This window comes from Bifidobacterium tissieri (assembly GCF_002259645.1).
Taxonomy (GTDB): domain Bacteria; phylum Actinomycetota; class Actinomycetes; order Actinomycetales; family Bifidobacteriaceae; genus Galliscardovia; species Galliscardovia tissieri.
On the sequence record NZ_MWWV01000007.1, the window covers coordinates 57,672 to 107,118 of the forward strand.

Here is a 49,447-nt window from a genome sequence, read left to right on the forward strand (position 1 = left end):
GCATTGCGAAGGAGCGCATGCTGACCGCGGCGAACGCGGTGTACACGTGCGTGATCACCCTGATGATCGCCGCGGCGGTGTATTTCGGATGATTCCGGGCGCGAATCGGCCATCAGGTCGGGCAATCTGCGAGTTCTGTGCGGATTTGCCGAAGTGCAGACACCAATCTTCGAGTTCTGTGCGGTCATATGCCTCAATGCCATAGTAGGACTGTTGGAATTCCAAGCCTCATACTTGGTATATGACGTTATATCCGCACAGAACTCGCAGATTGATGTCTGCAATGGCCTGGAATCCGCACAGAACTCGTAGATTGCTCAGTTTTTGGCCTTGGCCGGGCGCTCGAGCAGTGGATTCACACAATGACCTATGCACAATGAACGAGGAGAGATGATGAACAGCGGACATGATGACGGAACGCCCCTTGTCGAGTTGCGGAACGCCTGCTTCTCATACCCGGGCGTGGAGGGGGACCCGCCCCACGAGGTGCTGCGCGGGTTCGACATGGTGCTTGATCGCGGCGAATCCGTGGCCCTGCTCGGCCCGAACGGCAGCGGCAAGACCACCATCATGCGCATTCTCAATGGTTTGGAATTCCTCTCCGCCGGAGAATACCGGTTCGACGGGAACCGCATCACCCGAGATGCGCTCGCCGACAAGCGCTTCGCCAAGCGGCTGCATCAGCGCATCGGTTTCGTGTTCCAGAACTCCGAAACCCAACTGTTCTGCCCGTCGGTGGCCGAGGAGATCGCGTTCGGTCCGGCACAGATGGGGTTGCCGGACGAGGAGATTCATCGTCGCACCAACGACATCCTGCGACTGTTCGAGCTTGAACGATTCGCCGAACGGGCACCCTATCGCCTCAGCGGAGGCGAGAAGAAGCGTGTTGCCATCGCCTGCTGCATGTCGTTGAACCCCGATCTTCTCGTGCTCGATGAGCCCACCGACGGGCTTGACGAACGGAATACGGCCCTGGTCGTGCGCGTGCTCAACCAGTTCGTCGCCGCCGGCAAGTCCATCCTCGTCTCCACGCATCACCACGACATCGTCGAGGCCTTGCACTCCCGCCGTATTCCCGTCCATCCGATCGAATAGCCGAATCCGAGCGGAAGAGGGCGGGCAATCTTTGAGTTCTGCAGTGATTTCACGCCGTTGCAGACATCAATCTCAAAGTTCTGAAGTATGCAATGCGTCACACCCATATACATTCATTGGAATTCCAAGGGTGATACTCGTCATATCCCGTCTTGACACTTCAGAACTTGGAGATTGATATACGCACACCCTCACAATTACCGCAGAACTCGAAGATTGCCTACGAAACCCGTTGTGCGTTCAGTGCCGCTGGTAGATTGCTGGTTAGATGACCGATGGGCCGATGGGGGTGCCGGATGAGTGTTCTGCCAATTGACGAGCTTCCTACCTACACGGGCGATGATCTGGGTGCGATTCCCGACAAGACCGGTCAAGGCACCACATTCCGTGTATGGGCGCCAACCGCAAGCCGTGTCGAACTGCGACTGTTCTACGAGGGTGGCGTTTGTGCTCCGGGCGTGCATGTCGAAGGCGTCGATGCCGATGTGATGCAGCAGCCGTACGCCACCTATGCGATGACCGCGGTGGCCGTGGTGCCTCGTCATGGCTCCGGTCCGCGCAACGCCAAGGAATTCGACGGCACCTGGCTGGTACACGTCGACGGTGTAGGCCACGGTGTCTACTACGACTACGTGGTGCACTTCCCAGACGGCCACGTATCCAGAACCGCCGACCCATGGGCGCGGGCCGCCGGCGCGAACGGCCGCCGCAGCATGGTCGTCGATCTGCGCAAAACCGACCCCGACGGCTGGGCCGCCGACCAGGCCCCGCACATCCCCCTCAACGAGCTCGTGGTCTGGGAAACCCACGTCGGCGACTTCAGCAACGACTCCCACAGTGGCATCCCCGACGAGCATCGGGGCACATATCTGGCCTTTACCCACAACAACACCAGCGTGGATGGCGAAGGCGATTTCCCCACATGCACGGCCTACCTGCGACGGCTCGGCGTCACCGCGGTGCAGCTCATGCCGATCTTCGACTTCGGATCGGTGGACGAGGCCGCCGCGCGGGACGGCGACCCGCTCGACCGCGCCTACAACTGGGGCTATGACCCGGTCAACTACAACGTCCCCGAAGGCTCATACAGCACCGATCCGTTCGACGGCGCGGTACGCATCCGCGAATGCAAGCAGATGATCCAGGCGCTGCATACGGCCGGTTTCAAGGTCATCATGGACGTGGTCTACAACCACATGTATTCCGCCGACAACTGGCTGGAACGCATGGTGCCGGAATACTTCTGCCGCCGCTACGCCGGGGGAGCGCTGTCCAACGGCTCCGGCTGCGGCAGCGACATGGCGTCCGAACGGCCGATGATGCGCAAGTACATCGTCGATTCCGTGGCATACTGGGCGCGCGAATACCACATCGACGGATTCCGCTTCGACCTCATGGGCCTGATGGATGTCGACACCATGAACGCGGTGCGTGCCCGGCTGGATTCACTGCCCGGCGGTGCCGAGAAGATCCTGTACGGCGAACCGTGGGCCGCGGATATGACCGCGGTGTCGCCCGATGTCGTATTGGCCGGCAAGCGCGGCCTTTCGCGACTCGATCCGCGCATCGGATTCTTCAGCGACGACACGCGAGACGCCATACGTGGCAACATCTTCCACCATCGCAAGCCCGGTTACGTCTCCGGCGCGGCACTCGAGTTCGCACCGGCCATCCGTCATGCGGTCGACGGGTGGCGCGGCACCCAGGTGGAGGCCGCCAGCGTCGGCCAGTTCGTGCAATACATCTCCGCGCACGACGATCTGACGTTGTGGGACAAGCTGTGCATGGCCATGCGTTCGGTCGCGTTCGGTCATACGGACGCGTCGACCGCAACCGGATTCACCGGCGTCTGGCCTGCGGAATCCGGCCCCACGCACGCCGAATATGACGCCGATCCCAGCCTGAGCGAGGACATCATGGATGCGAATCGCATGGCGGCCGGCATCATCGCCACGTCCGTGGGAATCCCGTTCATGCTTTCCGGCGAGGAATTCGCGCGCACCAAATACGGCTGCGACAACTCGTACGACCGATCCGCCGAACTCAACCGACTAGATTGGCGTCGCGCCCGCCGGCTGCACGATCTGGTGGACTACTATGCGGCGCTGATCCGCATTCGCCGCGGCAACCCCGCATATTTCGGCGGCCCCCGCATCGTTCCCGCCCGCGATGATTCCGTCGTGGTGTTCCGCGTGGGCAACGACTGCGTGACCGTCAACCCGACGCGGCAGACGGCATGGCAACATGTGTCGGCGTTGCGTGCCGTGCACGACTATGGCCAGTTCGCGCCGCTCGACGATTCCGCATGGGAGTGCGTGTTCAGTTCGCGCGGCCCCAAAGCGTGCGGCGAGGCGAATTGGGAGAGTTATGCGCAGGGGCATGAGCGACAGATCGCCATCCCGCCGCGCACCTTCTGCGTGTGGCGCAATGGCTGACGGTGGGGCTGGCGGCAGACTGCTGTCTGCGCCACGTCGTCAGGGAAGTCTGTCGCGGAATCGCGCTGATTGATAATCGTTGATAACCAACGTCTATACGGCGTTCCGCGATTTCGGGGATTCCGCGGGATTTCGGGCGGCATAATGGCGATATCCGTGGTGTGCGTCTGGGGAGGCGTGCGCCGATTTCGCCGAACGCCGTCCGCGGGGAGAGCGTTCGGGCCGTCGTCATGAAAGGACGCTTCAGTGGGGAACAACGCCGCCAACAGCAATGACCATCAGTTCAACAGCCCGGCCAAACGCCAGATTCACTTCAACGGATTCGTCAAGGACTGCGTGGGCCATCAGTCGTCGGGCATGTGGCGATACCCCGGCGACCGGTCGGCGGAATACACCGACATCAATCATTGGATCGAACTGGCGAAACTGTTCGAGCGCGGCCGTTTCGACGCCATGTTCATCGCCGATCTGGTCGGCTACTTCGACGTGTACGGCGGCAATGTGGACTCCGCGTTGCGCACCGCCTCGCAGCTGCCGATCAACGATCCGACCACGCTGATCTCGGCCATGTCCGTGGCCACCGAAAACCTTGGATTCGGCGTGACCGCCGGCGTCTTCTACGAGCATCCGTACACGTTCGCGCGCCGCATGAGCTCGCTCGACCACATCACCAACGGCCGTGTGGGCTGGAACGTGGTGACCGGCTATCTGCCGTCCGCACTGCGCAACATGGGTCAGGACGACATTCCGCACGACAAGCGCTACGACTACGCCGACGAATACCTCGAGGTGCTGTACAAGCTGTGGGAGGGCTCGTGGGAGGACGACGCAGTGGTGAAGGACAAGGCGCACGACGTGTACGCCGACCCGGCCAAGGTGCACGAGATCAACCATCACGGCGAGTTCTTCGATGTGCCCGGCATCCATCTGTGCGAGCCGTCGCCGCAGCGCACGCCGGTGATCTTCCAGGCCGGAACCTCGCCGCGTGGCATCAAGTTCGCCGCCGAGAACGCCGAGGCCATCTTCGTGACCGGCCCCACGCCGGAACTGGTCGCGCCGCAGGTGAAGAAGGTGCGTGACTCGCTCGAGGCCGCCGGCCGTGGCCGCTACGACGCCCGTGTGCTCATGATGCTCACCGTGATCACCGGCAACACCGAGCAGGAGGCGTGGGACAAGTACCACGACTACGAGCGGTATGCGTCCACCGAGGGCGCGCTCACACTGTATTCCGGATGGATCGGCACCGACCTGTCGAAGTACGATCTCGACCAGCCGCTCGACGACATCGACTCCAACGCCATCCAGTCCACGGCCGCCAACATGCAGAAGGTCAAGGGCGACGACGGCAAGCGCTGGACGGTGCGAGACATCGCCGTGCGTCGCGCGATCGGCGGCAATAGCCCGGTGATCATCGGTTCCGGCGAGCAGGTGGCCGACGAACTGCAGCGCATCGTCGAACTGACCGACGTGGACGGATTCAATCTCGCCTATGTGACCAATCCCGGCACGTTCGAGGACATCATCGACTATGTGGTGCCGATTCTGCAGGAGCGTGGGGTCTATCAGACCGAGTACGCGCCCGGTACGCTGCGCAACAAACTGTTCGGCAAGGGCGATCATCTCAATCCGAACCACCGCGGATACCAGTACAAGGTGTCCCGTCCGTAGCCGTGTCCGGTGCGGACTTGGCGGAGTGTTCGACGGCTGTTAACCGTCCGTTGCCGAAATTCATGTAGCGGTTGCCCGGGGGATGCCCCCCGGACGATTGACGGGCATAGCGTTCCCACATAGGGAGCATTCCCTCAGCGGTAAGGATGCCGGCTGGCCTGTTGGCGTGATCGTGGATCATGCCCTTGGGACAGCCGGCATAATACATCGGTCAGCGTCGACATGACGTGCGATCGAGCAACCGTTGCTCGAAGATGGAATTGAGGTATGGAAGTGAACACTCGCAAGGCTTTGAAGGGAACAGTGGCCGCGATCCTCGCGTCCGCCACTCTGTTCGGCTTCGCTGGTCTGGCCAACGCGGCCGACGGTCAGGGCGTCGAACAGCTCAAGGAACACGGTGCCGCACAGCGCATCGCCGGAGTCTACGGCAACGCCAAGGCCAAGAACGTCATCCTGTTCATCGGTGACGGCATGGGCGACTCCGAGATCACCGTGGCCCGCAACTACCTGCACGGCGTGAACGGCAGCTTCGACGGACTCGACAAGATCGGTCAGCCGAACCTGAACAAGGGCGTGGAGACCGGCACCGGCCAGTACACCACCTTCTCGCTGGGCAACAGCTCCAACGACTCGCTGATGGCCAAGGACAAGAACGGTCAGCTCACCGGCAGCAAGACCGCCGGCGTGATCACCCCCGTGACCGACTCCTCCGCCTCCGGCTCCAGCTGGGCCACCGGCACCAAGACCTACAACAACGCCGTCGACGTGGACGTCGAGGGCAACCCGCAGCTCAACCTCATCGAGCTCGCCAAGGCGGCCGGCAAGGCCACCGGTAACGTGACCACCGCCGAGATCCAGGACGCCACCCCGGCCGTGCTGGAATCCCACTCCTCCGAGCGCGCCTGCTACGGCCCGCAGGGCAAGTGGGACGGCACCGACAAGAACGGTGACGGCGTGGTCGATCTCAAGGACGCCGAGGCTGCCGGTATCGGCAGCTGCCTCGCCCCGCAGCTCAAGGCCAACGGCGGCATCGGATCCATCTCCGAGCAGCTGATCGACACCCGCGCCGATGTGACCATCGGTGGTGGCGCCAAGTACTTCAACCAGCTGGACCAGTCCGGCAAGACCCTGTGGCAGGCTGCCGCCGACCAGGGCTTCCAGACCGTGAAGTCCGGTGAGGTGGACGGCTTCAAGGCTCTGAGCGAAGCCAATCAGGACAAGCCGGTTCTCGCCCTGCTCGGCGACGGCAACCTGCCCACCGAGTTCAACCCGTCCGTGGCAACCAAGCAGGATCCGGCCAAGGACGCCAACCCCACCGAGTGCACCGTGAACGAGAAGTGGCTCGGCAACAAGGGCGCTTCGCTCGCCGACTTCACCGACAAGGCCATCGACCTGCTGCAGAACAACAAGAACGGCAAGGACAACGGCTTCTTCCTGCAGGTCGAGGGTGCCTCGATCGATAAGCAGGACCACAACGCCAACGCCTGCGGCCAGATCGGTGAGACCGACGACCTCGACAAGGCCATCTCCGCCGCCCTGAACAAGGTGGATCTGAGCGATACTCTGATCATCGTGACCGCCGACCACGCTCACACTTCCCAGATCGTGGAGTCCCAGCCGATCTACGCGCTGAGCACCGTGCTGAAGAACCGTGACGGCTCCAAGACCACCATCTCCTACGGCACCTCCGAGGAGGACCTGTACGGCAACGGCCAGGACACCAGCGGCGACGTGGAAGGCAAGGCCGACCCGAGCAAGGCCCAGGGCAACATGAGCCACACCGGCACCCAGCTGCGCATCGCGGCCTCCGGCCCCGGCGCCTCCCGTGTTGACGGCCTGACCGATCAGACCGACAACTTCTACACCATCGCCCACGCCCTCGGTCTCGCCACCGAGAAGGCCGATCAGGACAAGCTGTCCGACGGCGCTTCCGTGACCGCCAAGGACAACAAGAACCAGGTGTTCGACATCGCCGGCTTCAACGGCGACGCCGTGCTGCGCTACGAGCTCAAGGACAAGGACGGCAAGGTCGTCTCCGCCTCCGACGCGACCACCCCGCTGTCCGGTCTGCGCGTGAAGACCGCCGGTGTGACCACCATCGATCTGAGCAAGTTCATCACCTCCGACGCCAAGTACAGCCTGACCGTCACCGGTCAGCAGTCCGGCAAGACCGTTGAGATCAAGGACTTCGCCGGCCCGAACGGCACCGAAGGTAACGGCGCCGCCCAGGTTGGCCCGAATGCCTCCAGCGACAAGCCCGTGGCCTCCGGCAAGGTGAACGCTCCGAAGCAGAACGGCGTGCTCGGCAAGACCGGTGCCACCGTGCTCGGCGTGGCTCTGCTCGCCATGGCTCTGGTTGCCGGCGGTCTGGCCATCAAGTTCGCCAAGTCCCGCAACGCCTGAGACTGAGCCTGACCAAGCCTGAGACCGCAAGCCGCTACGGCGGAGTGCGGTAACGGGCGGCAGGCATCACACACCATAGGGGTTCTTCGAAACCGGGTGACACCGGTTCCGGAGAGCCCCTTTCTCGTAGGTTGTCTCTCATCGTCGAGAGCGATCCAATGCTGTCCGGGGTCTTCGAGTGAGTCGGAAACTCCGAAAAAAGTTTTTCGGTAAAGACGGAATAAAAACTGGACTTCTAAAGTTGAGTGGTGTAGGCTCAAGTTTTGGAAAGCGAAAAAGCCTACCGGGCTTCGGTCGATCGACGCAGTCGGTCGCGGAGGTCGCCGAGGCCGGAAGCTTGAGCGATAAACGTAGAACGAAACCTAACCATAGGAGGAAATTATGGGACGCGCAGTTGGTATTGATCTGGGAACCACGAATTCCTGCATCGCCACTCTTGAAGGTGGCCAGCCCACCGTTATCGTGAACGCTGAAGGCGCTCGCACCACGCCGTCTGTGGTCGCATTCAGCAAGTCCGGTGAGATCCTGGTCGGCGAAGTCGCCAAGCGTCAGGCCGTGACGAACGTCGACCGCACCATCAGCTCCGTGAAGCGTCACATGGGCACCGACTGGACCGTCGAGATCGACGGCAAGAAGTGGACTCCGCAGGAGATCTCCGCTCAGGTGCTGATGAAGCTGAAGAGGGACGCGGAGTCCTACCTGGGTGAGCCGGTCACCGACGCCGTCATCACCTGCCCTGCATACTTCAACGACGCTCAGCGTCAGGCCACCAAGGACGCCGGTAAGATCGCCGGCCTGAACGTGCTTCGTATCATCAACGAGCCGACCGCAGCCGCACTGGCCTACGGTCTGGAAAAAGGCAAGGAAGATGAGCGCATCCTGGTCTTCGACCTCGGTGGCGGCACCTTCGATGTCTCCCTGCTGGAGATCGGCAAGGACGACGACGGCTTCTCCACCATTCAGGTGCAGGCCACGAACGGCGACAACCATCTGGGCGGCGACGACTGGGATCAGAAGATCATCGACTGGCTGGTCAGCGAAGTCAAGAACAAGTACGGCGTTGATCTGAGCAAGGACAAGATCGCTCTGCAGCGTCTGAAGGAAGCCTCCGAGCAGGCCAAGAAGGAGCTGAGCTCCTCGACCTCCACCAGCATTTCCATGCAGTATCTGGCCATGACGCCCGACGGCACCCCGGTGCACCTGGACGAGACCCTGACCCGTGCGCACTTCGAGGAAATGACCTCCGACCTGCTGGGTCGCTGCCGTACCCCGTTCAACAACGTGCTGTCCGACGCCGGCATCTCCGTGAGCCAGATCGACCACGTGGTGCTCGTCGGTGGCTCCACCCGTATGCCCGCCGTCAAGGAGCTCGTCAAGGAGCTCACCGGTGGTAAGGAAGCCAACCAGTCCGTGAACCCGGATGAGGTCGTGGCCGTCGGTGCCGCCGTGCAGTCCGGCGTCATCAAGGGCGACCGCAAGGACGTGCTGCTGATCGATGTGACCCCGCTGTCGCTGGGCATCGAGACCAAGGGCGGCATCATGACCAAGCTGATCGACCGCAACACCGCCATTCCGACCAAGCGCTCCGAGGTGTTCTCCACCGCTGAGGACAACCAGCCGTCCGTGCTGATTCAGGTCTACCAGGGCGAGCGTGAGTTCGCTCGCGACAACAAGCCGCTGGGCACCTTCGAGCTGACCGGCATCGCTCCGGCTCCGCGTGGCGTCCCGCAGATCGAGGTCACCTTCGATATCGACGCCAATGGCATCGTGCATGTGTCCGCCAAGGACAAGGGCACTGGCAAGGAGCAGTCGATGACCATCACCGGTGGTTCCGGCCTGCCCAAGGACGAGATCGACCGCATGGTCAAGGAAGCCGAAGCCCACGAGGCCGAGGACAAGAAGCGCAAGGAGGATGCCGAGGTGCGTAACCAGGCCGAATCCTTCGCCTACCAGACCGAGAAGCTCGTCAACGACAACAAGGACAAGGTCTCCGACGAGGTCGCCAAGGAGGTCGCCGACAAGGTGAACGCTCTGAAGGAAGCCCTGAAGGGTGACGACATCGAGAAGATCAAGACCGCCCAGTCCGAGCTGATGACCTCCGCCCAGAAGATCGGCGAGGCCCTGTACTCGCAGCAGGCCGCCGCTGGCGCTGCCGGTGCCGCTGGTGCCGCAGGCGCTGGTGCCGGTACCGCGAACGCCGGTTCCGCCTCCAACGGTGGCGACGACGACGTGGTGGACGCCGAGGTCGTGGACGACGATGACGACAAGGACAACAAGTAATCATGTCTGACTTCAACAAGGACGATTACCTGAACGACATGGAGGATGCCGAGTCGCTGAAGAACGACCCGGCATCCGCCGGCTCTGCCCCCGCCGACGATGCGAAGAACGCCGACTCCGCCAAGCCCGCCGATGCCGATGCTTCGGCTCAGGCCGCCACGGATGCGGATACCGCGGACAACGCTGACAAGTCCGCCGACGCCGGCTCCGACGCCTCCGATACCGACGAGCTCACCCCGCTTGGCAAGGCCAAGAAGGAGGCCGCCGACTATCTCGAGGCCCTGCAGCGCGAACGTGCGGAGTTCATCAACTACCGCAACCGCACCGCCAAGGAGAAGGACGTGTTCCGCCAGCACGGCATCATCGACGTGCTGACCGCCCTGCTTCCCGCACTCGACGACATCGACCGCATTCGCGAACACAGCGAGATGGACGATTCCTTCAAGGCCGTGGCCACGAAGATCGACAAGGCATTCGAGAAGTTCGGTGTGGAGAAGTTCGGCGTGAAGGGCGAGGACTTCGATCCGACCAAGCACGACGCAATCCTGCATCGTCCCGACCCGACGGCCGACAAGGAGACCGTCGACGCCGTGGTCGAGGCCGGCTACCGCATCGGCGATCGCGTGATCCGCGCCGCCCGTGTGGTCGTCGTTTCCCCGCAGAACTAACACACTCACACCAGCCGGTGCCCGCCGGAATCGGCCTGCACCGGCACGATATCCCCGGTGTCCCTCCTCCATGGAGGGACACTGCACAGGAATGGATACCAAATAATTAACAGACTTGTGAAAGGAGACCTGAATGGCTGAGAATGAATGGCTGAACAAAGATTTCTACAAAGTCCTCGGTGTCTCCAAGGACGCTTCGGCCGACGAGATCACCAAGGCCTACCGTAAGCTCGCGCGTAAATACCACCCCGATCTGAACAAGACCAAGGAGGCCGAGGAGAAGTTCAAGGACATCTCCGAGGCGTACGACGTGCTCAGCAACAAGGATCAGCGTCAGAAGTACGATGCGATCCGCCAGTTCGGCATGGGTGGCGCTCGTTTCGCCGGAGGTTCGGGGCAGGGCGGCTTTGACGCCAGCGGCTTCTCCGACATCTTCGGTTCGATGTTCGGTGCGGGTGCCGGCGGCCCCGGTGGCTCGCGCATCCGTTTCTCCACCGGCGGTCAGGGAGGCCCCGACCTCAACGACATCTTCTCCGCGTTCGGCGGAGCGGCAGGTGCCCGGCCGGGCGGCTACGGTGCCGGCGGATACTCCTACGAGGAACCGCCGCGTCCGGAACGCGGCAAGGACCGCAACTCCAAGATCACGCTCACCATGCGCCAGGCGGTGAAGGGGGCCACGGTATCCCTGAGCATGGGCGGCAGCAAGTTCAAGACGCATATCCCCGCCGGAGTCAAGGACGGGCAGAAGATCCGTCTGGCAGGCAAGGGCCATGCCGGTCTGAACGGCGGCGCTCACGGCGACCTGTACCTCACCGTGCACGTGAAGTCCGACGACACGTTCTCCATGCGGGGACGTGACGTGGTGATGGATCTGCCGGTCACGATCGTCGAGGCCGCATGCGGCGGCAAGGTCTCCGCGCGCGACATCGATGGTGAGGTGGTCACGTTCAAGGTGCCCGCCGGCTCGTCGAGCGGTGCCGAGGTGCGGATCAAGGGCAAGGGCGTGCAGAGCCCCAAGGGCAACGGCGACCTGATCGGCCGGATCATGGTTCAGGTGCCCGACTCGCTGGGTCTGCGCCAGAAGAAGTCCCTGAAGGACTTCGACAACCTGAGCGAGGACTTCAACGCCCGCGTCGCATCCCAGCGCATGGGCGAATGATCCGCGGAGAACGATGAAACGATAACCAGACAGGAAAATCGGAAAGAAGGTGAACCATGGCTAAGATCACACCGAAGATTCGTCAGGCGTACACGATGTGCGCGCAGGCGCTGGTACTTGGCCGCGTGAACCTTGACGTTGTCGACCAGATCGGTCTCAACGCCGACTTTCCGATTTTCAGCGTCGGTCGGGCCGCCGAGCTCGCCGACATCCATCCGCAGACCCTGCGTCAGTACGATCGGCTTGGTCTGATCGTGCCGCAGCGCACGCCGGGCGGTGCCCGTCGCTACTGTCTGCGTGACATCGATCGTCTGGTTCAGGCGCAGCGCATGAGTCAGGAGGAGTCGATCAACCTCGCCGGCATCACGCGCATCCTGCAGCTCATGGAGGAGAACCGTCAGCTCAAGAGGCAGAATCGACAGCTGCGTCGCCGCATGGAAGGCAACGTGGTATTTGAAGCCGCCGCCGATGGCGAGGTGATCGAAGTGCAGCGCATTCGCCGCACCGCTCCCGCCAATCCATATCGACGCGCCATCCTCCAGATCACCGCGAGTTGATCACCGCGCGCTGATCGTCACGATCGTTCCGTACAAACCACGATCGTTCCGTGCAAACATCACCGTCTGCGGAAGATGCGATCGGTGTTGTTCAGCGCGGTTCGACGTGTCGGATCGGTGGATTCCCGTACGATCATCGGACATTCGACGGCAAAGGTGCCGCGATGGGGATGCCCGTTGATCGCGTCGATTAAATATGTGGCCGCCATCCTGCCGATCAACGAAATGTTGTTGTCGAACGTGGTGAGCGTGGGATGCGAGTTCGAGCAGAACACGAACCAGTTGTCGTGGCCGATCACCGCCACGTCCTGCGGCACACGCTTGCCGGCGGCCAGCAGTGCGCGGATTGCTCCGCGTGCGATCTCGTCACTCAGGCAATACACGGCATCCAGATGCGGGTGCCGGTCGAGCAGCAACCTCGCAGCCCGTTCTCCCCATTCCTCGCTCCACATGTCGAACAGCACTTCCACGGGTCGGAAATCGTAAAGCATAAACGTGCGCTGCGCCCCCTGCGCGCGGTCTCGTGCGGCTTGAAAATCCTCGGATCCGCCAATGACCGCAATGTATCGCCGCCCTAACGACAGCAGATATTCAATGGCCTGCGCTCCCGCTCCCACGTTGTCGCAGATGATGCTGCAATCATTCGGATCGGTCGACGGATCATACGTATACACCACCGGAAGGCCCATGGTGGTGGACGGCTTGAGTGGCGGTCGGGGATTCGTAGTGTCGCCAACCACGATCAGGCCGTCGACGCCTCGCGCGGCCAGCTGATCGATATGATTGCGTTCCAGATCGGGCCGTCCGTGTGAGCTCATCAGCAGCGCCGCATGATTCGATGCGCCGAGCGTTCCTTCCGCTCCGGTGAGCAGCGGCAGCGAGAATCGTCCGTTGTAATCCGACGTGATGAGTCCCACCAGACCGGAACGCATCCGTATGCCTTCTGCTGTCGATTTGCGATATCCAAGTCGTTGCGCGGTCGAGATCACATGTCGTCGTGTGGCGGCCGATACACGTTCGGTGCCGTTCAGCGATTTCGATACCGTGGCCACCGATACATGCGCCTCGCGTGCCACATCCTGCAGCGTCACTCGTTTCGCCATGCTTGATCGCTCCTGTCCTCATTGCCGTATTGATATGCAGTCTACCCACACTCTGCGAAATTTTTCGCATTCGCGGCATTCGCTGATATTGCGTCATACGGTTTCCTAATATCACAATCAACAGCAACGAAGAGCTGATCGGTGGCATTCCACAGTTGGAATTCCAACGATTGTCAATCCGTGGGTGAACTCGATGGAGAAGTGTTTCCGCCGACAAGCAATGGCCATCCATGGGGAGAACTCTGCGAAAAATGCGAAAGATTCGATAGACAAACGCGAAAGGGCAGCGAATGAGCGCGACAACAGTGAAGGTAACGTCGCCTTTCTGGGTGCGGTACCGCGACAATGTGGCCAACGAGGTCATCCCCTACCAGTGGTCGGTCATCAACGACGAACGTGAGATCGACATCCCCGAGGATCCGTCCGGCGTCAACAACCAAGACATCGACAACCATTACAGCCGCGCCGTGCGCAACCTGCGCATCGCCGCCGGCGACGAGGAAGGCCCCTTCAAGGGATTCGTCTTTCAGGATTCCGACGTGTACAAGTGGCTCGAAGAGGCCGCCTACGCGCTCGCCTACACCGACGACGCCGACCTGCGCGAACTGTGCGACAAGCTCGTCGATCTGATCGCCCGTGCACAGCGCGAGGACGGTTATCTCGACACCCCATACATCATCAAGTCCGGCGCGTTCGAGACGCGTGAACGTTTCACGCAGATCCAGCAGTCGCACGAGATGTATGTGATGGGCCACTACATCGAGGCCGCCGTGGCCTACTACGAGGTGACCGGTAACGAGCAGGCGCTCAACGTGGCCAAGAAGATGGCCGATTGTCTGGATGAGAACTTCGGTCCGGAGGATGGCAAGGTCCACGGTGCCGACGGTCATCCGGAGATCGAGCTGGCCCTCGCCCGCCTGTACGAGGTCACCGGCGAGCAGCGCTACCTCGACCTGTCCAAGTTCTTCATCGACGTGCGCGGTCGTGATCCCGAGTTCTACGACAAGCAGAACGCGAAGATCGGCAACGGCTCCACCGACATCTTCCCGCAGATGCGCGGCTGGACCCACGAATACACCCAGTCCGCCCGACCCATCCGTCAGCAGCAGACTGCCGAGGGGCATGCCGTGCGTGTGGTGTATATGCTCACCGCCGTGGCCCACGTGGCGCGTCTGACCCAGGACGCCGAGCTCGTTGAAACCGCTCAGCGTCTGTGGGAGGACATCGTTCGCCGTCGCATGTACATCACCGGCGGCATCGGCTCCACGCACGATGGCGAGGCATTCACCTACGACTACGATCTACCGAACGAGACCATGTACGGCGAGTCCTGCGCTTCCGTGGGTCTCAGCTTCGTGGCCCGTCAGATGCTGGACATCGCACCGCGCGGCGAATATGCCGACGTACTGGAGAAGGAGATCTTCAACGGCGGCATCTCCGGCATCGCACTGGACGGCAAGCACTTCTACTACGTGAACCCGCTCGAGGCCGATCCGCAGGCCAGCGCGCACAACCCCGATCAGGCACACGTGCTCATGCACCGCGCCGAATGGTTCGGATGCGCCTGCTGCCCGGCGAACATCGCCCGCTTCATCGCGTCGATCGATCGGTACCTGTACAACGTACGCGAATCCGACCGCACGATCATCGCCCACCAGTTCATCGCCAACGAGGCTAAGTTCTTCGATGGCGTGGAGGTGAAGCAGGAGTCCAACTTCCCGTGGGACGGCAACGTGAAGTTCACGGTGACCGTGCCGGAAGGCGCCGACGCCGTACGCTTCCTGGTTCGCATCCCGTCGTGGTCCGCAGGCCAGTACACGCTGACGGTGAATGGGCGCAATGCCGCCGACCTGCCGGTCGTCAACGGATTCGTGACCATCGATGCACCGGCTGGCGACACTGTGATCGCGCTGGGTCTCGACATGCGAGTGAAGTTCATGCGTTCCAAGAACGCCGTGCGTCAGGACGCCGGCAAGGTGGCCGTGATGCGCGGACCGGTCGTGTATTGCGCCGAAGAGGCGGATAACGAAGGACCGCTGTGGAACTACCGACTATCGGCAGCCGCCGTGTCCGGAGCCAGCGCCGAATACCATTCGGACGAGCTCGACGGCGTGACCGTGCTGACCGTTCCCGCTGCCAAGCGTGTGGACGACCCCGCGGACGCTCCGCTGTATGCCGATGTCGCCGACGGTCTGGCCGCTCCTCGCCCGGCCACGCTGAAGCTCATTCCGTACTACGCCTGGGCCAATCGTGAGATCGGCCAGATGCAGGTGTGGTTCGACTCCGATTTCTAGGATCGCCGGATCGGTTACGATGAGACATCGCGACGTCGCGCATGAGCTCATCCAATGTTTCACGTGAAACATGCTGTTGCTTGTGTATTTCACGATCTGGTTCGTAACCGATCCGCAATCACCATTACTGCTGTTATGTCAACTCATTCAACGAAGAAGGAAACATCATGAGTGCCGTAACCAAGGACGCTTCCGCGGTGAAGCTGTCGCTCAAGGAGAAGATCGCCTACTCCTGCACTGATATGGCAGGCAATCTGCTCTACGTGACGATCTCGTCATACATCATGTACTTCTACACCGACGTGTTCCACATTCCGCCGGCAGGCGCGCTCGGCGCGGGTACGATTCTGCTCGTCGCCCGCTTCGCCGCCGCCGTCTCCGCTGAGACCGAGGCCTGATTCCGGTCGTCTGGTCCTGGTCTCCGGTCCTGGGCCAGACTGACTGACCATCGTGAATATCGTCGGATTCGTTGAGTGCCATGAGGCCAGGTGCCCGACGAATCCGACCGCTGAAAAACCGAAATCAAGGATCGGTGCCAGCCGGTCCAGTAAGGAGCCGCCTGTACGAGACTACACCATATGATCGTTGTTTCACCTTTGGCACCCCGCGTACGCACGCGGGGTGCCTTGTTGCGTTTGGGTGGTGTTCGGATGGTGTGCGACGGGCGGCGTGCGTCAGCATTCGGTGACGTTGACGGCGAGGCCGCCCTCGGAAGTCTCCTTGTATTTGCTCATCATGTCGCGACCGGTCTCCTTCATGGTGCGTATGGCCGAGTCGAGCGAGACGATGTGCGATCCGTCTCCGAGCAGTGCCATACGCGCCGCGTTGATGGCTGTGTTCGCCGCCATGGCGTTGCGCTCGATGCAGGGGATCTGCACCAGTCCGCCGATCGGGTCGCAGGTGAGTCCAAGATTGTGTTCGATGCCGATCTCCGCCGCGTTCTCGATCTGATGCGGTGTGCCGCCGAGTGCGGCGCACAGTCCCGCCGCCGCCATGGAACAGGCCGATCCGACCTCGCCCTGACAGCCGACCTCCGCGCCGGAGATCGATGCGTTGCGTTTGAACAGATAGCCGATCGCCGTGGCGGTGAGCAGAAAGTCATAGACTCCGTCCATGGTCGCACCGGCGGTGAGCCACCAGTAGTAGTGCAGTACCGCGGGAATAATGCCGGCCGATCCGTTCGTCGGCGCGGTGACGATCCGCCCGCCGCCGGCGTTCTCCTCGCTGACGGCAAGCGCGAACAGATCCACCCATTCGCTGTCGGATGCGTGCGCATGGAATGTTTCACGCGATGTTTCACGTGAAACGTTGTCGTGGAACATGTCGACGTCACCATTGCCGAGTCGTCGATACAGTGCGGGGGCGCGGCGTGGAACATTCAGACCGCCCGGCAGCGTTGCCTCGTCGCTGGTGCATCCGTTACGTACGCAGTCACGCATCGTCCGCCAAATCGTCGTCATCATCGCGCGGGTGTCGTCGGCCGGGCGGAATGCCCGCTCGTTGCGGCGCACCAGATCGGCGATCGTGCACTGTTCCCGGTCGCACATCTCCAGCATCTGCGCGGCCGACGCGAATGGGAATGGAACGTCGTCGTCGGTTCCTCGGCCGTTGCCATGTCCGCTATCATCGGCGTCTCGCGATCGCAGCAGCTCGTCCTCGTAGGCGATGAATCCGCCGCCGATCGAATAGATCACCGCCGAACCCACCGTATGATCGCGCTCGTCAAGCGCGTGAAACTCCATGCGGTTCGGGTGCAGTCGCGGCGTATGCCAGGTGTTGAATTCGATATCGTCTCTTGTGAACGGCACGTCGTGCACGCCGGCAAGCGTCACCGTTCCTCGCCGGTCGCAGTCGTCAAGATCATGCAGCACATCGTCGGGGTTGACGCTTTCCGGATGCTTGCCCTCAAGCCCGGCCAGCACCGCGCGATCGGTGCCGTGCCCCAACCCGGTCTGTGCCAGCGATCCCAGCAGCACCACGCGCACACGGGCCGTGGCGTCCAGCAATCCGCGATCGCGCAGTGACGTGACGAATGCGCACGCGGCGCGCATCGGACCCACGGTATGCGACGACGACGGCCCGATGCCAATCGAAAACATATCCGTCACGCTCAGCATCATGACTCCTTGTTTCTGGTAACTGGAACGGTTGTGATGGTCGTTGTGATGGTCGACCACTATGGTCGGCCATTGCCAGCACCAGCATAAATGATCTCCGCGGCGCTGACCGTTACGTCCGTTTCGGTCACTGTGCTGCGGAATTGTCGTTGGTGTTGCCGGATTGCCCGTGGTTTGGGTGATAATGACGGGGAAGAACATCGTCGGACCCTGCGTGGCGGCCGCGGCATCGAGCCTCTGCCATCTGCCGCCGACGCCGCGGGGATATGACGATCGATCATGATGGAGTCGGCCAGTCAGGAGGTACTGATGTCGCGTAAGACGAAGGCGGTTGCGGGACGACGTGCAAATATCGCCAAGCATGGTAAAGGGTTGGGCGGATTCGGTTTCGGTGCGATGATTCGCAACGCGGTGATCACCGGAGGCGTGGCCGCCGGTCTGGGGGCGTGGGCGCTTGCCCCGCGTTCGCGCATCGAGGCACGTCGCTACCGCGTGCCGTCCGTGCCGTATGTGCACTACGCGCATCGCGGATTGCACGACGCAGGATCGGGCCTGTCCGTCGGCACGGTGAGCGAGCGCTGCGCATATGTGGATCTTGCTCGACGCAGTGCGCTGAAGGCCGGTTACGGCAGCGCCGATTTCGACGGTCCGATCGCGCCGGAGAACTCGCTCGCCTCGTTCGCCGCCGCGCGCGAGGCCGGATATGGCATCGAGCTTGATCTGCAGCTGACGCGCGACGGTCAGGTGGTGGTCGTGCATGATGCCGATCTCAAGCGTGTCGCCGGCGATCCGCGTCGCATCAAGGATCTCACCTATGAGGAACTGACCCGCATTCCGCTGTTCCCCGATCCCGCCAAGCCGGGTGACGCCGTGGCCGCTACGCGCGCCGACGGCAAGTGGGATGAGAAGCCGGCCGGCTACTACCAGCATGTGCCGCTGTTCTCCGACGTGCTCGCCGTGGTCGGTGGCCGTGTGCCGATCATCGTGGAGTACAAGTTCAACGACTACGGCTGGGATGACTCCTGCGAGGAGCTCATGAAGAAGGGTTCCGAGCTGCTGGCCGCATATGACGGCCCGTATGTGGTCGAGTCGTTCCATCCGAGCGCCGTGCGCTGGTATCGGGAGAACTGCCCCGAGGTGAACCGCGGTCAGCTGGCCGAAGAGGGCGATCCAACCAAGAACTGGAAGGACTGGCTGTGTGGTCTGCTGGTGTTCAACTGGCTTGGCCGCCCGGATTTCGTCGCCTATGACTGGCATGGCGGCGACAGCGCTCAGGCTCGATTCGCCCGCAAGCTCGGTGCGACCATGGTGTCGTGGACGGTTCGCAGTTCCGTGGAGTTCCAGCGGTCCGCGCCCTACTTCGACCACATGATCTTCGAGGCGTTCGTGCCCGATTCCCCGGCCCGATAGCCGTTGCCGCGCACTCTTCGCTGAACATTGCGAACGTTGCGAATGTCACGAAGAGTGCGCGTGATTCTTGTTCCTGCTATTTGTGATAGCTATTTGTGATACGGCTCGCCCGCGTTGATCTTGTAGGCGCGGTAGATCTGCTCGAGCAGGACCATGCGCATGAGCTGATGCGGGAACGTCATCTTGGAAAAGCTCAGATGATAGTCCGCACGCTTGAGGATCGCATCGTCCAGACCGATCGACCCGCCGATCACGAACTGGATATGACTGGTGCCGTGCAGTCCGAGATCGTTGATCTGCTGCGCGAACTGCTCCGACGTCGACTGCTTGCCATTGATCGCCAGCGCGATCACATAGGCGTCGTCCCGGAGATGCTTGGCGATGCGCTCGCCCTCCTTGGCCTTGATCAGTCGCTCCACGCCATCGCTCGCATGCTCCGGCGTCTTCTCGTCGGCCACTTCGACGATGTCGAGCTTGCAGTAGCGTCCAAGACGCTTGGCATATTCCGCGATGCCATCTCTCAGATATGGCTCCTTGATCTTGCCAACCCCAATAACCGTAATCCTCATGCCCTACACTCTAGCCGCTCTGCTTTGTGCTTTTGGTTCTGTTGGCAGATATAGGTGTGGGTGGAGGGAGGGGCATGCATTTCCCGATACACTCAAGGCCGTTCGGCCTCGCTCCGGGATTTGTTTGCATAGCATAACAAATCCCTCCGCTGCTTACGATCGGGAAACACATGCCCCTCCCTCCACGGCGTCTCCCCTGAAAGCCTTGACACTTGGGAAAGTACCCGCCCATTAGGCCAGACACGAGTGAGGGGAGGCGTGTATGTTTCGCGATTGTAAGCAGCGCAGGGGTTTGCTAGGCTTGCCCAGCAAACCCCGGAGCGAGGCCAAACGGCCTTGAGTGTATCGCGAAACATACACGCCTCCCCATGCCAAAGCACCTACGAAAAGCGTGATTGCCGATCAGTCGACGACGCCGTACAGGCGGTCGCCCGCATCTCCGAGGCCCGGCACGATGTACGCCTGCTCGTTGAGGTGATCGTCCACGGCGGCCACCACGACCTTGAAGTTGACGTCCGGGTTGACCTCCTGCTCAAGGCGCTTGAGTCCCTCGGGAGCCGCAAGCACGTCGATGCAGGTGATTTCGCGCGCGCCACGCTCGGCCAGGTAGTGGATCGCGGCCACCAGCGTGCCGCCGGTGGCGAGCATCGGGTCCACGAGGAACACGTGACGGCCGGTCAGATCGTCGGGCAGACGGTTGGCGTAGGTGATGATGTCAAGGGTCCGCTCGTCGCGCTTCATGCCGAGGAAGCCGACTTCGGCGGTGGGCAGCAGCTTCATCATGCCGTCGAGCATGCCGAGTCCGGCGCGCAGGATCGGCACGATCATCGGGCGGGGCGGGGCGATCTGCTTGCCGACCATCGGTGCGACCGGCGTCTCGATCGGCTTGTCTTCCAGCAGCAGGTCGCGCGTGGCCTCGTAGGCTTCGAGCATCACGATTTCGCTGATGAGCTCGCGGAAGGTGTTGGATGGGGTGTTCTTGTCGCGCAGAACGGTGAGCTTATGTTCCACCAGAGGGTGGGATACGACATGCAATTCCATACTCATGGTTTCCAAGTCTAATCGGGCGTATGCCCCCGCAGCCTCTGTGCCGCGATCATCCGTTGGTGATTGTGCGCTCGTTTCGACTCGTCGTGTTTACTTCGGGGGAATGGGCCATTGCCGGGATGCCACTGCACCCCTACACGGTAGTGTGATCACACTAAGAAAGATGGGCTGGAGGCTGTATGGTTCAAGTGTCTGCAAGGGTGAACGGGAGTCTGGCGGACGAGCGTGCGGAGAGTGTGATGCGGGAAGTCGATAGAGTGTCCGTATGAGCGACGTGGATCTGCGAATGATGGATGAGGCCCTGTCCCTTGCACGACAGGCGGCCTCGCATGGCGATGTGCCCGTGGGAGCGGTGGTGGTCGACGCGAACGGTGTGATCATCGGTCGTGGCCGCAATCGTCGCGAGGAGGACGGCGATCCGCTCGCCCACGCCGAAGTGCAGGCCATGCGCGAGGCCGCCGAACGTTGCGGCCGTTGGAATCTGGAGGATTGCACACTCGTGGTTACGCTCGAACCGTGTCCGATGTGCGCGGGCGCATGCCTCACCGCGCATATCGGTCGTATCGTGTTCGGCGCCTGGGATGCGAAGCTCGGCGCATGCGGGTCGGTGTGGGACATTCCCCGCGATCCTCACGTGGGTTCAACCCCCGAGGTGGTGGGTGATGTGCGCGAACCCGAATGCCGTGCGCTGCTCACCGATTTCTTCACTCGGCGTCGATGACATCCAACGCCCAATCGACGCGCCATTGCCCTTCGCTATACCTCGTCATGACCGCGTTACATGGGTAACGCCCGCGAAATCATGCGGCAATCGAAACCGTGTCCGTGTCGCCTAGCGTTAGCGTCACGATGATCGATTGATCATCGGCCGGAATCGGAAACACCGGTGCCGCGGAAATCGGAAGGAGGCGCACGATGGAATTCGCCATGAGCAGGATCGATATTCTGCGATTCATCTCCGATGAGTTCTTCGGCGCGGGATCCTCGGATCATACCGTTCGCGTGACCGTCACCATGCCGTTGAACGGCAGCGGCGACGAGGATTCATCAACGTCGATCGATCCCATTCATTAAGTAATGCACAAAGCTTGCCGTCCTGTCAACGTTCGCTGCACGAGTTCGTTGGCGGGACGGCATCGTTATTTCCGGCCTCCCCACTCGATCCGCCGTCGGCCCGTTCGTATCAGTCAATATCGGTCAATATTCGATAGGCCGTAACGTGGTATTTAGATTCATGAGGGGAAGCATCCACATTCCTGCCTTATATTCGGCACGTGCGGAACCACGTATGTGGTGTTCCGACGATAAACGAACAGATATATGACGATTGATCGACGCCAGTCGACGCCATCCGACACTGATTCGGAAACGCGGCAATCGGCGGGCGGACAGTGACCGAAACAAAGCGTGAACGCGACATCATCGATCAAGCGAGGCTGGTATGGAAACGACAATGCAGGCAGTGGAACACGACAACAACGATCACACCCCCGATTATTCAAAGCGCCGCAGGAACGCCGGCGTGAAGCCGGGCGCCAAGCCGTCCCGTCGTCGTACGTCGCGTCCGTTCCTCGCCATGCGCGTCAGGATCGCCGCGGTACTGTGCGGTGCGGCGGCCGCGCTGATGACGCTGCTCACGCCCGCGCTGGCGCTCGCGGCCGAAGCCACCAGCATCAACACCCCCGACCGTACGCCGCTCACCGCGATGGACATGCTCAGCGTGGTCGGACTGATCGTGGTCATGGTCATCGTCGGGGCCTGCGTGATCGTCCACCGCGGTCACGCCTCCGGTACCGGCCATCCGCTGGTCTGAACGATTCGGATAATCCCGACTCCGCTTACGCTTTAACGCTTTGCGTACGCGAATCCGATAAGAATTCCCACATCCGTCACCAAGCGTTCAACCAATTGCGAACTTCCGCACACGACGCTCCTCTAGCGTGAAAGGGACCGGCACGGCGAACACCTACGGGGCGCAATCGCCGACCGTGATCAACCCTCACAGAGCTAGGAAATCAAGGAGCAGAAGGACATGACGACCTTCTCGAAGCAGATCCACAGGGCGCTCGTCGCCGCCGGTGCCGGAGTGTTGGCCACGGCAATGGCCCTGACGCCCGGCATCACGTTCGCCGCGGACGCGCAGACCAACTACTACAGCAGCAAGCAGCCCTATCCCGTCCCCTCGCAGGAAACCACGAGCTCATACTCCGCCGCACCCGCCGGCTATGAGCCGATCTACACGGAAAGCGTGGACCGCCACGGTTCGCGCGGTCTGTCCAGCTACAAGTACGACGCCCTGCTGAAGCTCATGGCCACCACGGCGGTCAAGGAGAACGGCTTCAAGAGCGAGCAGATCAAGAACGAGTTCCTCGCCAGCCTCGACGGCATCACCGCCGCCAACGTGAAGAACGGCTACGGACAGCTCACCAATCTGGGCCGCGACGAACTGCGCGGCATCGGCCAGCGCGCGTACGACCGCAACAAGACGCTGTTCGACCAGGCCAACGCGAACGGCGAGCAGATCGCCTTCGAATCGTCCGGCGAATCCCGCGCCACCGAATCCGGTGACCGCTTCAAGGACGGTCTGGTGAGCGAATCCGGCAGCGCGCTCGCCGACAACGTGCAGGCCAACGAGAAGCGTCCCGGCATCCTTTACTTCCACAAGCTGGAGAACCCCGACGGCACCGTGAAGCAGCCGGGCGACGAGGGATACGCCGAGGCGAAGGCCTACGAGGACTGGCTTGACGCGCAGGAGTCCGACAACGGACAGATCACCGCGCACATGGACTTCATCGAAAGCCTGCCGGAAAGCAAGACCGTGGCCAACGATCTGCTCAAGACCATCTTCACCGATGACTTCATCAGCAAGATCGGCACCGACGACGCCCACATCTGGTACAACACCAAGGACGGCACCAAGAAGGGCGAGCAGAACTGCGCTCCCGGCGCCGACCCCGCCAAGGACGCGGACGCCTGCGGTGAGGCGTCGAAGAAGATCAAGACCCAGATCGACGCCGCCGAATACGTCTACGAGCTGTACATCACCCAGGCTGACATGACCGAGGAGAACAACGGCACGTTCGACTTCACCAAGTACTTCGCCGGTCACGAGCAGGACGCCGAATGGTTCGCTTACCTGCTCGACAAGGACGACTTCTACGAGAAGGGACCGGGCTTCGAAGGCCACGATGACAGCTACAAGAACGCCCAGGTGCTGCTCGACGACTTCTTCAAGGTGATCGACCAGCGCGTGGACGGCGGCAGCACCGCCGCCACCTTCCGCTTCGGCCACGCCGAGACCGTGGTGCCGTTCGCCGCGCTGCTCAAGCTGCCCGGCTCCACCCAGCAGGCGCCCGATGTCGCCCAGCCCAAGAGCATCCACGACGTGTTCAATTACACCGACAACATCTACCGTTCCGACACCGTCGGCCCGATGGCCGTGAACGTGCAGTGGGACGTCGTCGCGCGCAAGGGCACGGACCCGAAGACCGGCAAGGCGTACACGCCGCTCGTCCGCGTGCTCTACAACGAGAAGGAGACCGCGCTTGACGGCGCCCAGTGCGTGCCGGTGGCCAAGAACTCCACCTGGTACAAGCTCAGCGAGCTCAAGCGCTGCCTCAAGGCCACCGGATACGTGAGCACCGGCGAGGACCCGCAGATCGATCCGAACGACGTGCCGACGCCGAACAACCCGGACGCCAACAAGCCCTCCCAGTACGGCGTGGACAACCTCAGCGCCGTGACCGCCAACTACGCCGACAACGGCGCGCAGGTGAAGGGCTTCGACTACCGCCAGCACGGCCCGTTCGCCATCGAATCCGGCCGTAGCGTGAAGCTGCAGGGAGTGCCGGACAAGTGGACCGCCACGAAGACCGATGAATCCAACGGCGCGCAGAAGTTCACCGTGACCAGCCCCGACGGTTCGTTCTCGTGGACGTACGAGTTCTCGCCGAACGCCGTTGGCTCCGGCAAGGACAACGGCACCAACGCTGCGCAGAAGACCACCGCCGACGTGACCACGACCAAGAACGCGGGCACGCCGTCGGCGCTGTCGAAGACCGGCGTCAACGTGGCCGTTGTGGCGGGCGCGCTCGTGGTGATGATGACCGTGGGCCTGTGCCTGATCGTGCGCGTCATGCGTCGCGACTGAGCGCAGTCATAGTCGCAGTCGTAACCGCATGTTCGATCGCGTGATCACATGATTCATGCGATCCCCCGAGTCTTCTGCCCGCATGTCGAAATGGCATGGGGGCAGAAGACTCACTTGTTGAGACAGCCTCTTAAGATTGACACTCATGGATCAGAAAGACGTCATCAAAAATCTGCAGCGTGACCATGCCGAGGAATTGAAGCTCGCGGCGAAGCGACTCAAAGGCACCGCTCACCACACCCGTATCATCGAATCTCCCATTCTTTCCGAAATGACCGGACACAAGGTCCTCCTCAAGCCGGAGAACCTGCAGGTCACCGGATCGTTCAAGATCCGTGGCGCCTACAACAAGATCGCATCGCTCAGCGATGAGGAGCTGGCGCGCGGCATCGTGACCGCATCGGCCGGCAACCACGCGCAGGGTGTGGCGTATGCGGCTCGCGAGCGCGGTGCCAAGGCCACGATCTGCATGCCGCAGATCACTCCGCCGCTCAAGGTGGACGCCACTAAGGCGTACGGTGCCGACGTGGTACTGCACGGTGACGTGTTCGACGAGGCCGCCGCCTACGCGCAGCGTCTGAGCGACGAGCAGGGCATGATCTTCGTGCCGCCGTTCGACGACTACGAGGTGATCTGCGGTCAGGGCACGATCGGTCTGGAGATCCTCGAGGACGTGCCGGACGTGACCGACGTGGTGGTGCCGCTGGGTGGCGGCGGCCTGGGTGCCGGCGTGGCGCTCGCGATCAAGACGTTCAAGCCCGAGGTGCGCGTGATTGGCGCGATCCCGGAGGGCAGCCCGGCGTTCCTGAATTCGTTCCGTGCCGGCCGTGTGGTGGAGGCCGAGCAGGTGGTCACGTCGGCCGAGGGCGTGGCGGTGAAGCATCCGGGCGATCTGACGTTCGCCCTGCTCAACGAGTTCCTTGACGATCTGGTGACGGTCACCGAGCGTGACATCAACGAGATGATCCTGCTGATGCTGGAGCGTCACAAGCTGGTGGTGGAGGCCGCGGGTGCGGTGTCCCTGGCCGCGCTTGAGCATCTGAATCTGCGTTCCCGTAAGTTCGCCGCGGCCCCCGGCCCGCATGTGGTGGTGCCGATCCTGTCCGGCGGCAACATCGATACGGTGACGATGGGCGCGGTGATTCAGAAGGGTATGATCGCCCGCGGCCGCATCATGAACTTCGAGGTGGAGCTGCCGGATACGCCGGGTCAGCTGGTGAAGGTGGCCACGTTGCTGGCCGAACAGCGCGCGAACGTGATCGCGCTGGATCACGATCAGTTCAAGGCGTCCGGCCACTACACGAACGCCGTGTCGCTGGGCGTGACGGTGGAGACGAACGGTCCGGATCATATCGACAAGATCCTCGCCGCGCTGCGTGCCGCCGGATTCCAGCCGCGTCGCGTGTACTGATCCGCCGCCGGCGCGTGTCGTCAGGCGCGAATACGGGCTGACAGACGCAAATACGGGCTGAACAAGACGAAATCCGCAATTCGTAGTGCTTTACGGACGTTTGGCGCACAAAAAACGTCCGTACACCACTACGAATTACCGGGAACGTCTTTTTCAGCCCGTATTGTCATACGTAAGGGGTCACTTACGTAAGGGGAACGAGGACACCATGACACAGTCGTCAATACAGTCGTCAATACAGTCGTCAGCAGATCAGCAGGATCAGCAGTCAAATCAGGAGGCAGCCGTTCCGGCCGCGATCACGATCAATCCGGCGTTCGCCGTCGCGCCCGTCAACAACCGACTGTTCGGTTCGTTCGTCGAACATCTGGGCCGTTGCGTATACACGGGTATCTACGAACCCGGTCATCCCACGGCCGACGAGCACGGATTCCGTCAGGACGTGATCGATCTGGTCCGTGAACTCGGCGTGACCACCGTGCGCTATCCGGGCGGCAACTTCGTGTCCGGATACCGTTGGGAGGACGGCGTCGGTCCGCGCGATCTGCGTCCACGCCGACTCGATCTGGCCTGGCACTCCACCGAAACCAACGCGTTCGGCCTGCACGAGATGGCCGAATGGCTGGAGAAGACCGGCGGCAACGAACTCATGGAGGCCGTGAATCTGGGTACGCGCGGACTGCAGGAGACCCTCGACCTGCTCGAATACGCGAACATCCCCGGCGGCACTGCGCTGTCCGACGCCCGTCGTGCGAACGGCCACGAGCAGCCGTTCAACATCCGCATGTGGTGCCTTGGCAACGAAATGGACGGGCCATGGCAGCTCGGTCACAAGTCGGCGCACGACTACGGCGTGCTCGCCACCGAAGTGGCCCGCGGCATGCGGCAGATCGACCCGGATGTGGAACTCGTGGTGTGCGGATCGAGTTCGCACGGCATGGCCACGTTCGGCGAGTGGGAGCGCACGGTACTCGAACACGCCTACGATCTGGTCGATTTCGTGTCCTGCCACGCCTACTACAAGCCGGAGAACGGCGACATTGCAAGCTTCCTTGCGTCCGGCGTGGATATGGATGGATTCATCCGCGACGTGGCGTCCACGATCGACGCGGTCAAGGCGCGGCGCAAGAGCACGCACGACGTGGCGATCTCGTTCGACGAATGGAACGTCTGGTATGCGGGCGGGGATGCAAGCCGCACGCCGGAGGGCGTCGACAACTGGCCGGTCGCGCCGCGTCTACTTGAGGACCAGTACAGTGCGCTCGACGCCGTGGTGGTGGGCGATCTGCTCATCACGCTGCTGAAGAACGCCAACCGTGTGCATGCGGCATCGCTCGCGCAGCTGGTCAACGTGATCGCTCCGATCATGACCGAACCGGGAGGCCCGGCATGGCGGCAGACCATCTTCTACCCGTTCGCCGCCGTGGCCGCGCTCGCCAAGGGCGGTACGGTGCTCGAATCGCGGACGGATTGCGGCACGTACGCCACCGCCGCATACGGTGATGTGTCAACGATCGACTCCGTGACCGTGCGCTGCGCCGACGGATCGCTCGCCGTGTTCGTGACGAATCGTTCGCTGGAGATGGCGACGGAACTGTCGGTGCCGATTCCCGAGTCGTGGCTGCGGGAGGACACGGCCGGAAGCGTCGCCGGAGTGACGGCCGAGGCGCGGACTCTGCACGACGACGATATCAACGCCCGTAACGTGCTGGACGATCAGAATCGTGTGACGCTGCAACCGAATCCGACCGTTCGCGTGGAGTCCGATTCCGCAGGGACCGCGGCCTCGGTTCGCGTGACCCTGCCGCCGGTCTCCTGGACCGCGCTCCACATCATCCGCTAGCCGACCACTATCGGTTCCTGCCGATCTCTACCGATCCTCACGGTCGGTTCCTGCGGTCGGTTCTGGTCTGGGTATATCCGGACACGGTTCTGGGTATATCCGACCATTTTCAACTGGCTCTGGGTATAACCATGTCATGAGGAGGCTGATATTGGTCTCTTCATGAACCGGGTATACCCAGAGTCGTGGTTTCTGGGTCAAACCGGACGTGGTCTCTGGGTCAAACCGACCATGATTCTGGGTCAAACCGGTCGTGGTCGACGGATGTAGTCCGTATGGTGGACTACGTAACCGATTTATGAACTTCCCCTGCTGTTCGCCGCCGGTTCATGTTCCATCCGCGCTGCGTTGTTATCGATTTCCTACGGTGGAAACAGTATGACGTTGCATCTGTTATGGCTGTGGATGACCGGCGTCATGCCAATGAAAGGGGAAGACATGACATTTGCCAAACGTATTCAGGGAGGAGTGCTCGCGGCATCGATGCTGTTCGCCGCGGCGGTCGTCCCCATGCAGACGGCGGTCGCCGATGAGGGCGGCACACAGCCGTCCGCGGCATCGCAGTACGCCGGCGTCGTCATCAACGAGGCGTATCTTTCGGGCGGAAGCAAGGGTGCCGCATACAAGAACAAGTTCGTCGAACTGTACAACACGACCGACAAGGACATCGATCTCGCCGGCTCGTCGCTGCAGTACCGTTCGGCGGCCGGAACCGGCGCGTCGAACGCCGTTGCGGACCTGACGGGAACCATCAAGGCCAAAGGCTACTACCTCGTCAAGGCCGGATCGAACGGTGACAACGGCGCCGATCTGCCGGCTGCCAACATCGAGGCGACTGGACTGAACGCCAGCGGTACCAAGGGCACGCTGTTCCTCGCCGCCACGGCCGACAAGCTCAGCCCTGCCGCAGGCGACACCACTGCCGATGCGAAGGTCATCGATGCACTCGGCTACGGTGCCACGAACACGTTCGAGAAGGCGGCCGCCACCGCGCCGACGTCCAACAGCGACGTCAAGTCGCTTGACCGCACGAACGGCGTCGACACGAACGACAACAGCAAAGACTTCACACTCAGCGCCACGATCACGCCGGGCAAGGCCAACACGACGGACGGCGGTTCTCAGCCGACTCCCGACCCGGGCACCAAGCCGGCCGGTGAGAAGACCATCGCCGAGATCCAGGGAACCGGCGACGCCAGCCCGCTGGTCGACCAGACCGTCACCACCAAGGGCGTGGTCACCGCCACGTACCCGGACGGCGGCTTCAACGGCTACACCATCCAGACCCCGGCCACCGGCGGCGACATCGACCTCGCCAAGCACACGGCATCCGACGGCCTCTTCGTCTACGACTCGAAGAACGTCAAGAACCTCAAGGCCGGCGACTATGTCCAGGTGAGCGGCAAGGTCAGCGAATACAACGGTCTGACCGAACTCAACGCCACCACCGCCACCAAGCTGACGGACAAGGTCGACGCCCCCGTTCCGGCGAAGGTCGCCTTCCCGAAGGCCGACGCCCAGCGCGAAAGCCTCGAAAGCATGCTGGTGGCCCCGCAGGGCGACTACACCGTCTCGAACGTATACAACACCAACAAGTACGGTGAGGTTGGTCTCGCCGCTTCGAACAAGCCGTTCCTCAACCCGACGGTCAAGGGACTCAAGGGCGACGCCAAGACCGGTGCCGTATACCAGGCCGAAGTCGACCGTCTGGAAGCCGAAAGCGTAACGCTTGACGACGGCTCCAGCCGCAACTTCCTCGACACGAAGTACCCGGAGAACGCCGATACGCCGCTGCCGTACCTGAGCAACGAGCAGCCCGTGCGCGTGGGTGAGAAGGTGACGTTCACCAAGCCGGTCGTGTTCGACTACCGCAACAACGCGTGGAAGTTCCAGCCGACGACTCGTCTGACCGGAGACAACGCCGACGCCCAGCCGGTGACGTTCTCCAACACCCGCACCGACACCCCGGATCTGAAGACGGTCGGCGGCGATGTGAAGCTCGGCACGTTCAACGTGCTCAACTACTTCTCTACCACGGCCGATGAGACCGGATGCGCCGCGAGCAACGCCTACGTCGACCGCGACGGCAACCCCGTGACCGCGAAGAACTGCGACGTGCGCGGTGCCTGGGACAAGACGAACATGGAACGACAGCGCACGAAGATCGTCAAGGCCATCAACAACCTTGGCGCTGACGTCGTGTCGCTCGAGGAGATCGAGAACTCCGCCAAGGCCGCCAGCGTGGTGCCGGACTCATTCAAGGGCAACCGCCGCGACTACGCGCTCTCCACGCTCGTGGACGCGCTGAACGCCGAAGCCGGTGACGGAACCTGGGCGTACGTGCCCAGCCCGAAGACGCTGCCCGACCTCGACACCGAGGACGTGATCCGCACGGCGTTCATCTACAAGCCCGCCAAGATCGCGACCGTGGGCGAGACACACATCCTCACCGATTCCGACGCCTTCAACGGCAAGAACGGCTACGAGCACGGACGCCAGCCCGACGCCCAGGCATTCAAGGCCAAGGACGCCGCCGACAAGGATGCGTTCCTCGTGGTGGCCAACCACTTCAAGTCGAAGGGCTCGGCCAGCAACGACCTGAACAAGGACCCGGGCGACGGATCCGGCAACGCCGACTACACGCGCCAGGCCCAGGCCGACGCGCTCCTGAAGTTCACGGACTCCGTGAAGCAGGACCTCGGTCTTGAGAAGGTGTTCCTCGTCGGCGACTTCAACGCCTACTACGCCGAGAAGCCCATCCAGAAGATCGTGGACGCCAAGTACACCGATCTGAGCGAACAGGTGAGCGAAAAGACCGGCAAGTACACGTACTCGTACACCGTGACCGACGACAAGGGCAACACGAACGGTGGCGTCGGCTCGCTCGACCACATCTTCGCCAACGAGGCGGCCCTCAAGGACGTCACCGGCGCCGACATCTGGAACATCAACTCCGTGGAATCCGTGGCCCTGGAGTACTCGCGCTACAACTACAACGCGAAGAACCTCTACCAGCCCGACCAGTTCCGCGCCTCCGACCACGATCCGGTGGTCGTCGGCATCAAGACCACGGCCGGCGAAACCCCGGTTCCGCCCACGTTCAAGGACACCATCAAGGACGAAGGCACCGCCGTCTACCTCAAGAAGATCGACGTCGGCACCGACACCGTCACGCTCGGCTCCAAGAACACCAAGGACGTCGACATCTCTGGATGGTCGTTCCGTGACGACAAGGACTCCGCCGACCACATCTACACCGTGCCCGACGGCACCGTGATCAAGGCGGGCGGCGAAGCCGAGTTCAACCTCGACAAGCTCGCCGGCATCGGTCTCGGCAAGTCCGATCAGGTGCGCGTGTTCGACAAGTCCGGCAAGCAGATCCTGCAGTTCACCTGGAAGGGCGATGACGGCAAGGTCGTCTACGTGGCCAACACCGACGCCGACGCCATGGTCAAGCAGGGTCAGGGCGGCGGCACCGACCAGCCGTCCGGCGACAAGATGGCCGTGGCCGCATGGCCCGGTCTCGACACGGTGAAGACCATCGACGGCGTCGACGAGTTCGGTGCCGGCAAGGCCACCGGCGAGCACACCGACGGCAACCTCTCCGGACTGGCCTACCAGCCCGGTGCCAACGGCAAGCCCGGCACGCTGTGGGCCGCCGACAACGACCTCAACCCCACGCTCGGCATCACCGGACCGAAGGGCGCCGGCTCCATCAACAAGTTCGTCTACGATGCCGCGTCCGGCTCCTGGAAGCAGGACCCGAACGACGGCTGGAGCTTCACGAAGGACGGCACCGCCAAGGGCGGCAAGCAGCTGCACTTCAAGGACGGCAAGGGCGGAGTCGACTCCGAGGGCATCACCCTCATCGAAGGCGACCCGAACAAGGGCGTGTTCATCGGCGCCGAACGCGACAACACCGACAAGAACAAGCCTCGTCCGTCCATCCTCAGCTACGACGTGAACGCCAAGACCGCCGACACCAATGGTGACGGCGCGCAGGATCTCACCGCCGCGCACGAGTGGAACCTCACTGGCGGCCTCAGCCAGTTCGGCGTGCAGCTCGCCGACGGTGACGACGCCAACCTCGGCGTCGAAGGCGTGGCGTTCATTCCGGACTCCGTGCTCACCGCCAAGAAGTTCAAGGTGAACGTGGACCCGAAGAACGTGCACGACTACGATCCGAACGGCTTCGGCAACAGCTACGGCGGCCTGTTCTTCGTGGCCCTGGAGAAGACCAACGCCATCTACGCGTTCGCCCTCCAGACCACCAAGGACGGTCAGGACAACGCCTTCCCGGTCGCACAGATCGCGCTGCCGGAGACCGCCGCCAACGCCGGCTACTCCGGACCCCGTGATCTGACCTGGGACGCCGAGCACGGACAGCTGCTCGCCCAGGGCGACAACACCATCGGCGCCGAGGAGAAGCCCACCAAGGCCATGCTCGCCACCTACGAGTTCGGCACGGACGGCACGCTCCAGCTCACCAAGCTGAATGAGGAGCCGGCCGCCGTGGCCTCGGGCAACACCGAAGGCTTCGCCATCGCGCCCGACGCCGAAGCGGCCAAGGTCGACGGCGGCAAGGACGGCAAGACCTACAAGCCGGTGTTCTGGGCCGACGACTCCGTGACCGACGGTCACTCCCTGCGCATGGGCTACATCGAGGCCACCGCCCCGCAGCAGCCCGGTCAGCAGCCTGGTAACCAGCCCGGCGGCAACCAGCCTGGTAATCAGAACAACGGCAACGGTTCCACCAACGGCAACACGAACACCGGCAACCACGCCGGCAACGCGAACACCACTGCCAAGGGACAGTCCACACAGTCCGCGAAGAAGGGCGGCCTCTCCAAGACCGGCGTCGCCATTGGCGGCATCGCGCTCGCGGTGGCTGTGGTCCTCGGCGTCGGATTCGCCGCCGTGCGCATGGCGCACCGTCGTCGCAACTGATAACTCAATAATCAACAACGTAGCTTGCCAATGAGAATTGGCGGGATACGCGATGGAAGCCGACTGCGACTACGTAGTCGGCTTCTGTTGTTCATCAGGTATTGTTCTGGACTTTATTTTCCTGCCGTATCTCGTTGTCGATATGGACATACCGTGATTATGTCTATTTGTACTTTCGCGCGGATCATCGGATGCGTGGCGAACCTACAGAGAGGAAGAACACATGGGAATCATCAAGCGTATGCAGGGAGGACTGCTGGCGACCGCGATGTTGCTCGCCGCGGTGGTCGTCCCCGCTCAGGCCGCGTCGGCCGCCGAGACCAAACCGGCCGCGGGCGACACCGCCACCATCAACCTGCTCAACGTCAACGACTTCCACGGCCGCATCGATACCGGTCTGACCGTGCCGTTCGCATCGACCGTGCAGCAGCTCAAGGCTGAATACCCGGATTCGTCGCTGTTCCTCGGCGCGGGCGACCTCATCGGTGCCTCGCTGTTCAACTCGTCCATCCAGAAGGACCAGCCGACCATCGACGTGCTCAACGCCTTGGATCTCAAGGCTTCGTCCGTCGGCAACCACGAATTCGATCAGGGCTACGCCGACCTCACCGGCCGTGTGATCGGTGCTGAGAACGCTCGTAACGCCAAGTGGGACTACCTCGGTGCCAACGTCTACAAGAAGGGCACCACCACTCCGGCCCTCAAGGAATACAGCATCCAGAACGTCAACGGTGTCAAGGTCGGTGTGATCGGTGCCGTCACCGAGGAGACGTCAACGCTGGTCTCGCCCGGCGGCATCGCGGACATCACCTTCGGCGACCCGGTCGAGGCTGTGAACCGTGTGGCCAAGCAGCTCACCGACGGTAACGAAGACAACGGCGAGGCCGACGTGCTCGTGGCCGAATACCACGAGGGTGCGCCCGCCAACGAGGACGACAAGACCGCCAAGCCCACGATCGACGAGCAGAAGGCCTCCAGCCCGGTGTTCAAGCACATCGTCGACGACACCGATCCGTCCGTCAACGCCATCTTCACCGCGCACACGCACATGAAGTACTCCTACACTGACGCCGCACACAACAACCGTCCGGTCATCCAGACCGGAAGCTACGCCGCGAACGTCGGCCAGGTCGTGCTCAACTACAACAAGACCAACCACACCGTGAGCTACGAGAAGTCCGGTAATGTGGCCGCCCCGACCGCACCGGAAGGCGTGAGCAAGGCCGACTTCGACGTCCAGCTCGCCGCCGCCGACAAGTCCGGCGTGACCGCGAACGTCAAGAAGATCGTGGACGCCGCCGTGGCCAAGGGTGCCGAGGAAGGCAACAAGAAGGTGGGTTCGGTGTCCGCCGACATCACCACCGCGTTCAAGGACGGCAAGCGTGACGACCGTGGCAGCGAATCCACGATGGGCAACCTCGTGGCCGACTCCCTGCTCGACTCCCTGTCCTCCCCGGACCGTGGTGGCGCTGAGATCGGCGTGGTGAACCCCGGCGGTCTGCGCGCCGAGTTCTGCAAGACCGGCGACAATGCCTCCTGCACGCTGGCGGCCGACGGCTCGATCACCTACTCGCAGGCCAACGCCGTGCTGCCGTTCCTCAACAACCTGTGGACCACCACGCTCACCGGCGCGCAGTTCAAGGAGGCCCTGGAGCAGCAGTGGCAGACCACGACCGACGGTTCTACGCCGTCTCGCCCGTACCTGCAGCTGGGGCTGTCGCACAACGTGTCCTACACCTACGATCCTGACGCCAAGCAGGGCGAGCACATCACCTCGGTGACCGTGAACGGCCAGCCGCTCGACCCGGCGAAGGAATACCGCATCGGCTCGTTCAGCTTCCTGCTGCAGGGCGGCGACAACTTCCGTGCCTTCGCCCAGGGCAAGAACACCAAGGACACCGGTCTGGTGGATCGTGACGCATGGATCGAGTACATCGGCAAGAACTCTCCGCTCGCCCCGCGCTACGACCGTCGTGCCGTGGCCGTGACCGGACTGCCGACCGGTGAAGTGAAGGCCGGCGATTCGTTCGAGCTGAAGTTCTCCAAGCTCACGCTCACCTCGCTGGGCGTGCCCGCCGAGACCGCGCTGACCGCGAAGATCGGCGACGCGACGGTCGGAACGGCTGCCGTGAAGGATGGCGACTCTGCCACGCTCAAGGTGACCGTGCCGGCTGATCTGGCCACTGGCGACGCGACGCTGACCGTGACCGGTGCGACCGATGGCACCACGGTGACCGTGCCGCTGAAGGTGGTTGCCGCTGGCGAGCAGCCGCAGCCGATCGAGCCTGCCATCGCACTCGGTGACGAGAACGGCAACGCCCTTGAGTCCCTGACGCTGAAGCCGAACGACGAAAAGATCGTGCGCGCCTACGTCAAGGGTGAGAACGTCGAAGGCACTCCGGTCTACTGGAAGTCCTCCGACCCCACCATCGTGAGCTTCAAGCCGAAGGATGCTCAGACCGGTAAGAGCGGCGCCCGTGCCGTCGTCGGCTACGACGAGCAGACCCTGCTCGCTCACAAGGACGGCAACGTGGTCATCACCGTGACCGCCACCGTCAACGGCAAGGAACTGAAGGCCGAGCTGCCGGTCGCCGTGCGCGACGGCCAGGTGGTCAAGCCCGCCCTCTACTTCACCGACACCAACGGCAAGAAGATCACGTCGCTCAAGCTCAAGAAGGGTGCCTCCCAGAAGGTGTGGGCCGTGGGTGAGGGCAAGAACCTCGAAGGCACTCCGGTCTACTGGAAGTCCTCCGACCCGCAGATCGTGAGCTTCGCCGAGAAGACCGACTCGAACGAGGCGCAGAACAACACCGCCACCGTGGCTTTCAACGAGCAGACCCTGCTCGCTCACGAGAATGGCACCGTGACGATCACCGTCACCTCCACCATCGATGGCACGGAGCTGAAGGCCGAGCTGCCGGTGACGGTTGGTGAGGATGTGGCTGTTGCCGCTCCGAACCAGGGCTCGCCGAACACGGGTGCATCGAACAACACGACGAAGCCCGCCGCCAAGACCTCCCGTAACGGGCTGGCCAAGACCGGCGCGGATGTGGCGATCGTGGCGGCCGTGGTGGTCCTGCTGGTCGGTGCCGGATTCGGAGCCGTCCGCCTCTCCGCCAAGCGCGACTAGTAAGCAATCAATCTAGACAATCAATCTAGAAACCTAGAAGTGGGCGTACCCGTTCACACAAGACCGATCCCGGTCCTGCTCCTGAATGGGTACGCCCCCTTTTCGTATGGGGGAGGGGAGAGCGGTTCTCGGTCCGCCCTCTGCCTTGATGCCTTCCGTGGCCTTATGGTCCAGTTGGCAGTTGGCTTTTGGCGGATGACATGCGTCCAATTGGCTCTGCTGGAAAGCAATCTCCAAGTTCTGAAGTATTTTCACGACTCCGCGACCATCAATCTCCAAGTTCTGAAGTATGAAATAGCAAAGCCCGGAGTATAAACGTTGGAATTCCAGCCTCTATACTCTGGGCTTCCTGCGTGGAGACTTCAGAACCTGGAGATTGACGGTTGCGAAAGCCCAAAACTACTTCAGAACTTGAAGATAGATAGATAAAGAAGTCCAACGCGGTGTGTCTGCACTCATACCATTTCCAGAATGGTGGAGGTCAAGGTGCCGATGGATACGAGCAGAAGAAGGATGCCGAACAGCATCGTGAGCGTGGATTCCTTGACTTTGCGCGAGGCCGGTGCGCCAATTTGCCCGCCGATCATCGAGGCTACGGCGAATAGCAGCACGATTGGCCAGTCGATGTGAATATCGGTGCCGATACGGGACAGCAGTCCCGTGGCTGATGCGATCGTCATGACCAACAGAGATGTGGAGGATGCCTCTCGCATTCCAAAGCCAAGGGCAAGTACCAACATCGGTACTACGGCGAATCCGCCTCCCACCCCAAAGAATCCTGTAAGGAATCCTGTGGCAGTGGAGCACAGGATCAGCATGGGTAATCCGCCTCTCCGCCGAGTCCCGGATGGAACAGCGGTTGCCTTGGTCGAATTGCTGCCAGTTTCGCTGCCACTGCTTTCACCGTTGCTGCCATCGCCGACGTGAACCTCTGTCATCCGGTCCTTCGCGGCCGCAGCGAGACGTCGAGCCTTACGAATCATCATGATCCCCACGACGATCAAAAGCACGCCGAACAGCAACATGAGTACCTGTGAATCCACCATCACTGAAAGACGAGAGCCAAGAACGGTGCCTACAGATGAGAGCACGCCGAAAATCAGTCCGTCCCTCCAACGTACATGACCGGTACGGGCGTGAGGCACCAATGATGTCAATGCTGTCAGACCCACGATCACCAACGAGCCAGCGGATGCAGCGTGCGGCTCCTGTCCGAGCAGATATACAAGCACCGGCACCGATAGAATGCCTCCGCCGGCTCCCAAAGCGCCTACGACCACGCCTACGCCAAGACCGATCACCAATGCGAGCGCCAAATCAACCATGTGTCATCCTTCCGGGTTGCGATTTGATTGCGATGTTGAGGAGCGGGGACGGAATGTCATCGCGAGCACGGTGGGCGTCATTATGAGGATTATCGTGTTGTCTTTGCGCGGACCTTGGCTCGTACGTCTGGATTCATGATTTCGTAGGGAGCGCGCCCGGCACGCAGTAGTCTGGCCATGCCGATCATGTCCGGTCGGATATGACCGTAGAATTTTGCGAATCCGGGGCAGAGGTAATTCTGCAAGTTCTGTGATGCGCCATTTGTTGTCTCCGCTGTCTTTGCCGCAACAGTGTCGTTGCCTGCCATGGCGTCGGGACTTACGAACCGGTCTTTTGGACATCCTCCGTTGCACATGCGTAGGAATGGACAGGTGCGGCACCGATCGGGTAATTGTGCGTGCTTCTTCAGCGAGAATTGCTGCATGAGCTGTGTTCCGGCAAGTGAAGCGAAATCGCTGTCATTGATGTTGCCGACAAGCCAATCAGGTTCGACCCAGTGATCGCAGGCATATACGTCGCCATTGAATTCCAGCGCCATGTTGGTGCCGCATTCGGGGGCATGCACGCAGACCGAATATTGCCCGAACAGTGCGCCAAGTGCTGCGTCGAAATCCTGCACGAATACACGTCCCACATCGTGGGTGATCCATTCGTCAAAGATCGTGTTAAGAAAATTGCCGTATGCTTCGGGTTTCACAGATCGTGATGTAACTGCGTCACCGTGCTGACGATAGAGCAGTCCGACCTGATGGCAGGAGCCGCCTTGGTCGCCATTGTTCGTATTACGTCGTGTGCCGGTGGCCCGCCATCCGCCATGTTCTACCCGGTTGAGTTGCTCTGGATCCACGCGCTCCACAATCGGAATGAACTGTAGATATTCCGCTCCGAGTTCATCGCGGAAGTACCGGTACACATCCAGAGAGTGCCGTTCGTTCGCATGATGTACGGTGCAGAGGATATTGCAGCGTACGCCGGCGTCTTGCAGTCGCCGCCATCCCCGGATCACCATGCTGTGTGTCCCGCGTCCGGCCCGGTTGAGTCGGTAGGCGTCGTGGCATTCAGCCGGGCCGTCGATCGACACTCCGACCAGCACGTCGTGCTTGTGCAGGAATTCGGCCCACTCTTCATCGATGAGTGTTCCGTTGGTCTGCATGGCGTGCACCACGTGCTGGTCGGGGCGTCGATACTGTTCGCACAGTTCTATCAGACGACGGTAGAACGGTAGTCCACGCAATGTGGGCTCGCCGCCCTGCCACAGCATGGTGACTTCACCATCAGGGCTGGCGGCCAGATATTCGGCAACGTACCGTTCCAGAGTGGCTTCGCTCATCTGCTGTCGTTGAGCGTTATACAGCAGTTCTTTTGACAGGAAGAAGCAATACTGGCAGTCGAGATTGCAGGCGGCACCGGTGGGTTTGGCAACTACGGAGAACGGCAGACGTCGGCGGGTGAGCGGCGTGCGCTGAAGAGTCGCTGGCGTCTGGTTCGTCGTTAATTCCTCAGTTGCCGCTTGTACCTCGCTGTTGCTGATGGAAGCGAGCGTCGCCGTGGTCATTGCCGTCCTCCGTTCATGATGCGGGACTGTGGTTCAGGGTGTTTGCGAAGTCCGCTACTTCGCCACGGAATCCCAATCGGATCGTGCTGTGTTCTCCAGGGGGATGTCGAAGTCGGTCATCGCTGCCATCCACTTGGCGAACGAGCTGTCACCGCGTTCGCGTAGCTGCCGGTACAGTTCGGCAGCCAGATTCCGTCGGATCTCGTCGTACGCGGGCACGGTGTATACGTTGTTCAATTCATACGGATCGCAACGCAGATCGTAGAGTTCATCCATCGATTCGTGGTTGATGACGAGTTTGAAATCATCGGTGCGAATCATACGCTGCTGAATGGGGAAGTGCAGACCATGGAATTCGCAGACGATGTTCTTGCGCCAATCGGGCACGTCATCACCGTGAGCGAGCGCGGTGAGCGGACGGCCATCCTCCACAAGCGCAGGATCAATGCCGGCGATATCCATGATCGTGGCGGGGATGTCGATCAGTGATACGTATTCATCGCACACGTTGCCATGCGTCACACCAGGAATGCGCGCGATGAACGGAATGCGGTAGATATCGTCATACATGGCCGGGCCCTTGTCGTTGAGGCGGTGGGCTCCGGTGAATTCGCCGTGGTCGGCGCAGAAGAACATGGCGGTGTCATCCATGAGCCCGAGTTCTCGTGCGACGTCGAGGATGCGTCCGATCTCGAAGTCGATCATGGCAACATATCCCCAGTACACGGCGATGAGCTTTTTCCACTGGTCGTTGTCGAACGACGATGTGGACCAATAGGTGGCGTAGTTCTGCTGCACGGGCGGCTTGCCGATCAATGAATCACCGAAGCTTTGTGGCAACGTCACGTCATTCGGGTCGATCAGATCGAACCATTCGTCAGGCAGGAAGTACGGCAGGTGTGGGCCGAAGAAATGCACATCAAGGCTGAACGGTTTGCCGGTGTCCTTGTAATCCTTGGCGTACTGGCGCAGTCGTGCGATCGATCGGTCCGCGATAAAGCGCTCGAATGTGGCCTCTTCGGGCTGATCGAGTCGGGCCGCAATGATATGACCGTCGCGGTTGCCGGGCAGTTTGCCTCGCCAGATGTCATGCGCCTTGACCGGGGGCAATCCGTTCTCCTCAAGCCAAGCGACATACTCCTCGTTGGCTACGGGATTTTCAGCGCCCCAGAACGTGTCGTCATCCATGCCGAACTTATCGGGAAGATTGGTGCCGCAATGGTATTTGCCTACCATGCCCACGTTGTAGCCGTGGTCATGGAGTTCCTGAGTGTAGGTCCAGTCGTTTTCGGGAATGGCGGTGGAGTAGGCGATATTCCATTCGGGGTTGGCGAGTGTCTGGTGCTTGAACGGCAGTTGCCCGGTCAACATCGATGCACGTGCGGGAGTGCAGATGGCGGAAGGAGTAAATCCCTTGGTGAAACGACATCCGTCGGCGGCGAGGCTGTCGATGTTGGGCGTGCGTGCGTGTTCGTTGCCGAGGCATCCGAGCGTGTCGATACGGTGCTGGTCCGTCATGAACGTGATGACGTTGCGTACGTTGGCGGGGATGATGCGCTGGATGGCGGTTATGGGTTCGGACATGGTTGGTGCTCCTTGGTGTGGCGAAATGATTGGCTTGTGATTGACAATAGTTGCGTTGGTGGCTGATGGGAGGGGAGTGCGTGATGGGATGCCGCACGGGTTTGCCCCATCACGCACGTCGTATAGTGGCTCCATCCGGTGGAAAGAACCTCCGGAGGGTGGAGCCCGCCGGGATCATCCCATATCCTCCAGTGACTTGCCGCTGGTCTCGTGCAGGTACTTCTTGGCGAAGATCACGGCCATCACGCCGAAGAAGCAGTACATCCAGTAGGTGAACGACGGGGACCAGGCCACCAGGTATGGGAACATCAGCACGACCACGAGGTTCACGAAGAAGTCTGCTCCCGAGGCGAGCGACATGGCGCTACCGCGGATCTGGTTGGGGAACATCTCTCCCATCATCACGGAGAAGATCGGTCCCCACGAGGAGGTGAATCCAAGCAGGAAGCAGCACAGTGCCGCCACTGCGGCGAAACCGAGGATCGGGCTGCCGCTGATGTCCGGGCCATTGGGCCCCTTGGGGGCGATGGTGAATACGGTAGCCACCACGGCGAGCGAGATGAAGATCAACGTGCCGCCGTAGATCAGCATGCGCTTGCGTCCTACCTTGTCCACAAGCAGGATGCCGGTGGTTACGCCGATGATCTTGAACACACTGAGAATAAGAGTCTGCTGGAATGCTGCAGACTCAGGGATGCCCACGGATTCGAACAGCGTGTTGGAATAGAAGAAAATGCCGTTGGTGCCGGTGAGCTGCTGGAAGGCGGCGAGCGCCATGCCCACGAACACGAGTCCCTTCCATTGCGACTTCAGTACGGCGATCATGCCCATGCGCTCAGTGCCTTCCTCGCCCAGCGAGGCGTGAATGGCGGCGACCTGTGCCGGTACATCATCGCGGCCGGTGACCTTGGCAAGTACCTTGGCGGCTTCCTCGGTGCGTCCCTTGGCGACCAGATACCGCGGAGATTCGGGGATGATCGCAGTGAGCACGATGTAGAAAATCGCGGGGATAAGCAGGAACAGGAACATGAACTGCCATGCCTTGAGGCCGAATGCCATTTCAGCGGTGGAAGAACCGGCGATATTGGTAACGACCAGATTCACGATAGCGGCGAACAGCAGGCCGAGAATGATGGCAAGCTGACGGAACGAAATCAATCGGCCGCGAATGCGAGCGGGGGAGATCTCGGCTACATATCCGGGGGCCACGGTAGTTGCCGCGCCGAATCCCATACCGCCTAACACGCGGCAAAACAGCAGGAAGAAGTAGCCGCCAAGCCACGGGGAGAATGCGCCGAAGATGGCTTCGAACAGCAACAATGGTCCGGCACACATGAGTACGGTTTTGCGTCCGATGTGATCAGACAGACGGCCGGCGATGACGGATCCGATCAGACCGCCGATGATGCCGGCGGCTCCGGCGACGCCTTTGGCGAATGATCCGAGCTGGAATTCTGTGCCGACGGCGCTGATGGCACCATTGAGCACCATGCCTTCGAAACCGTAGAACAACGGACCGAGTGTGACGATGAGGGCCAAGGTGGTGGCGTAGCGTTCCGCGCTGCGCACCTTGGCGGGTAGGACTTCCTGTGATGTCATGATCTCTCCTTTGAGCTGTGCGTTAGGTTTCCCGGTCCCAACGTTGAACCCAGTATACACGAAAATGTAAAGAAAGATGACATTTGAGAAATGTCAACGAGTCTCACTGTAGAAAAGCCTGTGTTTCTTTGAAATTAAGCCATTGTTGCCGATGTGTAATTGAAGGATTGCAGGGGGTGATGTCTTCTATGGCTCTTATTTGTAACCGATATTGATGTTTATGCTCTGTTGTGAAGCGATGAGGGTGTGGCGGTTCGGCGGATCATTCACTGCATGTCTGTTTGGCTGTCGTCTCTTGTTCGGGGCTACGCGTGGGTTCAATCGTTGTACGCAAGTCTTGGTGAAGTCTTCGTCTTGGTACGGTTTCGTGGGAATGCATAACGCCTGCTGGCGAACCGAGTGGAGGTCCGCCAGCAGGCGTTATGACTGTGATGTTTTCGTTGATCGGTTTCGGCAGCCCTACTCCACGTGGATGGTCTGGCTCAACGTGGCGGACTCACCGGGGTTGAGTGTCGTCGCGTTGTCCCGACAGTTGGCGGCCTCCACGCAGACGAAGCTACGCCATTCGCCGGCTTCCATGTCGCCGATCGCATTGCCGGCGTCCTCTCCCGGATTCCAGACCACGGTGTTCTTCGAGCCGCTCTTGCCGACCGTGATCATGCGCCCCAGACGCTCGTCGAGGATGCGAACCACATCATGCCTGTTCTCGCCGCCGGCGAAGTAGATGCGGTCGACCATATTGCCGTCGAAGGTGATCGGCTCGTCGGCCTGTACTCGTTTCGGGTCGTCGTCAAGTGTGGTGTCGAGAAATTCGGTGCCTTCCAGTCCGCTTACCTGTACGTGCTCGATGTCGCCGATGGCGAAGTACGTGTGAAGCGCTGATTCGTAGATGAACGGCATGTCACCGGTATTCGTCACGGTCAGTGAAGCTTGGAATTCCGCGCCGCAGTGCACTTCGTACGTGGCGTTGAACGCGGCCGGGCGTTCCGTTGACCCGCTGAGTGTGGCGAGCCAGTCCGGGTGCCCGTCGGCGGAGTCGAGTGTGTATCGGGCGAATGCGTCGGTGCTTGTGTCCTTGTCGTAATGCCAGAAGGAGATGCGTCCGAAGCCGTGCTTGGGGTTCTTGCTGGCGATGTGGCCGTCGACGAAGCCGGAGTTGAACCAGGGGAAGATCACGGGGATGCCGCCACGGATGGCGGTTCCTGCGGAGAGATGCACGGCCTTGGGATGCCACAGCACGCTGGGCTGACCGTTCGGAGCCCATTCCAGTACATGTGCGCCATAATCTGAGATGGTTGCGTTGGCGTCGTCGTTGACGAAATCGCGCGAGATAAAGCAGTCGTTCATGAGCATCAGTATAGGCCATGTGAGTTGGGGTGCTGTTCTCTTGATTGCTTTATTGTATTGTGTCTTTACAAAAAATTCCCTTGCGGAAGATTCTTGCTATGTGAGGTCTTTTGAGGATTTTCGGCTTCGATGTCTATGCGTACTGGATGGCAAAATATACAATTATGTGATATAAAGTAAATGTAGTTGACATAAAAGGTGCAGTTAGGCGATGTCGCCTAGCGGTTTTCGTATGGAAAGGACGACGATGTGTGTCGAACGCGCTGCCGAACCTCGCATATCGTTGTCGCATGACTATTCATGGTCGAATAATGCGACAGCGATGGCGGATTTGGGCGCGCCTCAACGGACAATGGGATGGTCCGGCAATCTTGAAGCCGGTGTTCACGGAGAGCTCCAAGGAGAGACTATGCCCAAAACGTTGAAGTCAGACCCGTCCGATGTCCGAGCCCGTAACATCCGGGCTGTCTTCCGGTTGCTGTTCCCCGCGGAACAGATGTCCCGCGCCGAACTTGGCCGTCGTGTGGGGTTGTCCCGTATGGCGATCAGCGAAGTGGTGGGCGAAATGACGGAGAACCGGCTGCTACGTGAGACCGGTGTGGACAGCCGCTCTGGCCGTGGCAAACGATCCGTTATGTTGGTGGTTGACCCGGATGGCTGGCGTATCGTATCCATCGATCTCACTCAGCAGTTCGTGATTCGCGGGGCGCTGGTGGATCTATGTGGTCGAATTGTCGACCGTGTGGAGATTCCCTGCGAGAACATGGGCGATGTGCCGCTCGAAATCGTAGGGGAACTCTGCGAAAAACTGCTATCCATGACTGACCGTCCTCTACTCGGCATGGGAGTGTCCGTCCCTGGCGTGGTGGGACAGGACGGTACCGTAATTCGCTCCGTCAATCTTGGATGGACGAATGTGCCTCTCAGGCAGCGTATTGAGACTCGGTTCCATGTTCCCGCGGTGGTGTCCAACGACACCAATATGGCGTTGCTGGGAGAGTGCTACTTTGGCGACTGTTCCGCGGACTCCGTATTTATCAAAATCGGACAGGGTGTTGGCGCTGCGGTCTGCGTAAACGGCGAGATCGTGGAAGGATGCGGATATGCGGCCGGTGAGATCGGACACGTGGTCGTGGACCCCAAGGGTCCTCGATGCGTGTGCGGCAAGCGCGGCTGTCTCGAAGCGTTGCTGTCGGTATCGTATCTGCGTGAGCGGATCGACGCCGAACCTGAGGATCGTACTGCCATACTCTCTGAAGCCGGACAACGCCTTGGCCGTGCATTAGCCATGACGGTAAGCCTGCTGGATTTGAGCGACGTTTCGGTGTTTGGCCCTCCCGAGATCGTCGGTGAGGCGTTCATCGGATCCATGCGCGAAGAACTGGAATCCTGCATTTCTGCGGACTATCGCAATACCCCATCGTTGCATCGTTGCCAGCAGGGCGACGATCTGGTGCTGCGGGGTCAAGCGGTAGCCGTGATTCGTGGTCTGCTTGACAGCGTCCACAGCCGTGGTCTGGTGGAGGACGTTGTGCACTTCACCTCGGAAGGAGAACAATCACATCATGACCCAGACGAACATAGTGGTAAGTCCGGCGACTGACGCTTTCGCCCAAACTGCCCGACTGCGCATCGGCGTGGATGTGGGCGGTACCAAGATAGAAGGCGTGCTTGTCGATGCAGACGAGCACGCTCTGCGTGGGGGCGTTGGTGTGCGTGTGCTTGACAGTGTGCGAGTGCCGGCGCGACGTGGTGAACGCCAAGTGGTGGAGGATGTTTCCACGGTGGTGAATGCGATGATGCATTCCGAGGCGGCGCTGCACGTCTCTGACGACAACGACAGTGGGATGTCTCGTTTCGTCGGTGTCGGTATCGGTACACCAGGCCGTGTGGATAGTGCCGCCGGCGTGGTGGAGAATATTGCGAATCTTGATGTGTCGCGACTTGACATTTCGAACGAAATCGGTGCCGCATGCGGTCTGTCGGTGCGCGTGGAAAATGACGTCAATGCGGCGGCTTTGGGCGCCTATGCATTGATCGGCGGAGGCAACCATGTCGGTCATGATGTCAACATTTCTGATGACACGGATGACACGGTTGCATTCCTGAATTTGGGTACTGGTTTGGCGGCGGGGATTCTGCGCAACGGTCGGCTCGACCATGGCTCAAGCGGTGTGGTCGGCGAGATCGGTCATATCCCGGTGGAACGTCACCGATGGCAGTGCCCCTGTGGGCAGTGTGGATGTCTGGAAACCGCTGCCGGAGGCGGAGCGATCATCCGTCAGTGGCCGCAGGCGAATCCTCCCATGCCCGATGTGCTCGCCAAGGCGTCCGATCCTTCGTCCCCTGACTACGAGTTGGCCATGGACGTGAAGCGAACGGTGATCGGTGCTATTGCCGACGCCATCGACATTCTTGCCGTGACCGTGGATCCTCGGGTGATCATGATCGGCGGTGGCACGGCCCGGACTGGTGAACCGCTAATGGCTGCGATCCAAGAGGAACTGTGCCGTCGTGAGAAAAACAGCCGTTTCATCGAATCGCTGCACCTGTGCGACAGGTTATTTCTGGTGCCGGGTACTGAGCCGGTCGGCGCGATCGGAGCCGCGTTGTCGGCGTAGCCGAAATCGTCAAACAATCACAATCCAACCACCAATTAGAAAGGAAAGTGCATCATGGCGGAAGTCATTATTGTGAAGGATCAGGATGAGGCGGGTGAGATCTATGCGCGTTGCGTGGCTGATCTCATCAAAACCAAGCCCGATTGCGTATTGGGCCTTGCCACCGGATCCAGCCCGCTGGCTGGATATCGGCATCTCGCCAAGATCGTGCATGACGAACACATCAACGTCTCCTCGGTCCGCGGATTTGCCCTCGACGAGTACGCCGGGTTGGACCCGGAGCATCCTGAATCGTACCGTAGTGTGATCACACGAACCGTGGTGGAGCCGATTGGTCTCACTCCGGATCTTGTGCACGTGCCCAACGGTAATCTTGATACGATCCGCGAGGCAGGGCATGAATATGATGCCGCCATTGAGGCCGCTGGCGGAGTAGATCTGCAGATTCTGGGTATCGGCACGGACGGGCATATCGGATTCAACGAGCCGGGAAGCTCTCTCGCCTCAGGAACCCGTATCAAGACACTCACCGAGCAGACCCGAATCGATAACGCGCGGTTCTTCGATGGTGATGTGGATAAGGTCCCCACGCACTGCATTACGCAGGGCATCGGCACGATCATGAAGGCGCGGCATCTGGTGCTGATGGCGTTTGGCGATGGCAAGGCAGAAGCCGTGGCGGAGACCGTGGAAGGCGGTGTCAGCTCACTGTGCCCGGCGTCAGCACTGCAGTTGCATCCGCATGCCACGGTGATCGTGGATGAGGCGGCGGCATCGCGGTTGCGGAATAAGGACTATTACCGCTGGGCATATGCGCACAAGCCGGCTTGGCAAGGTATCTGAGCGATTGCGCGGCCGAACACCTGCCGCATGCGGTTGTTCGGTTGGCGTTTTATAATGTCAGACGTCAGACAAATTGGTGACTGATTGGCGGCAGGGAAGCCGTCGTTCGTGTCGCCGAACCGATACAAACCCAATACAGTGGACCGATGTGGATTGGATGTCGTCGTTGTCCGCGCTCGTTGTCGGCATCACCGACGGCGGACAAGCGCGTAAACCTGACGGATGATCCACGATCGGGCGGAAAGAAACGGGACATGGAATCAAAGGAAGCCGCTACGAAAGATACGGAATCATTCACGACGGCGGTCGCACACATCGGCGAGGTGCTCGCGCGGCCGGCTGGATCGTTTGCGATCCGCAATGCTCGACGCATCGATGCGCGCGGTGTGCAGGATCATTGCTGGCTGGTGGTGCGCGACGGTGTGATCGTCGCGGAAGGTGCCGAAATCGACGTTGAGGCCGGCGGCACCGACGATATGGCCGACGCGTTCGCCAAAGCGGTGGAACGGGTACGGTCGCAAACATCGTCGCAATCACAATCTACGGCGGCACCCGACGATCTGCCCATCATCGATGCGCGCGGCGCGATCATGACCCCCGGATATGTTGACATCCACGCGCACGGGGCTTGGGGGACCTCCTTCGACGACGGGGCGGACGGCATCGTCACTGCCCGCGCCGGACACATGGTCCACGGCACCACGCGACAGGTACTCAGCCTCATCACCAACCCCATCGACACGATCTGCGAAAACCTGCGCACGGTCCGATCGCTGATGCCGAGCCGCCCTGACATCCTCGGCGCGCATCTGGAAGGGCCGTTCCTCGCCCTCGAACGCAAGGGCGCGCACGACCCCGAATGCCTGCGAGATCCGGTGCCCGAGCTCGTCGACCAGCTGCTCGATGCGTCCGACGGGTGCTTGCGCCAGATCACGATCGCCCCCGAACTGCCCCACGGCATCGACGCAATCAAGCGGTTCGCGGCCGCCGGGGTCAAGCCCGCGGTCGGTCACTGCTCCGCCGACTACCAGACCGCCAAGCGCGCGTTCAACGAAGGCGCGACGATCATGACGCACATGTTCAACGCGATGAACGGCATGCATCACCGCAAGCCGGGCCCGATCCCCGCAGCCGTGGAGGACCCGCGCATCACGATCGAGCTGATCAACGACGGTTTCCATGTGCAGGATCCGATGGTCGCGCTGTCGTTCGGATTTGCGCCGCATCGTACTGCGTTCGTCACCGACGCGATGGCCGCCACCGACTGTCCTGACGGACATTATCTGCTCGGCGCGCTCGACGTGAACGTGGAGCATGGTCATGCGAGGCTGGTCTCGAACGGCGCGATCGCGGGATCCACGCTCGTGCTGGAACGCGCGGTCAGTCGTGCCGTACTCGAACTGGGCATCGACCCGGTGTCGGCGGTGGAGGCGGCCACGCTCACGCCGGCCAGGGCACTCGGTTTCGATCACGCCAATCCGGTGACCGGCGCGCCGATCGGCCTGCTCGCCACCGGCTATGCGGCCGACGTGCTGCTGCTCAATCCCGCCGACTGGCAGGTCGACTCGGTCTGGTGCGCCGGTCGCCGCATTCGTTAGTGTGAGGGCCTGCGTTAGTGTGAGCTCACACTAAATCGTAACCTGCCTAAAACGTTGCAATTCCAACTGTATTGTCTCGGGGCATGGTTGACGGGTGTCTCGGGGCATGGTTGACGGGGTGTCCTGGGGCATGCTTTACTGCTGTCCTGGGGCATCGTTGTCGTTCGCCGGTGGCCTGCGGTATTGGTATTCGCGTGTGGTGTCGAGTCTTTGGTCGGCGAGGATCTCGCCGGTGGCGGTGTCGGTGACGGTGACGATGCCGTGGTCGATGGCCAGTTCCACCGTCCTGCCGGCGTTCTCCCTGCCGATGTTGACGATGATGCGGCGCAGCGGAGCGACGCCGCCCTGCTGGGTGACGCATCCGCGTCGGTCGGTCTTGTGCGTGCGGGCCGGGACGGTCACGTCCACGGGCTCGGGCTCCGTGCGTTCGGCGGCCGGGACGGGCCTGCGTCTCGGGGCCGTCACGCGTTCGGCCTCGCGGTGTTCCTCCTCGTCGCGTCTGGCCTGTTCGCGGGCGGCGATCTCGGGGTCGGGGCCGGCCTTGCCCTTGGCCTCGTACGCCTCCTTGGGGGTGCGGCGGCCCAGGGCCCGGTGGGGGCGTTCCTCGTTGTACTCGCGGCGGAACTCGTCGAGCTGGGCGTTGAGCTCGTCGAGACCGCGCGCGAGGTGCCGGGCGGCGAGCCATTGC

General features: G+C 61.5%; 35 protein-coding genes (1 of these 35 running past the window's edge). 24 read left to right on the forward strand and 11 right to left on the reverse strand.

Annotation, left to right across the window (positions count from 1 at the left end; all coding sequences use genetic code 11):
- From BTIS_RS06625 to BTIS_RS06665, 9 genes are all read left to right on the forward strand, one after another.
- Window positions 1-92: the end of an energy-coupling factor transporter transmembrane component T family protein gene (locus BTIS_RS06625; protein WP_094663871.1), read on the forward strand. 793 nt of this gene lie to the left of the window's left edge; only the last 92 of its 885 coding nucleotides appear in the window; the start codon falls outside the window, past its left edge; the stop codon is at window positions 90-92.
- Between the two features lie 298 nt (window positions 93-390).
- Entirely contained in the window at window positions 391-1,095 is a 705-nt protein-coding gene (locus tag BTIS_RS06630) for an energy-coupling factor ABC transporter ATP-binding protein (protein WP_211279439.1), read from the forward strand.
- 296 nt (window positions 1,096-1,391) lie between these two features.
- A complete protein-coding gene (locus tag BTIS_RS06635; protein WP_245819347.1) occupies window positions 1,392-3,530 on the forward strand; it encodes an alpha-amylase family glycosyl hydrolase in 2,139 nt (712 codons plus the stop codon).
- 246 nt (window positions 3,531-3,776) lie between these two features.
- The gene (locus BTIS_RS06640; protein ID WP_211279440.1) at window positions 3,777-5,198 is read left to right on the forward strand and encodes an LLM class flavin-dependent oxidoreductase; all 1,422 of its coding nucleotides are present in this window, start codon (window positions 3,777-3,779) and stop codon (window positions 5,196-5,198) included.
- A 273-nt stretch (window positions 5,199-5,471) separates the two neighbouring features.
- The gene (gene phoA / locus BTIS_RS06645; protein ID WP_094663923.1) at window positions 5,472-7,601 is read left to right on the forward strand and encodes an alkaline phosphatase; all 2,130 of its coding nucleotides are present in this window, start codon (window positions 5,472-5,474) and stop codon (window positions 7,599-7,601) included.
- A 381-nt stretch (window positions 7,602-7,982) separates the two neighbouring features.
- Entirely contained in the window at window positions 7,983-9,881 is a 1,899-nt protein-coding gene (gene dnaK / locus BTIS_RS06650; RefSeq protein ID WP_094663875.1) for a molecular chaperone DnaK, read from the forward strand.
- 2 nt (window positions 9,882-9,883) lie between these two features.
- On the forward strand, window positions 9,884-10,549 hold the full coding sequence (gene grpE, locus BTIS_RS06655) for a nucleotide exchange factor GrpE (protein WP_094663877.1): 666 nt from the start codon (window positions 9,884-9,886) through the stop codon (window positions 10,547-10,549).
- Between the two features lie 133 nt (window positions 10,550-10,682).
- Complete coding sequence (locus tag BTIS_RS06660) at window positions 10,683-11,708, forward strand: DnaJ C-terminal domain-containing protein (protein ID WP_094663879.1); 1,026 nt, start codon at window positions 10,683-10,685, stop codon at window positions 11,706-11,708.
- A gap of 56 nt (window positions 11,709-11,764) precedes the next feature.
- Window positions 11,765-12,265 carry a heat shock protein transcriptional repressor HspR gene (locus tag BTIS_RS06665; protein WP_094663881.1) on the forward strand — a complete coding sequence of 167 codons (501 nt, stop codon included), beginning with the start codon at window positions 11,765-11,767 and terminating at the stop codon, window positions 12,263-12,265.
- A gap of 59 nt (window positions 12,266-12,324) precedes the next feature.
- Here BTIS_RS06665 and BTIS_RS06670 read toward each other — a convergent pair whose 3' ends face one another.
- Window positions 12,325-13,368: a LacI family DNA-binding transcriptional regulator gene (locus BTIS_RS06670; protein ID WP_094663883.1), complete on the reverse strand. Its 1,044-nt coding sequence runs from the start codon at window positions 13,366-13,368 to the stop codon at window positions 12,325-12,327.
- A gap of 290 nt (window positions 13,369-13,658) precedes the next feature.
- On the opposite strand from BTIS_RS06670, the gene BTIS_RS06675 reads away from it, so the two are divergent.
- Together BTIS_RS06675 and BTIS_RS06680 are read left to right on the forward strand one after the other, a co-directional pair.
- The gene (locus tag BTIS_RS06675; protein ID WP_094663884.1) at window positions 13,659-15,662 is read left to right on the forward strand and encodes a glycoside hydrolase family 127 protein; all 2,004 of its coding nucleotides are present in this window, start codon (window positions 13,659-13,661) and stop codon (window positions 15,660-15,662) included.
- A 167-nt stretch (window positions 15,663-15,829) separates the two neighbouring features.
- Entirely contained in the window at window positions 15,830-16,060 is a 231-nt protein-coding gene (locus BTIS_RS06680; RefSeq protein WP_245819348.1) for a hypothetical protein, read from the forward strand.
- A gap of 276 nt (window positions 16,061-16,336) precedes the next feature.
- On the opposite strand, the gene BTIS_RS06685 is transcribed toward BTIS_RS06680, so the two are convergent.
- Complete coding sequence (locus BTIS_RS06685; RefSeq protein WP_094663885.1) at window positions 16,337-17,779, reverse strand: L-serine ammonia-lyase; 1,443 nt, start codon at window positions 17,777-17,779, stop codon at window positions 16,337-16,339.
- Window positions 17,780-18,175: 396 nt separating this feature from the next.
- Here BTIS_RS06685 and BTIS_RS06690 point away from each other — a divergent pair, with 396 nt between their 5' ends.
- Window positions 18,176-19,189, forward strand: a complete 1,014-nt coding sequence (locus tag BTIS_RS06690) for a glycerophosphodiester phosphodiesterase family protein (RefSeq protein WP_094663924.1) — start codon at window positions 18,176-18,178, stop codon at window positions 19,187-19,189.
- A gap of 89 nt (window positions 19,190-19,278) precedes the next feature.
- On the opposite strand, the gene rlmH is transcribed toward BTIS_RS06690, so the two are convergent.
- Both rlmH and upp read right to left on the reverse strand, forming a co-directional pair.
- Complete coding sequence (gene rlmH, locus BTIS_RS06695) at window positions 19,279-19,758, reverse strand: 23S rRNA (pseudouridine(1915)-N(3))-methyltransferase RlmH (protein ID WP_094663886.1); 480 nt, start codon at window positions 19,756-19,758, stop codon at window positions 19,279-19,281.
- Window positions 19,759-20,160: 402 nt separating this feature from the next.
- Window positions 20,161-20,799, reverse strand: coding sequence for a uracil phosphoribosyltransferase (upp, locus tag BTIS_RS06700; RefSeq protein ID WP_094663888.1), 639 nt, complete (start codon window positions 20,797-20,799; stop codon window positions 20,161-20,163).
- A 271-nt stretch (window positions 20,800-21,070) separates the two neighbouring features.
- On the opposite strand from upp, the gene BTIS_RS06705 reads away from it, so the two are divergent.
- Window positions 21,071-21,526 (forward strand): nucleoside deaminase, encoded by a 456-nt coding sequence (locus tag BTIS_RS06705; protein ID WP_094663890.1) that lies wholly within the window; start codon window positions 21,071-21,073, stop codon window positions 21,524-21,526.
- Between the two features lie 79 nt (window positions 21,527-21,605).
- On the opposite strand, the gene BTIS_RS12215 is transcribed toward BTIS_RS06705, so the two are convergent.
- Window positions 21,606-21,734 (reverse strand): hypothetical protein, encoded by a 129-nt coding sequence (locus BTIS_RS12215; RefSeq protein WP_258185456.1) that lies wholly within the window; start codon window positions 21,732-21,734, stop codon window positions 21,606-21,608.
- On the opposite strand from BTIS_RS12215, the gene BTIS_RS11860 reads away from it, so the two are divergent.
- From BTIS_RS11860 to BTIS_RS06735, 7 genes are all read left to right on the forward strand, one after another.
- Window positions 21,733-21,879: a hypothetical protein gene (locus BTIS_RS11860; RefSeq protein ID WP_158216859.1), complete on the forward strand. Its 147-nt coding sequence runs from the start codon at window positions 21,733-21,735 to the stop codon at window positions 21,877-21,879. The genes BTIS_RS12215 and BTIS_RS11860 overlap by 2 nt on opposite strands.
- 379 nt (window positions 21,880-22,258) lie before the next feature.
- Window positions 22,259-22,618 carry a hypothetical protein gene (locus tag BTIS_RS06710; RefSeq protein WP_094663892.1) on the forward strand — a complete coding sequence of 120 codons (360 nt, stop codon included), beginning with the start codon at window positions 22,259-22,261 and terminating at the stop codon, window positions 22,616-22,618.
- Window positions 22,619-22,837: 219 nt separating this feature from the next.
- Window positions 22,838-24,955, forward strand: coding sequence for a histidine-type phosphatase (locus BTIS_RS06715; protein WP_094663894.1), 2,118 nt, complete (start codon window positions 22,838-22,840; stop codon window positions 24,953-24,955).
- A 145-nt stretch (window positions 24,956-25,100) separates the two neighbouring features.
- Entirely contained in the window at window positions 25,101-26,366 is a 1,266-nt protein-coding gene (gene ilvA / locus BTIS_RS06720; protein ID WP_094663896.1) for a threonine ammonia-lyase, read from the forward strand.
- Window positions 26,367-26,574: 208 nt separating this feature from the next.
- Window positions 26,575-28,209: an arabinosylfuranosidase ArfA gene (gene arfA, locus BTIS_RS06725; RefSeq protein WP_094663898.1), complete on the forward strand. Its 1,635-nt coding sequence runs from the start codon at window positions 26,575-26,577 to the stop codon at window positions 28,207-28,209.
- Between the two features lie 438 nt (window positions 28,210-28,647).
- Entirely contained in the window at window positions 28,648-33,156 is a 4,509-nt protein-coding gene (locus tag BTIS_RS12085; protein ID WP_245819349.1) for an ExeM/NucH family extracellular endonuclease, read from the forward strand.
- A 223-nt stretch (window positions 33,157-33,379) separates the two neighbouring features.
- Complete coding sequence (locus BTIS_RS06735; protein ID WP_245819350.1) at window positions 33,380-36,286, forward strand: 5'-nucleotidase C-terminal domain-containing protein; 2,907 nt, start codon at window positions 33,380-33,382, stop codon at window positions 36,284-36,286.
- A gap of 455 nt (window positions 36,287-36,741) precedes the next feature.
- On the opposite strand, the gene BTIS_RS06740 is transcribed toward BTIS_RS06735, so the two are convergent.
- The 5 genes from BTIS_RS06740 to BTIS_RS06760 all read right to left on the reverse strand — a co-directional run bounded on the left by BTIS_RS06740 (window position 36,742) and on the right by BTIS_RS06760 (window position 43,703).
- Window positions 36,742-37,611 carry a sulfite exporter TauE/SafE family protein gene (locus BTIS_RS06740; RefSeq protein ID WP_094663900.1) on the reverse strand — a complete coding sequence of 290 codons (870 nt, stop codon included), beginning with the start codon at window positions 37,609-37,611 and terminating at the stop codon, window positions 36,742-36,744.
- Between the two features lie 89 nt (window positions 37,612-37,700).
- Window positions 37,701-39,167 (reverse strand): anaerobic sulfatase maturase, encoded by a 1,467-nt coding sequence (locus BTIS_RS06745; RefSeq protein WP_094663902.1) that lies wholly within the window; start codon window positions 39,165-39,167, stop codon window positions 37,701-37,703.
- A gap of 54 nt (window positions 39,168-39,221) precedes the next feature.
- A complete protein-coding gene (locus BTIS_RS06750) occupies window positions 39,222-40,751 on the reverse strand; it encodes a sulfatase family protein (protein WP_094663904.1) in 1,530 nt (509 codons plus the stop codon).
- Window positions 40,752-40,925: 174 nt separating this feature from the next.
- Window positions 40,926-42,350 carry a sugar porter family MFS transporter gene (locus tag BTIS_RS06755; protein ID WP_094663906.1) on the reverse strand — a complete coding sequence of 475 codons (1,425 nt, stop codon included), beginning with the start codon at window positions 42,348-42,350 and terminating at the stop codon, window positions 40,926-40,928.
- A gap of 459 nt (window positions 42,351-42,809) precedes the next feature.
- Window positions 42,810-43,703: a D-hexose-6-phosphate mutarotase gene (locus BTIS_RS06760; RefSeq protein ID WP_245819351.1), complete on the reverse strand. Its 894-nt coding sequence runs from the start codon at window positions 43,701-43,703 to the stop codon at window positions 42,810-42,812.
- Between the two features lie 403 nt (window positions 43,704-44,106).
- Between BTIS_RS06760 and BTIS_RS06765 the strand changes: the two genes are divergently transcribed.
- The 4 genes from BTIS_RS06765 (at window position 44,107) to BTIS_RS06780 (ending at window position 48,759) form a co-directional block, all read left to right on the forward strand.
- Window positions 44,107-45,300 carry an ROK family transcriptional regulator gene (locus tag BTIS_RS06765; RefSeq protein ID WP_094663908.1) on the forward strand — a complete coding sequence of 398 codons (1,194 nt, stop codon included), beginning with the start codon at window positions 44,107-44,109 and terminating at the stop codon, window positions 45,298-45,300.
- On the forward strand, window positions 45,263-46,318 hold the full coding sequence (locus BTIS_RS06770) for an ROK family protein (protein ID WP_094663910.1): 1,056 nt from the start codon (window positions 45,263-45,265) through the stop codon (window positions 46,316-46,318). The genes BTIS_RS06765 and BTIS_RS06770 overlap by 38 nt, the downstream gene beginning before the upstream one ends.
- Window positions 46,319-46,372: 54 nt before the next feature.
- Window positions 46,373-47,161 (forward strand): glucosamine-6-phosphate deaminase, encoded by a 789-nt coding sequence (nagB, locus tag BTIS_RS06775; RefSeq protein WP_094663912.1) that lies wholly within the window; start codon window positions 46,373-46,375, stop codon window positions 47,159-47,161.
- 254 nt (window positions 47,162-47,415) lie between these two features.
- Complete coding sequence (locus tag BTIS_RS06780; protein ID WP_094663914.1) at window positions 47,416-48,759, forward strand: N-acetylglucosamine-6-phosphate deacetylase; 1,344 nt, start codon at window positions 47,416-47,418, stop codon at window positions 48,757-48,759.
- A gap of 135 nt (window positions 48,760-48,894) precedes the next feature.
- Here BTIS_RS06780 and BTIS_RS06785 read toward each other — a convergent pair.
- The coding region (locus BTIS_RS06785; protein WP_143248888.1) for an integrase core domain-containing protein at window positions 48,895-49,447 on the reverse strand (553 nt) is incomplete at its 5' end.

Excerpts from the sequence above, each read along its gene's own strand:
- BTIS_RS06630 (WP_211279439.1), top strand. The coding sequence starts at position 391 with ATGATGAACAGCGGACATGATGACGGAACGCCCCTTGTCGAGTTGCGG.
- BTIS_RS06635 (WP_245819347.1), top strand. The coding sequence starts at position 1,392 with ATGAGTGTTCTGCCAATTGACGAGCTTCCTACCTACACGGGCGATGAT.
- dnaK (WP_094663875.1), top strand. The coding sequence starts at position 7,983 with ATGGGACGCGCAGTTGGTATTGATCTGGGAACCACGAATTCCTGCATC.
- grpE (WP_094663877.1), top strand. The coding sequence starts at position 9,884 with ATGTCTGACTTCAACAAGGACGATTACCTGAACGACATGGAGGATGCC.
- BTIS_RS06660 (WP_094663879.1), top strand. The coding sequence starts at position 10,683 with ATGGCTGAGAATGAATGGCTGAACAAAGATTTCTACAAAGTCCTCGGT.
- BTIS_RS06665 (WP_094663881.1), top strand. The coding sequence starts at position 11,765 with ATGGCTAAGATCACACCGAAGATTCGTCAGGCGTACACGATGTGCGCG.
- BTIS_RS06670 (WP_094663883.1), bottom strand. The coding sequence starts at position 13,368 with ATGGCGAAACGAGTGACGCTGCAGGATGTGGCACGCGAGGCGCATGTA.
- BTIS_RS06675 (WP_094663884.1), top strand. The coding sequence starts at position 13,659 with ATGAGCGCGACAACAGTGAAGGTAACGTCGCCTTTCTGGGTGCGGTAC.
- BTIS_RS06680 (WP_245819348.1), top strand. The coding sequence starts at position 15,830 with ATGAGTGCCGTAACCAAGGACGCTTCCGCGGTGAAGCTGTCGCTCAAG.
- BTIS_RS06685 (WP_094663885.1), bottom strand. The coding sequence starts at position 17,779 with ATGCTGAGCGTGACGGATATGTTTTCGATTGGCATCGGGCCGTCGTCG.
- BTIS_RS06690 (WP_094663924.1), top strand. The coding sequence starts at position 18,176 with ATGATTCGCAACGCGGTGATCACCGGAGGCGTGGCCGCCGGTCTGGGG.
- rlmH (WP_094663886.1), bottom strand. The coding sequence starts at position 19,758 with ATGAGGATTACGGTTATTGGGGTTGGCAAGATCAAGGAGCCATATCTG.
- upp (WP_094663888.1), bottom strand. The coding sequence starts at position 20,799 with ATGGAATTGCATGTCGTATCCCACCCTCTGGTGGAACATAAGCTCACC.
- BTIS_RS06705 (WP_094663890.1), top strand. The coding sequence starts at position 21,071 with ATGAGCGACGTGGATCTGCGAATGATGGATGAGGCCCTGTCCCTTGCA.
- BTIS_RS11860 (WP_158216859.1), top strand. The coding sequence starts at position 21,733 with ATGAGCAGGATCGATATTCTGCGATTCATCTCCGATGAGTTCTTCGGC.
- BTIS_RS12215 (WP_258185456.1), bottom strand. The coding sequence starts at position 21,734 with ATGGCGAATTCCATCGTGCGCCTCCTTCCGATTTCCGCGGCACCGGTG.
- BTIS_RS06710 (WP_094663892.1), top strand. The coding sequence starts at position 22,259 with ATGCAGGCAGTGGAACACGACAACAACGATCACACCCCCGATTATTCA.
- BTIS_RS06715 (WP_094663894.1), top strand. The coding sequence starts at position 22,838 with ATGACGACCTTCTCGAAGCAGATCCACAGGGCGCTCGTCGCCGCCGGT.
- ilvA (WP_094663896.1), top strand. The coding sequence starts at position 25,101 with ATGGATCAGAAAGACGTCATCAAAAATCTGCAGCGTGACCATGCCGAG.
- arfA (WP_094663898.1), top strand. The coding sequence starts at position 26,575 with ATGACACAGTCGTCAATACAGTCGTCAATACAGTCGTCAGCAGATCAG.
- BTIS_RS12085 (WP_245819349.1), top strand. The coding sequence starts at position 28,648 with ATGACATTTGCCAAACGTATTCAGGGAGGAGTGCTCGCGGCATCGATG.
- BTIS_RS06735 (WP_245819350.1), top strand. The coding sequence starts at position 33,380 with ATGGGAATCATCAAGCGTATGCAGGGAGGACTGCTGGCGACCGCGATG.
- BTIS_RS06740 (WP_094663900.1), bottom strand. The coding sequence starts at position 37,611 with ATGGTTGATTTGGCGCTCGCATTGGTGATCGGTCTTGGCGTAGGCGTG.
- BTIS_RS06745 (WP_094663902.1), bottom strand. The coding sequence starts at position 39,167 with ATGACCACGGCGACGCTCGCTTCCATCAGCAACAGCGAGGTACAAGCG.
- BTIS_RS06750 (WP_094663904.1), bottom strand. The coding sequence starts at position 40,751 with ATGTCCGAACCCATAACCGCCATCCAGCGCATCATCCCCGCCAACGTA.
- BTIS_RS06755 (WP_094663906.1), bottom strand. The coding sequence starts at position 42,350 with ATGACATCACAGGAAGTCCTACCCGCCAAGGTGCGCAGCGCGGAACGC.
- BTIS_RS06760 (WP_245819351.1), bottom strand. The coding sequence starts at position 43,703 with ATGCTCATGAACGACTGCTTTATCTCGCGCGATTTCGTCAACGACGAC.
- BTIS_RS06765 (WP_094663908.1), top strand. The coding sequence starts at position 44,107 with ATGCCCAAAACGTTGAAGTCAGACCCGTCCGATGTCCGAGCCCGTAAC.
- BTIS_RS06770 (WP_094663910.1), top strand. The coding sequence starts at position 45,263 with ATGACCCAGACGAACATAGTGGTAAGTCCGGCGACTGACGCTTTCGCC.
- nagB (WP_094663912.1), top strand. The coding sequence starts at position 46,373 with ATGGCGGAAGTCATTATTGTGAAGGATCAGGATGAGGCGGGTGAGATC.
- BTIS_RS06780 (WP_094663914.1), top strand. The coding sequence starts at position 47,416 with ATGGAATCAAAGGAAGCCGCTACGAAAGATACGGAATCATTCACGACG.